General features: G+C 45.4%; 56 protein-coding genes (1 of these 56 running past the window's edge). 44 read left to right on the top strand and 12 right to left on the bottom strand.

The window, feature by feature from the left end:
• Positions 1-895, bottom strand: partial view of a RecQ family ATP-dependent DNA helicase gene (locus tag ELS82_RS15700; RefSeq protein ID WP_134836326.1) — the beginning only. The gene continues 1040 nt to the left of window position 1, outside the view; 895 of the gene's 1935 nt are visible here — the first part of the coding sequence; it begins with the start codon at positions 893-895; its stop codon lies off the left edge, out of view.
• A gap of 77 nt (positions 896-972) precedes the next feature.
• On the opposite strand from ELS82_RS15700, the gene ELS82_RS15695 reads away from it, so the two are divergent.
• The 4 genes from ELS82_RS15695 (at position 973) to ELS82_RS15680 (ending at position 5394) form a co-directional block, all read left to right on the top strand.
• On the top strand, positions 973-1449 hold the full coding sequence (locus tag ELS82_RS15695) for a GreA/GreB family elongation factor (protein WP_134836309.1): 477 nt from the start codon (positions 973-975) through the stop codon (positions 1447-1449).
• Between the two features lie 48 nt (positions 1450-1497).
• Complete coding sequence (locus ELS82_RS15690; RefSeq protein ID WP_134836308.1) at positions 1498-2241, top strand: YggN family protein; 744 nt, start codon at positions 1498-1500, stop codon at positions 2239-2241.
• A gap of 127 nt (positions 2242-2368) precedes the next feature.
• The gene (locus ELS82_RS15685) at positions 2369-3886 is read left to right on the top strand and encodes a sensor domain-containing diguanylate cyclase (RefSeq protein ID WP_134836307.1); all 1518 of its coding nucleotides are present in this window, start codon (positions 2369-2371) and stop codon (positions 3884-3886) included.
• Between the two features lie 146 nt (positions 3887-4032).
• Positions 4033-5394, top strand: coding sequence for a sodium-dependent transporter (locus ELS82_RS15680; RefSeq protein ID WP_134836306.1), 1362 nt, complete (start codon positions 4033-4035; stop codon positions 5392-5394).
• An 85-nt stretch (positions 5395-5479) separates the two neighbouring features.
• Here the strand turns inward: ELS82_RS15680 and ELS82_RS15675 are convergent, their stop codons facing one another.
• From ELS82_RS15675 to ELS82_RS15665, 3 genes are read right to left on the bottom strand one after another with little or no spacing between them, the layout of a single operon-like run.
• Positions 5480-6574 (bottom strand): succinylglutamate desuccinylase/aspartoacylase family protein, encoded by a 1095-nt coding sequence (locus tag ELS82_RS15675; protein ID WP_053440080.1) that lies wholly within the window; start codon positions 6572-6574, stop codon positions 5480-5482.
• A complete protein-coding gene (gene rimK / locus ELS82_RS15670) occupies positions 6534-7439 on the bottom strand; it encodes a 30S ribosomal protein S6--L-glutamate ligase (RefSeq protein ID WP_004415299.1) in 906 nt (301 codons plus the stop codon). Before rimK ends, ELS82_RS15675 begins: the two co-directional genes overlap by 41 nt.
• Positions 7439-7879: an ATP-dependent zinc protease family protein gene (locus ELS82_RS15665; RefSeq protein WP_134836305.1), complete on the bottom strand. Its 441-nt coding sequence runs from the start codon at positions 7877-7879 to the stop codon at positions 7439-7441. The genes rimK and ELS82_RS15665 overlap by 1 nt, the downstream gene beginning before the upstream one ends.
• Before the next feature lie 362 nt (positions 7880-8241).
• On the opposite strand from ELS82_RS15665, the gene ELS82_RS15660 reads away from it, so the two are divergent.
• Positions 8242-8781 carry a DUF3332 family protein gene (locus ELS82_RS15660; RefSeq protein ID WP_134836304.1) on the top strand — a complete coding sequence of 180 codons (540 nt, stop codon included), beginning with the start codon at positions 8242-8244 and terminating at the stop codon, positions 8779-8781.
• A 58-nt stretch (positions 8782-8839) separates the two neighbouring features.
• On the opposite strand, the gene ELS82_RS15655 is transcribed toward ELS82_RS15660, so the two are convergent.
• Positions 8840-10312, bottom strand: coding sequence for an aminoacyl-histidine dipeptidase (locus tag ELS82_RS15655; protein WP_134836303.1), 1473 nt, complete (start codon positions 10310-10312; stop codon positions 8840-8842).
• Positions 10313-10775: 463 nt separating this feature from the next.
• Here ELS82_RS15655 and vcdP point away from each other — a divergent pair, with 463 nt between their 5' ends.
• From vcdP to pgpA, 15 genes are all read left to right on the top strand, one after another.
• Positions 10776-10862, top strand: coding sequence for a small protein VcdP (vcdP, locus tag ELS82_RS27925; RefSeq protein ID WP_502266703.1), 87 nt, complete (start codon positions 10776-10778; stop codon positions 10860-10862).
• A 482-nt stretch (positions 10863-11344) separates the two neighbouring features.
• A complete protein-coding gene (locus ELS82_RS15650) occupies positions 11345-12634 on the top strand; it encodes an NCS2 family permease (RefSeq protein ID WP_134836302.1) in 1290 nt (429 codons plus the stop codon).
• A 287-nt stretch (positions 12635-12921) separates the two neighbouring features.
• Positions 12922-13386: a xanthine phosphoribosyltransferase gene (gene gpt / locus ELS82_RS15645; protein WP_134836301.1), complete on the top strand. Its 465-nt coding sequence runs from the start codon at positions 12922-12924 to the stop codon at positions 13384-13386.
• 100 nt (positions 13387-13486) lie between these two features.
• Positions 13487-14734 carry an esterase FrsA gene (frsA, locus tag ELS82_RS15640; RefSeq protein WP_134836300.1) on the top strand — a complete coding sequence of 416 codons (1248 nt, stop codon included), beginning with the start codon at positions 13487-13489 and terminating at the stop codon, positions 14732-14734.
• Positions 14735-14838: 104 nt separating this feature from the next.
• Positions 14839-15228, top strand: a complete 390-nt coding sequence (gene crl, locus ELS82_RS15635; RefSeq protein ID WP_004417345.1) for a sigma factor-binding protein Crl — start codon at positions 14839-14841, stop codon at positions 15226-15228.
• 167 nt (positions 15229-15395) lie between these two features.
• Positions 15396-16529 (top strand): glutamate 5-kinase, encoded by a 1134-nt coding sequence (proB, locus tag ELS82_RS15630; RefSeq protein ID WP_004417343.1) that lies wholly within the window; start codon positions 15396-15398, stop codon positions 16527-16529.
• A gap of 10 nt (positions 16530-16539) precedes the next feature.
• Complete coding sequence (locus tag ELS82_RS15625; protein ID WP_134836299.1) at positions 16540-17790, top strand: glutamate-5-semialdehyde dehydrogenase; 1251 nt, start codon at positions 16540-16542, stop codon at positions 17788-17790.
• A 103-nt stretch (positions 17791-17893) separates the two neighbouring features.
• On the top strand, positions 17894-18343 hold the full coding sequence (gene nrdR, locus ELS82_RS15620; RefSeq protein ID WP_038139576.1) for a transcriptional regulator NrdR: 450 nt from the start codon (positions 17894-17896) through the stop codon (positions 18341-18343).
• Between the two features lie 12 nt (positions 18344-18355).
• Positions 18356-19462: a bifunctional diaminohydroxyphosphoribosylaminopyrimidine deaminase/5-amino-6-(5-phosphoribosylamino)uracil reductase RibD gene (gene ribD, locus ELS82_RS15615; protein WP_134836298.1), complete on the top strand. Its 1107-nt coding sequence runs from the start codon at positions 18356-18358 to the stop codon at positions 19460-19462.
• A 2-nt stretch (positions 19463-19464) separates the two neighbouring features.
• Positions 19465-20118, top strand: a complete 654-nt coding sequence (locus ELS82_RS15610) for a riboflavin synthase (RefSeq protein WP_053440069.1) — start codon at positions 19465-19467, stop codon at positions 20116-20118.
• Positions 20119-20186: 68 nt separating this feature from the next.
• Complete coding sequence (gene ribBA / locus ELS82_RS15605) at positions 20187-21296, top strand: bifunctional 3,4-dihydroxy-2-butanone-4-phosphate synthase/GTP cyclohydrolase II (RefSeq protein ID WP_134836297.1); 1110 nt, start codon at positions 20187-20189, stop codon at positions 21294-21296.
• 171 nt (positions 21297-21467) lie between these two features.
• Positions 21468-21938 (top strand): 6,7-dimethyl-8-ribityllumazine synthase, encoded by a 471-nt coding sequence (ribH, locus tag ELS82_RS15600; protein WP_004415274.1) that lies wholly within the window; start codon positions 21468-21470, stop codon positions 21936-21938.
• Positions 21938-22405 (top strand): transcription antitermination factor NusB, encoded by a 468-nt coding sequence (gene nusB, locus ELS82_RS15595; RefSeq protein ID WP_005473507.1) that lies wholly within the window; start codon positions 21938-21940, stop codon positions 22403-22405. The genes ribH and nusB overlap by 1 nt, the downstream gene beginning before the upstream one ends.
• 77 nt (positions 22406-22482) lie before the next feature.
• Entirely contained in the window at positions 22483-23448 is a 966-nt protein-coding gene (gene thiL / locus ELS82_RS15590; RefSeq protein ID WP_134836296.1) for a thiamine-phosphate kinase, read from the top strand.
• Between the two features lie 12 nt (positions 23449-23460).
• Positions 23461-23967 (top strand): phosphatidylglycerophosphatase A, encoded by a 507-nt coding sequence (gene pgpA, locus ELS82_RS15585; protein ID WP_134836295.1) that lies wholly within the window; start codon positions 23461-23463, stop codon positions 23965-23967.
• Positions 23968-24137: 170 nt separating this feature from the next.
• Here pgpA and ELS82_RS15580 read toward each other — a convergent pair whose 3' ends face one another.
• From ELS82_RS15580 to map, 3 genes are all read right to left on the bottom strand, one after another.
• Positions 24138-24521 carry a DUF3461 family protein gene (locus ELS82_RS15580; protein ID WP_134836294.1) on the bottom strand — a complete coding sequence of 128 codons (384 nt, stop codon included), beginning with the start codon at positions 24519-24521 and terminating at the stop codon, positions 24138-24140.
• 136 nt (positions 24522-24657) lie between these two features.
• Complete coding sequence (gene glnD / locus ELS82_RS15575) at positions 24658-27279, bottom strand: bifunctional uridylyltransferase/uridylyl-removing protein GlnD (RefSeq protein WP_134836293.1); 2622 nt, start codon at positions 27277-27279, stop codon at positions 24658-24660.
• A gap of 102 nt (positions 27280-27381) precedes the next feature.
• Positions 27382-28260, bottom strand: a complete 879-nt coding sequence (gene map, locus ELS82_RS15570; protein WP_134836292.1) for a type I methionyl aminopeptidase — start codon at positions 28258-28260, stop codon at positions 27382-27384.
• 349 nt (positions 28261-28609) lie between these two features.
• Between map and rpsB the strand changes: the two genes are divergently transcribed.
• The 21 genes from rpsB to ELS82_RS15465 all read left to right on the top strand — a co-directional run bounded on the left by rpsB (position 28610) and on the right by ELS82_RS15465 (position 51124).
• Positions 28610-29338, top strand: coding sequence for a 30S ribosomal protein S2 (gene rpsB / locus ELS82_RS15565; RefSeq protein WP_134836291.1), 729 nt, complete (start codon positions 28610-28612; stop codon positions 29336-29338).
• Positions 29339-29469: 131 nt separating this feature from the next.
• Entirely contained in the window at positions 29470-30312 is an 843-nt protein-coding gene (tsf, locus tag ELS82_RS15560) for a translation elongation factor Ts (protein WP_134836290.1), read from the top strand.
• Between the two features lie 150 nt (positions 30313-30462).
• A complete protein-coding gene (gene pyrH / locus ELS82_RS15555; protein ID WP_134836289.1) occupies positions 30463-31194 on the top strand; it encodes a UMP kinase in 732 nt (243 codons plus the stop codon).
• A 101-nt stretch (positions 31195-31295) separates the two neighbouring features.
• Positions 31296-31853, top strand: coding sequence for a ribosome recycling factor (gene frr / locus ELS82_RS15550; RefSeq protein WP_004415258.1), 558 nt, complete (start codon positions 31296-31298; stop codon positions 31851-31853).
• Positions 31854-31951: 98 nt separating this feature from the next.
• Positions 31952-32707, top strand: a complete 756-nt coding sequence (gene uppS / locus ELS82_RS15545) for an undecaprenyl pyrophosphate synthase (RefSeq protein WP_134836288.1) — start codon at positions 31952-31954, stop codon at positions 32705-32707.
• Positions 32708-32718: 11 nt separating this feature from the next.
• Positions 32719-33561 (top strand): phosphatidate cytidylyltransferase, encoded by an 843-nt coding sequence (locus tag ELS82_RS15540; RefSeq protein ID WP_134836287.1) that lies wholly within the window; start codon positions 32719-32721, stop codon positions 33559-33561.
• Positions 33562-33603: 42 nt separating this feature from the next.
• A complete protein-coding gene (gene ispC / locus ELS82_RS15535) occupies positions 33604-34812 on the top strand; it encodes a 1-deoxy-D-xylulose-5-phosphate reductoisomerase (RefSeq protein ID WP_134836286.1) in 1209 nt (402 codons plus the stop codon).
• Positions 34809-36167 (top strand): sigma E protease regulator RseP, encoded by a 1359-nt coding sequence (gene rseP, locus ELS82_RS15530; RefSeq protein ID WP_134836285.1) that lies wholly within the window; start codon positions 34809-34811, stop codon positions 36165-36167. Before ispC ends, rseP begins: the two co-directional genes overlap by 4 nt.
• Positions 36168-36205: 38 nt before the next feature.
• On the top strand, positions 36206-38614 hold the full coding sequence (gene bamA, locus ELS82_RS15525; RefSeq protein WP_134836284.1) for an outer membrane protein assembly factor BamA: 2409 nt from the start codon (positions 36206-36208) through the stop codon (positions 38612-38614).
• Positions 38615-38630: 16 nt separating this feature from the next.
• Entirely contained in the window at positions 38631-39140 is a 510-nt protein-coding gene (locus ELS82_RS15520) for an OmpH/Skp family outer membrane protein (RefSeq protein WP_134836283.1), read from the top strand.
• 8 nt (positions 39141-39148) lie between these two features.
• On the top strand, positions 39149-40180 hold the full coding sequence (lpxD, locus tag ELS82_RS15515) for a UDP-3-O-(3-hydroxymyristoyl)glucosamine N-acyltransferase (RefSeq protein ID WP_134836282.1): 1032 nt from the start codon (positions 39149-39151) through the stop codon (positions 40178-40180).
• A 147-nt stretch (positions 40181-40327) separates the two neighbouring features.
• A complete protein-coding gene (gene fabZ / locus ELS82_RS15510) occupies positions 40328-40780 on the top strand; it encodes a 3-hydroxyacyl-ACP dehydratase FabZ (RefSeq protein WP_134836281.1) in 453 nt (150 codons plus the stop codon).
• A gap of 1 nt (position 40781) precedes the next feature.
• Positions 40782-41570 (top strand): acyl-ACP--UDP-N-acetylglucosamine O-acyltransferase, encoded by a 789-nt coding sequence (gene lpxA / locus ELS82_RS15505; RefSeq protein WP_134836280.1) that lies wholly within the window; start codon positions 40782-40784, stop codon positions 41568-41570.
• Positions 41571-41661: 91 nt separating this feature from the next.
• Positions 41662-42804: a lipid-A-disaccharide synthase gene (lpxB, locus tag ELS82_RS15500; protein ID WP_134836279.1), complete on the top strand. Its 1143-nt coding sequence runs from the start codon at positions 41662-41664 to the stop codon at positions 42802-42804.
• The gene (rnhB, locus tag ELS82_RS15495; RefSeq protein WP_208733185.1) at positions 42801-43421 is read left to right on the top strand and encodes a ribonuclease HII; all 621 of its coding nucleotides are present in this window, start codon (positions 42801-42803) and stop codon (positions 43419-43421) included. The genes lpxB and rnhB overlap by 4 nt, the downstream gene beginning before the upstream one ends.
• A gap of 90 nt (positions 43422-43511) precedes the next feature.
• Complete coding sequence (gene dnaE, locus ELS82_RS15490) at positions 43512-46991, top strand: DNA polymerase III subunit alpha (protein WP_134836277.1); 3480 nt, start codon at positions 43512-43514, stop codon at positions 46989-46991.
• A 38-nt stretch (positions 46992-47029) separates the two neighbouring features.
• Entirely contained in the window at positions 47030-47989 is a 960-nt protein-coding gene (gene accA, locus ELS82_RS15485; protein WP_134836276.1) for an acetyl-CoA carboxylase carboxyl transferase subunit alpha, read from the top strand.
• A gap of 94 nt (positions 47990-48083) precedes the next feature.
• Positions 48084-49391, top strand: a complete 1308-nt coding sequence (gene tilS, locus ELS82_RS15480) for a tRNA lysidine(34) synthetase TilS (protein ID WP_134836275.1) — start codon at positions 48084-48086, stop codon at positions 49389-49391.
• 62 nt (positions 49392-49453) lie between these two features.
• Positions 49454-49768 carry a c-type cytochrome gene (locus ELS82_RS15475; protein ID WP_134836274.1) on the top strand — a complete coding sequence of 105 codons (315 nt, stop codon included), beginning with the start codon at positions 49454-49456 and terminating at the stop codon, positions 49766-49768.
• A gap of 112 nt (positions 49769-49880) precedes the next feature.
• Positions 49881-50219: a nitrogen regulatory protein P-II gene (gene glnB, locus ELS82_RS15470; RefSeq protein WP_004744805.1), complete on the top strand. Its 339-nt coding sequence runs from the start codon at positions 49881-49883 to the stop codon at positions 50217-50219.
• Positions 50220-50266: 47 nt separating this feature from the next.
• The gene (locus ELS82_RS15465) at positions 50267-51124 is read left to right on the top strand and encodes an endonuclease/exonuclease/phosphatase family protein (protein WP_134836273.1); all 858 of its coding nucleotides are present in this window, start codon (positions 50267-50269) and stop codon (positions 51122-51124) included.
• Here ELS82_RS15465 and ELS82_RS15460 read toward each other — a convergent pair.
• The 3 genes from ELS82_RS15460 to gloB all read right to left on the bottom strand — a co-directional run bounded on the left by ELS82_RS15460 (position 51104) and on the right by gloB (position 54181).
• Entirely contained in the window at positions 51104-51790 is a 687-nt protein-coding gene (locus ELS82_RS15460; protein WP_134836272.1) for a YIP1 family protein, read from the bottom strand. The genes ELS82_RS15465 and ELS82_RS15460 overlap by 21 nt on opposite strands.
• Positions 51787-53352: a LysM peptidoglycan-binding domain-containing protein gene (locus ELS82_RS15455; protein WP_134836271.1), complete on the bottom strand. Its 1566-nt coding sequence runs from the start codon at positions 53350-53352 to the stop codon at positions 51787-51789. Before ELS82_RS15455 ends, ELS82_RS15460 begins: the two co-directional genes overlap by 4 nt.
• A 70-nt stretch (positions 53353-53422) precedes the next feature.
• Positions 53423-54181, bottom strand: coding sequence for a hydroxyacylglutathione hydrolase (gene gloB / locus ELS82_RS15450; protein WP_134836270.1), 759 nt, complete (start codon positions 54179-54181; stop codon positions 53423-53425).
• A 33-nt stretch (positions 54182-54214) separates the two neighbouring features.
• On the opposite strand from gloB, the gene ELS82_RS15445 reads away from it, so the two are divergent.
• A complete protein-coding gene (locus tag ELS82_RS15445; RefSeq protein ID WP_134836269.1) occupies positions 54215-54952 on the top strand; it encodes a class I SAM-dependent methyltransferase in 738 nt (245 codons plus the stop codon).
• Here ELS82_RS15445 and rnhA read toward each other — a convergent pair.
• Positions 54949-55413, bottom strand: coding sequence for a ribonuclease HI (gene rnhA / locus ELS82_RS15440; RefSeq protein ID WP_134836268.1), 465 nt, complete (start codon positions 55411-55413; stop codon positions 54949-54951). The two genes, ELS82_RS15445 and rnhA, sit on opposite strands and share 4 nt — an antisense overlap.
• A 56-nt stretch (positions 55414-55469) precedes the next feature.
• Between rnhA and dnaQ the strand changes: the two genes are divergently transcribed.
• Positions 55470-56207, top strand: a complete 738-nt coding sequence (gene dnaQ / locus ELS82_RS15435) for a DNA polymerase III subunit epsilon (RefSeq protein ID WP_134836267.1) — start codon at positions 55470-55472, stop codon at positions 56205-56207.
• Positions 56208-56215: 8 nt separating this feature from the next.
• Complete coding sequence (locus ELS82_RS15430; RefSeq protein WP_134836266.1) at positions 56216-57466, top strand: TIGR03503 family protein; 1251 nt, start codon at positions 56216-56218, stop codon at positions 57464-57466.
• Positions 57467-57671 lie beyond the last annotated feature (205 nt).

The raw sequence follows: 57671 nt of genomic DNA, 5'->3' as shown, positions 1-57671 counted from the left end.
CCCCCATACCAAAGGCGATGGTCGCGACAATGCAATCGACTTCTCCTGACATAAATTGATTTTGGATTTTTTCACGATCCTCACTAGCAAGTCCTGCATGGTAGGCCAGCGCATTATTGCCACTTTTGCGCAGGATAGATGCGACAGTTTCTGCAGTATTTTGCAGCGTCACGTAGACCACGGTTGGTGCTTTTGGATCTGGGCGCAGCAGTTCCAATAGCGCTTCACTTTTGTCTTCGTCTTCACATGGCGAAATGGTGATATCTAAGTTAGAGCGATAAAAGCCGGTAATGATGATGTCGTCGGGCTCAATCGAAAACTTGCGCTGCATATCTTCGATGACCGATTGAGTCGCCGTGGCAGTAAGCAACAAGGCTTGAGGAATATTAAGCTCTTTCAAGTACTGCGGCAGCTTTAGATAGTCAGGGCGAAAGTTGTGTCCCCACTCGGAAATACAGTGCGCCTCATCGACAACGAGCAAAGAGAGTGGGATCTGACTAATGAATTGGCGAAAGCGTTCGTTCTTGAGTCGTTCTACAGAGATCATTAAGATCTTGATCTCTCCTTGGCGGATCTGATTCATCACTTGTTGGATCTCTTCGCGACTAAGGCTTGAGTCAATCGAGGCAGCGGCGATACCTTTGCTGTGTAAGAATGCGAGTTGATCCTTCATCAATGCCAGCAGCGGCGATACAACAATAGTTAAGTGGGGTAAGCACAGTGCGGGTAGCTGATAGCAGAGAGATTTACCTGAACCTGTCGGAAAAATAGCAGCACAAGAACGATTCTCTAACACGGTATCGATAACATGTTGTTGACCTTCTCTTAGTTGGTCAAAGCCGAAGGTCGTTTCCAATATCGTTTGTACGTTGCTTGTGGGGTTTGAAGTGCTCATATCTGCCTTTTTGCTATTCTTGCCATCTCTAGCAAGGTATTCTAAAGATAATCCGGACATTGGAACACGATTTTAGTATGAATAAGTTGGAACTGCGCCAAACTATTTTGTCGCTTTTACAGCATAAGCACGCCGTAGCGATCAGTTCGGCTCAAAGAGCGATTGAATCCGCAACCGATGAAGAGACGGTCCCGGAGCATAAATATGACACCCTAGCACTAGAAGCCTCTTATTTAGCGCACGGGCAAGCAATGCGGGTTCAAGAGTGTGAACAAGAAATACAGATGATGTCAGACTTAGTGTTACCTGAATCACCAACCAAGATAGGCTTAGGTTGTGTCGTCGAACTTATAGACGCTGATGATCAGGTAAAGTGGTTTTTTATCGCTCCATGCTCAGGTGGACTTAAAGTGGACATCGAGCAGCAGAGCATCATGCTGGTCACGTTTGATTCGCCACTTGGTAAGGCATTAAAAGCTAAACAAACCGGTGACGAGGTAGAATACCAAGTTGGTCAATATAGCCATTGCTATGAAATTGAAGCGATCCACTAACGGAATCGTTTCTGGTAAGGTGTCATGATTGAATTGAGTGGAATGACAATGAAGAAGATATTACTAACATTACCCATTTTACTATCGAGCCAAGTGTACGCGACTCAATGTAAGGTTGATCTGAAGAATGAAATTCACCTTGATGGTCAGCGCATTGAGATTCTTCAAACCAATGGTGATAGTGCGATTGTCGATAGTGAGAACAATCTAATGATCCACGGTGAACGCATCGAACTAGACAGCGAGCAACAGCAAGCGATCGAAGCCTATCGAGAAAGCTTGAATGATTATCTGCCTAGAGCAAAGAAAATGGCTGAAGACGGCTTGGCATTGGCAAACGACATTATTGATGATGTCGCTGAGAGCTTCGATACTCCAGGTGCCTTTGACGATGTGAAACAGTCGATGCAGCAGTTTTATGCCGATATTGAAGCGCGTTACTACAAAGATGGTGATTTAATTTTACCAGCGGATAGCTTTGATTCGTTTGGTGATACTTGGGCGGAAGATTTTGAGAAAGCCAAGACACTGTTCAATGATGAGTTTATTACCAGTGCATTCAACGCCATGTCTGAGAAGATGAAAGAAGAAGGTGGTTTAAACCTAACCGAGATGGCTTCATCAATGACTGAGCTTAAAGAGCGAATTGCAGAGCGTTTACAAGCGCACTCCGTTGAAGTGCAAGAGCAAAGTGAAGCCTTCTGCGATTCTCTTGACCAGATGGCAGAGCAAGAGCAAGAGCTGCATAAGAAGATACCGGAGTTGAAGGATTATCAAATCTTTACCATCTAAACTTCAGCACTCGATTGAAATAGCAGTCTAGACTTAAAGAGCACCAGTAGGGTGCTCTTTTTGTAGACAATTACAGTGTGATTGTGTTTAATCCCGGCTCATTTTTTAATCGTGCTCCAAGGGTTGTGTGAAGATATCTAACTTTTCTGTCAAACAGTTAACGGTATTAGCTTCTATTTTTATGGCGGCTACGTTTGTTATTTGCTATCTCACCTTTCGCTACTTTTTTACCTACGATTTAGCCGTTGAGCGCGCATTCAATCAGCAGCAAGAAGAAGTTCACCGCGTTAAAACTTTGCTTAAACTGCAAAAAAACGAACTCGCTAAAAACCTAATGGATTACGCTTCGTGGGATGAGATTGCGGATTATATTGCAGGGGAAAATGATGATTTGCTGCAAGATAGCCTCAATGACCACACCTTTTCAGCGCTTGAAGTCAGTGGCATCTTTATTTTTGACCCTCACGTCTCTTTAGTGTGGGGAAGACTCTATGACTACGTTAAGCATAAAGAGCTCTCGTATGCCCCCATTCGCTATAAGTTTGGCGCTTTACTGGCGGACAGTTTACGCTCACCGACAGACAAACTGACCTCAGTGGTAAAGTTCTTAGTATTGGATGGTCAATCTCATTTAATGGCAACCTCAAGAGTGTGCAACAGCGAGGGAGTCGATTGTGATAAAGGGTTTATGATGATGATTAAACCCGTTGGACAGGAGTTTAGCGGTACCTTAAGACAAGCGACGGGCTTAGCGGTTGAGATCAAAACCAAAGATGAATTTGAGAGTTTTGACACTCTTACTGAGAATGTGTCGGTGATTGAGAAACTGGATTTTCAAAATGATTCTACGGTATTTGTCGAGATTCATCATTCAGTCAAGATCCCTGACTTTATTACTTGGCGAGAGCTATCCGCGGTACTCGCCTTTGCGGTCTTTATGTTTGGGTTTAATTTAGCCCTTGCGCACATCATAGTAAGGCCTGTTAAGCGTGTCTGCAGCGCACTCGATAGTTTGATTAGCGGTAACGCCTCTACATTGACTGAGCAAGATTCCTTTATTTCTTACGAAATGCGCGACTTTGTCTATCGAATTAATGAAGTGTTTAATCAGTTAGAAGCTAAGCAGAAAGAACTTGAGTGGCTCGCGTTACATGATGCCTTGACCAAAGTAGGCAACCGACGCAGCTTACAGCAATATTGGGACGCACTGGTTGAACAGTGCGGAGAGCGCCACATCAGCTTGCTGTTAATTGATATCGACTATTTTAAACCTTTTAATGATCATTACGGTCATATCGAAGGCGATCATGTTCTTCAGCAAGTTGCTTTGTGTTTAGAGCAGGCTAAAACGCAATGTGACAAATTTGTCGCACGCTTTGGTGGCGAGGAGTTTTGTGTGGTGCTGAGTTCGCAAGCCAAAATCGAAAATCAACAGGAAGCCGAGTGGTTACGTGCTGCTATCGTTGAGTTGCAGATCTCTCATCAGTACTCACCTATTGCTGATTGCATCACAGTGTCTAGCGGTGTGGCAGACTGCGCGCTACAACCGTTGGAAGAACTACAAGACATTTTCTTGGTGGCAGATTCCGCCCTCTATCAAGCTAAGGATTTGGGTCGAAACCAGTGTGTTGTTCATTCTTTATGATGGTAACTGCTGATTTTTTGCTCAAGTTTATATTAAATATCTAAGTTTTTCGTATTAGTGCTTATGTTGATGCTAAATAAATTGCTGGTTATAGTGTTTTGCATTACCGTACTAGTCAACTAGTTCATTGGTGCGAATTAAGAAGTATGGCACAGGTAGATTCCTCTCAATCTCGTGAGCATTTTGGCTCTCGTCTTGGTTTTATTCTCGCGGCTGCAGGGGCGGCGGTTGGTCTTGGCAACATCTGGGGTTTTCCTACCCAAGCAGCAAGTAATGGTGGCGGCGCTTTTTTACTGGTTTATCTAGTGATGATCCTTGTGGTTGCGTTTCCTATGCTGGTGGTTGAAATGGCCATTGGTCGCCACGGCCAAGCTAACCCAGTTGATAGCATGCGCTCACTGACCGCTAACTCTATCGGTAAGCGTGTCGGTGCTGCTGTAGGTTGGATAGGTTTAAGTGTGCCAAGTGCGGTATTGGCTTTCTACAGTATTGTCGGTGGTTGGTTGATCTGTTTCTTGCTCGGTGCTGTGACTGACGTTTTGGGGATGGAGACGGCAACGGCTTGGTTTAAAGGCTCCAGTATTGAACGTAATCTTTTTGGCACCATTACATTCTATGTTCTCACGATCTTAATTGTTCAAGGTGGCGTGAAAGAAGGGATTGAGAAGTGGTCGACACGCTTGATGCCGGCTCTGTTCATCTTATTTGGTCTGCTGTTTATCTACATCATGACGCAGAGCGGCGCGATGGAAGGGTTAAAGCATTACCTAATTCCGGACTTCGAAAAGGTGATGGATCGTAAGCTGATTCTAGCAGCAATGGGGCAAGGGTTCTTTTCTCTTACCATTGGTGGCTGTTCGATGTTGATCTATGGCTCTTACCTAAGCAAAAAAGAAAATCTGCCTAAGATGGCAATGAATGTCACGCTGGTGGATACCGCCGTCGCGTTTATTTCTGGACTGGTTGTGATGCCAGCTATGTTTGTCGCAATGCAAAAAGGCGTCCAGATTTATGCTGAAGATGGGTCACTGCTAAGCTCTGATACCTTGGTATTTACGGTACTACCGCTGATGTTTGATAGCTTAGGTCTATTAGGCCAGCTATTTGCGATAGTATTCTTCTTGCTACTGACCATTGCTGCGTTGACTTCATCTATTTCAATGTTGGAGTGTCCTGTCGCTCTGGTAAGCGAACGTTTCAATACTAAACGTACACCAACCAGTTGGGTACTTGGCGGTCTGATTGCCCTGTTTAGTGTGGTCATCGTCTATAATTTTGGCGAGCTGTTTGGATTGGTGGCGATGGTCGCGACACAGTACCTACAGCCAGCAGCACTGTTGTTCTGCCTATTTGGTGGTTGGGTATGGAACCGTCATTCAAAGATAAAAGAGCTAGAGCAGGGCTGTCCTGAGTTTACTCAAGGCTGGTTTGGTAAATTATGGCCTACCTACGTGAAGTTTGTTTGTCCGATTCTAGTCGCGACGGTTATCTGGGCTTCATTTGGTTAATAGCTAATTTAGCTAACAGGAAAGCGACAGATAATAAAAAGCCCGCATAGTGATATACGGGCTTTTTGTTTTTAACAGCTTCAGTTTACTGAGCAGGGGCGTTGATTTGGCCAGTTGTTAAAGGATCAACGTCAAGGTCTGTGACCTCTTCAATGAACTCTTCTACGACTTGTTCCACTTCTTCATCATCTTGCTCAAAGTAAGCTAAGTGGAAGATTGCATCGCCTTCGTTGACCAAAGGTAGAGTCTGTTGACCGATAACAATACCACCTTTGCGGGCTGTCAATTCAATCTCACTGTGGCCAAGTGGCGCGCTGATGTAAGCCAATACTTGGCCTTTTTCAACTTTCTCACCCAGTGTCACAACAGTACGCAAGATGCCATCACTTTCTGCACGTAGCCAGCTAGTGGACTTGGCAATCACTGGTGTTGGCAGCTTTTTACGGCTTGAACGCAGCATGCCAATCGCCTGCATTACACGTTGTACACCGATGAATCCTGCGCTGATACAAATTGGCTCAAAGCGTAATGCTTCACCCGCTTCGTAAGTCAGAACCGGAATGCCCAGGCGTTCAGCCTCGCTACGCAGAGAACCATCACGTAGTGGAGCATCGACTATCACTGGCGTAGCGAACGCCTGAGCAATACGAAGTGTTTCTGGGTTACTTAAATCTGCACGAATTTGTGGCAGGTTAGTACGGTGAATTGCACCCGTGTGTAAGTCCAGAATGTAATCACAGCGCTTAGCGACCTGAGAGAAGAAAGTATTGGCCATACGTGATGCCAATGAACCTTTCTCACTTCCTGGGAAGCAGCGGTTTAGATCGCGTCGATCCGGTAGGTAACGCGATTTATGAATAAAGCCAAATACGTTGACGATTGGCACAGCAATCACGGTCCCCTTGAGCTTGTTAGCATCAATGGTGTTGATCAACTGGCGTACAATCTCAACGCCGTTGAGTTCATCACCATGGATAGCTGCGTTGACCATTAAAACGGGTCCTGCTTGCTTACCATTGATGATCTCGACAGGGATCGATAAAGGTGAGTGGGTATAAAGCTTAGCGGCTTCTAACTCAATAACCTTACGTTCTCCCGGTGAGACGGACTCGCCGAGAAATTCAAATGCGCTATTCTTTTTAGCCTTTGCCACGAGTTTTAGTCCTTTTGCTTGCCGCATTCTTCTCAATAAATTCGACAATCATTCCAGCAATGTCTTTACCAGTTGCGGCCTCAATACCTTCAAGACCTGGAGATGAGTTTACTTCCATGACCAATGGACCACGGTCTGATCTTAGTAGATCTACCCCAGCCACATTTAGACCCATTATTTTCGCAGCCGCTACCGCAGTACGGCGCTCTTCTGGAGTGATCTTAATTAATGATGCACTACCGCCACGGTGTAGGTTTGAACGGAACTCGCCTTCAGCACCTTGACGCTTCATTGCTGCAATCACTTTGTCACCCAGTACGAAGCAGCGAATATCTGCACCGCCAGCTTCCTTGATGTACTCTTGCACCATGATGTTTGCTTTTAGGCCCATGAAAGCTTCAACAACGCTTTCTGCTGCTTTACGAGTTTCAGCAAGAACCACACCGATACCTTGAGTACCTTCAAGTAGTTTGATCACTACTGGAGCACCGCCAACCATTTCTAGTAGGTCTTTCACATCATCAGGCTTGCTTGCAAAACCTGTGATTGGCATACCGATACCTTTGCGTGATAGCAATTGCATTGAGCGTAGTTTGTCACGAGAACGCGTGATCGCAACAGATTCATTAACTGGGTAAACGCCCATCATTTCAAACTGGCGTAATACCGCAGTACCGTAGAAAGTTACAGACGCACCGATTCGAGGAACAATCGCGTCAAAGCCAGATAGTTCTTCACCTTTGAAGTGGATCTCTGGTTTCTCTGAGTTGATATTCATGTAACAACGTAGCGCATCGATCACTTTCACTTCGTGACCACGGCTTTCTGCCGCTTCAATTAGACGCTTGGTTGAGTACAGGTTCGCGTTGCGAGACAGAATACCAATTTTCATTATTTGCTTTCCTCGAAAGGGACTAAAAACGATTCAACAGGGTCGACAATGATGCGATCGTGCATTGCAGTGCGACCTAATAACATGCGAAAAGCCATGTTTTCGCGATTAGTTAAAGTAATTTCAATTGGCCAGCTTTTTCCGCCAATGCTCAGTTCAGATTCGATCACATAACGTGATTCTTCATGACCACCTGAGTCGCGCACTGTGCGCTCATCAATTACTTTAGCTTCACAAACTTTTTCGAATTCCGTGTCGTGTTGTTTTGGGTGAATCCAGAAGCGGACCCATAGAGCTTCGTCCTTCTTAAAGCTCTCTACTTTGAACGCGTGTAAACAAGACGTCCTGGCTCCGGTATCAATTTTTGCATTAATTTCATTAATACCTAAACCTGGCAGGCTAAGAGTTTCTCGCCAACCGACTAATAGTTTTTCTTTCATCGCAGTACAAATTTTATTAGAGAGAATTACAGACTCAGTTAGGGATAAACTCAGTCCACCGATACAACTTAAAATGTTTATTTAAATTTGAGTTATCGCTTGAAGAGGGCGTTTGTGATGAGCCCAAGAAGCTTCAAGGAGGCGGACTGTATCAGTCACAATGATTACTGACTAACGAAATAAAATGTCCATAACGACAAATTTAATTTATCGACATTGATGAGAAATTAAGCGTCCAAAACTTGGGACTGTAAGCACAATTCTTAGGATTAGTCTGAGGTTATTGATGCCCATAACATATGCAACTTAATAACTGAGCTAAAGTTGTTGATGAACATTATCGTCAATAGTTAGAGGGATTTATGAAAACAACAATAGCAAAAGTAGTGGCGTTGTCAACAGTTGCAATAAGCTTATCGGGTTGTGTGGGTAGTAATGCCGTCACGGGAATGCTGATGAAGTTTAACGTTGAAGCTGTCGATAACCGTTATGCTAGGGGCGGCCTCAACATGTTACTCGCGCCAGTCTATGGTATTACCGTGGCGGCGGATTATTTAATTTTCAACTCACTCGAGTTTTGGACGGGTAAAAACCCGCTGAATGGTAAGCCACACATCTTTGATACCAAGACGGAGACCATGATTGATATTAATGATGATCTGGATGATTCATTGAAAGAAGCTCCTATTGCTCCAATCAGCCAGTATCGTACTATTGAGCGTGGCCACATGCAGTCTTTGGATGCAAACACGATCCAAATGGATATCACCTATGATAATGGTGAGCGCGCTACCCTTATTGGGGTTAAAGAGGGCGAGAAGGTCTCTTACTTCATTGACGGAGAGTTAGTCGCTGAAACCAGTCTTCAAGAGCTTGAAGATTACTTAGCGACTCAAGCATAAAGAGAATTTAGAGGATAAAAAAGCCGAGCTAGTGGTAGCTCGGCTTTTTTAGTGTTTGTTAGGCTTTCTCTGGAATCGCTTCCAGCAGCGCTACCATTTGATCCCAGAATAGAGCAACGGTATCGATCTTCACTTTCTCATCTGGAGAGTGAGGGAACTTGATCGTTGGGCCAAAAGAAACCATATCCATGTTCGGGTAAGGTTCTTTGAATAGACCACACTCAAGACCTGCGTGAATTACCATGATGTTTGGTTTGTGGCCGTAGATGCCTTCATACATGTCACGGAAGATAGCCATGATTTCAGAATCCGCGTCTGGCTTCCAACCCGGGTAAGCACCAGAGAATTCAATCTGTGCCCCCGCCAGCTCTGCAACAGAAGCTAGCATGCCTTCTACTTGCTGACGACCAGAGTCAATCAGTGAGCGAACTAGACATAGCACTTGAATTTGGTTCTCTTCCGTTGTGATAACACCAACGTTAAGAGAAGTCTCTACGACGCCTTCGATTTCATCGCTCATACGAATCACGCCATTTGGACATGCGTTTAGCGCAGCAATAAAGCGTTGCTGATCCGCAACAACTAGAACCTGTGCGTCTGTTTCGATTGCTTTATTGAAAGAAACAATGTCCGTTTCTACTTTACCTAGCTCTGTTTTCAGCAGGTTAGTGTAGAACTCAAACAGTTCTGTAAGCTTAACTTCGTTTTCAGCAGGAACCGCTACCGTTACAAACGCTTCGCGAGGAATTGCGTTACGTAGGCTACCACCGCGGAATTCAACTAGGCGAAGATCAAGCTCTTGCGCGTGACCCGCTAGGAAACGTGCAACGAGTTTGTTTGCGTTACCACGACCAGTGTGAATATCACAGCCAGAGTGACCGCCTTTTAGGCCTTTAAGGATTAGCTGACGAGTTACATAACCTGCAGGAATTGCTTCACGTTTGATGTCAAAAGTCATTTCGCCATCGATGCCGCCAGCACAACCCATGTAGACTTCGCCTTCTTGCTCAGAGTCAGTATTAAGTAGGATATCGCCTTCTAACCAACCCGCTTCAAGACCAAATGCGCCAGTCATGCCTGCTTCTTCATCAATAGTGAGTAGTACTTCGATTGGACCATGCTTGATCTCAGTCGATGCTAGTACTGCTAGACAAGAAGCCATACCCATACCGTTGTCAGCACCTAGGGTAGTACCTTTGGCGGTAACCCACTCACCATCAATGTATGGCTGGATAGGATCTTTAGTGAAGTCATGATCCGTGTCTTCGTTCTTTTGCGGCACCATATCGATGTGCGCTTGTAGAACTATACCCTTTTTGTTTTCCATACCCGGTGTGGCTGGCTTTTTAATGAAAACGTTGCCTGTTGGATCACGGCGAACTGGTAGGCCTTGCTCAGTAGCCCATTGCACAATGTACTGTGCTAGCGCTTCTTCATGCTTAGAAGGGTGAGGGATAGAACAGATCTTATCGAAAAACTGCCATAGTGGAGCAGGTGATAAGTTGCTGATTTCAGAATGGAATTCAGACACGGATGACTCCTTAAAAAGAATAATGCCAGATTTTGTTATGCGGCGCGGTTGCGTAGGCAGAACAAAAAGCTAAATCTGACCTATTAAATAGAGGCCACAGCATAGCACTACAGGCCTTTGGGTAGTAGTAAAAGCGAAATGGAAAGCAAAAGGGCAATCACATAATAGGTATTTTTCACGAAAACGTTTACGCACCTAAGTTCGTAACTTTTGTTGCCAATCGCGTTATTAGGTTGATATTTCTGTAAGTAAATTACAGTTTAAATTTGGTTGAAGTCAATTTATGAAGTTTTTGTGATAGTTATCACGCAAATGCTTGTAATTAATTTTCTTTGGGGTATATTAGTAACCAACTTCGAAAGCGAAGAGAAAATGCTCAAAGGATGAGTCCGATTTGTCGCCTCCAAGGAACCGAGAAATCAATATTTGTAATTTGTTTTAATTGATTTAGAAGGTGATAGTTATGAAAGGTTTACCAAGTGCAGCGTTCTGGCTAAACAGCTCTGTTTACACTGGCAGCTTTAAGTATCCAACAAGCTTCGGTTACTAAACCGGGGTTTGTGACTCTCGAACAGTAGTATGTTCACCCCTATTATTGGAATTTTTTTTCAGCAGCTTAATTCTTGCTGACATGATTCAACCGCCACTCAAATTGAGTGGCGTTTTTTTATCTGAAAAATAACCTATCTACGTATCCTAACTTCCTGCTTTCCTTAGCTAGCTCATCTAGCCTCGATTTTATTCGCATAAACTCATATTGCTCGCCGAATATTAGCCATTTCGTCAGTTGTAAGTTTGCAACATGGTACAAAAAATCACCTTTTCCTCTCAAAAGTTAACTTTTGATTTAATTATTGATTAATAAGGTTTTTTGCCGTTTTTAATTGCAATGTAATCGATTGAATTTCCCTTTTACAATTAGAAATATTAGTTAGAGTCTTAATTCTATCTGGAATTTACTATTTGATGACCTTATAATTCCCGCCAATCGATTACGCAACCGTTTACTTTTTACCTTTTTAGGATTCGATTATGTTCGAAAAACTATTCAAGCTCAGTGAAAATGGCACGACAGTCAAAACTGAGATCATCGCAGGTATCACTACCTTCTTAACGATGGCTTACATCATCTTTGTTAACCCAGCTATGCTTGCTGACGCAGGTATGGACAAAGGTGCTGTGTTCGTTGCTACCTGTCTTGCAGCAGCGATCGGCTGTTTCATCATGGGCTTTGTCGCTAACTACCCAATTGCTTTAGCACCGGGTATGGGTCTGAACGCGTTCTTCACTTACGGTGTTGTTCTTGGCATGGGACATTCATGGCAAGTCGCGCTGGGAGCCGTTTTCGTATCGGGTCTTATCTTTATGTCATTAAGCGTATTTAAGGTACGTGAATGGATCATTAACTCGATCCCAATGTCTTTAAGAACCGGTATCTCGGCAGGTATTGGTCTTTTCCTTGCGTTTATCGGTCTGCAAAACTCAGGCATTGTTGTTGATAACCCAGCGACCTTGGTTAGCCTTGGTGACATTACCGGTCTGCAACAAGCGCTTGCCGCACTTGGTTTCTTCTTAACGATTGCACTGGTATACCGTGGCGTACGTGGCGCTGTAATGATTGCAATCCTAGTGATCACTGCGATTGGCCTACTTATGGGTGACGTTCACTGGGGCGGTGTGATGTCGACACCACCAAGCATTGCTCCAACGTTAATGCAGATGAACATCGCAGACGTATTTGAAGTCGGTATGATCTCGGTTGTATTTGCTTTCTTATTTGTTGACCTATTTGACACAGCGGGCACGCTCGTTGGCGTGGCAACAAAAGCTGACCTAATCAAAGAAGACGGTAAGCTTCCTCGCCTAAGCAAAGCGCTGCTTGCTGATTCAACAGCAACCTCTGTAGGTGCGATGCTAGGTACTTCAAGCACCACTTCTTACGTTGAATCAACGGCGGGTGTTGCGGCTGGTGGTCGTACAGGTTTAACCGCAGTCGTTGTTGGTGTGCTATTCCTTCTGGCGCTATTCTTCTCGCCGCTAGCGGGTATGATTCCAGCGTACGCCACAGCTGGTGCACTTTTCTACGTAGCGATTCTAATGATGTCTGGTCTTGTTAGCGTAGACTGGCGTGATTTGACAGAAGCGGCACCCGTTGTCGTGACATGTCTGCTAATGCCTCTGACATACTCAATCGCGGAAGGTATTGCTCTTGGCTTTATTTCTTACGCGGCAATTAAACTGCTAAGTGGCCGTGGTCGCGAAGTTTCAGTGAGTGTTTGGGTCTTAGCTGCAGTATTTATTATCAAATACTTAGTGGCTTAACCAACGAACGTCACTTCTTTTCTTTGTTTGAAAAGAGTTTATTTATCGTCGCTATAGTAGTCATGGCTACTATGGCGATTATTTTTGTCTAGAGAATCAAATCTAGTCCATAGCCATCATTGAGCTGTTCATTCGTGCTGAACATTTTATTTATGGCATTGGTATTATGCTGCACTTTCGGTAAAATAAACGTTTGCGTAGCTTTTCCCCCAAACTTGCCGATTGCGATCATTTCATTACAGATGCTTTGCGGGGATGCAGATTTTTCAAATTATTAGGTTATTACAATGGCTAAGAAATTCATTATCACTTGGGACCAAATGCACACACTTTGTCGTGAATTGGCAGAAAAACAGATGCCAGCAGAGCAGTGGAAAGGTATTTGGGCTGTGAGCCGTGGCGGTCTTGTTCCTGGCGCAATCCTAGCGCGTGAACTAGGCATTCGTCACGTTGATACAATTTGTATCTCTAGCTACGACCATGATCACCAACGTGATATGACGGTAGTGAAAGCACCAGAAGGTGACGGTGAAGGTTTCCTAATCGTTGAAGACCTAGTGGACAGTGGTGACACTGCGCGTACACTGCGCGAAATGTACCCGAAAGCAAAACTGATCGCAGTATGTGCTAAGCCAGCAGGTGTTGAACTACTTGATGACTACGTGGTTGATATCGCACAAGACACTTGGATTGAGCAACCATGGGATATGTCAATTCAGTACGTTGAGCCAATCAATCGTAAACAAAAGTAATCTCTTTGCTTAATTCCCACCTATTTCTTGATAAATGACCCTTTCTTGGGTCATTTTTTTTATTACTATTTAGTAATCATTATTTATTTAGGTCGAACTCATGTCAGAGGAAGTCAGCAAGAACCTCTCAGAAACCTTGTTTGCTAATCATAAACAAGCAAAAGAAACATCTGGGCTTACCCGCTATATGCCGAGTAGCCAAACGTTTCTCGATGGTAAGCTAGAGGAGGATGGCTATAAATGGTATCGCAATCTGCGTCGTATGCAGTGGTCATGGCAAGGGCTTGATCCAATTGAGATTGAAGCGGTGCTTGCCAAGATAGCGGCCTCTAAGCATTCACGTACTAATGACCAGTGGCTAGATACCGTGATGGGTTATCACAGTGGTAACTGGACGTATGAGTGGACGAAATTGGGTATGTTGCATCAAAAGCGCGCAGCAGAACTCAAGGGAGAAGATGCGGCAGATGAGATGTTTAACGCATCGCTATGTTTTAGCATTGCCGGTTACCCACACCTAAAAAATGATAATTTAGCCGCGCAAGCGCAGGTGCTAGCAAGCAATGCTTACACTGAAGCGAGCAATAAAACCAAATACATCGTCAAACGTATTGAGATCCCTTACCAAAAGAAAACCATCGTTGCTCATTTGCACCTAACCAGTACCGAAAAGCCTCAGCCAGTTGTGATGGTCAGTGCTGGCTTGGACAGCTTACAAACCGATCTGTGGGCGCTATTTCGTGATCACCTAGCGAAAAAGAACATCGCAATGCTAACGGTTGATATGCCTTCTATTGGTTACAACACCCATTGGAATATGACCGAAGATACCTCGCGTTTGCATCAGGTGGTACTCAATGAGCTCTACAACATTCCTTATGTCGATCACCATAAAGTTGGCTTGATCGGTTTCCGCTTTGGTGGCAATGCGATGGTACGACTGTCGTTCCTAGAGCAAGATAAGATTAAGGCCTGTGTATCGCTCGGTGCACCAATTCATGATGTGCTCTCTTCTCCGGAAAAACTCAAGCAGATGCCTAAGATGTATTTGGATGTATTAGCATCTCGAATAGGTAAAACCGCGGTTGATATTCATAGCCTCGCAGGGCAGCTGATGGCTTGGTCACTCAAGGTTCAAGGCATTTTGGCTGGGCGTAAAACTCGCGTGCCGATATTGGCAATGAGTTTAGAAAATGACCCTGTGTCACCCTACAGCGATAACCAGTTAGTTGCCGTTTATAGCGACTACGGTAAAGCGAAGAAAATTAGTGCTAAGACAATTACACAAGGTTATGAGCAATCCCTCGATTTAGCGATAAAGTGGTTAGAAGATGAGCTAATTAGATGACATTTAAACTAATTTAGACAACACTTATGTATACGAGCTACCCAGACTGTTTAGTCCTGAAGTATGCGCGAATAACAATAAGTAAATGAATATGGAGATTCATTATGTCTGAACAGACAAAAAGTCCGACACATTATCGCTTGTTAACAACACTGAGAGCTATTGGGCCTTATCTGCGCGAGTCACAAAGTTCCGAAGGCTCTTATTTGTTTGATTGCCTATCGGTTTGCGTCAATGATAAGAAATCACCAGAGCAAAGAGAGTTTTGGGGCTGGTGGCTTGAGCTAGAGAAAAATGGTGAGGCGTTTGAAGCCCGCTACCGCTCAGGTTTATATGATGTGACAGGGGAGTGGCAAGACAAAGCCCTACCCAAAAAGGCTATTCAAGATGTCACTCGTACCCAAGAAGTGTTTCATCAAAAGCTGCTTGAAACTCTAGAGAAAGAGTTTGAAATCCCACTGGCGATTCACAAGGAATCTGTCGAATTCGTCTAAATTTCTCTGGCTTTTGACTCTATAGACCAAAAAGGCGCTTTTTAGCGCCTTTTCTGCTTGTGAAATTTCGATTTGATTGCTAAAACATCAGGTCTAATCAATCTTTGTGACTTATCAATTAAGAACAAGGTTGTGAGGGTTTTTATATTTTTCATAGTAGAAAGGCAATGAATCAAGAAAGCGGAAATACCGTACAGTCTCAGACTGTCGTGGTTAAACTAGGTACAAGTGTTTTAACGGGTGGTACGTTGGCATTAGATCGAGCTCATATGGTTGAGCTGGTGCGCCAGTGTGCTGAACTTAAAAAGCAAGGCCACTCTGTGGTAATGGTTTCGTCTGGCGCAATTGCGGCCGGCCGTGAACACCTAGGATACCCCGCACTGCCCAACTCTATGGCAAGTAAGCAGCTTTTAGCGGCGGTAGGTCAAAGTCAGTTAATTCAAACTTGGGAATCTCTGTTTGCGATTTATGGGCTGAAGATTGGTCAAATGTTGCTGACACGCGCCGACTTGGAAGATCGTGAACGTTTTCTCAATGCACGCGATACGATTAATGCGCTGGTTGAAAACGACATCATTCCAGTCGTAAATGAAAACGATGCGGTGGCGACGAGCGAAATCAAAGTAGGCGACAACGATAACCTGTCGGCTTTGGTTGGTATTTTATGTGGTGCAGATAAACTGCTGCTGCTAACGGACCAAAAAGGCTTATTTACTGCAGATCCTCGCAAAGACCCAAATGCAGAGCTGATTAAAGAAGTTAAGACCATTGACGATACGCTGCGCAAAATTGCCGGTGGTAGTGGTACCACGCTAGGCACTGGCGGCATGGCAACTAAGTTGCAAGCGGCTGATATCGCACGTCGCGCAGGTATCGAGGTGATCATTGCAGCGGGTAGCGCGCCAAATGTGGTGTTTGATTCACTTGGTGATAACCCACAAGGCACCCGTTTCTTACCGTGTGAAGAAGCATTAGAAAACCGTAAGCGTTGGATTCTAGCTGGGCCAGCCGCTTCTGGTGATATTGTGATTGATGATGGCGCAGTTAACGCTGTGGTAGGCAAGGGCAGTAGTCTGCTTGCGAAAGGCCTAACTAAAGTGAGCGGAGAGTTTGCTCGCGGTGACGTTGTACGCGTGACCGATACGCAAGGCAAGTTGATTGCACGTGGTATCGCCAGTTACTCAAGCCAAGACATGGCAAAAATTGTCGGCAAGCACAGTAAAGATATTATTGGAATTTTAGGTTATGACTACGGCAATGAAGTATTGCACCGTGACGATATGGTCGTAATCCAAGAATAAGGAAAGAAAAGTGGAACTGATTTCTATGGGTATTGCTGCCAAAGAGGCGGCTTTCCAACTGGCAACAGCATCAACAGCGCAAAAAAACCAGGCATTGGCAATTATTGCTGATGAACTTGAAGCAAATGCTGACGCTATCTTAGCGGCGAATGCGAAAGATATCGAACAAGGCCGCGAAGCTGGCCTAACAGAGGCGCTGTTAGATCGCTTATTGCTGAACCCAGAGCGTTTAACTGGGATTGCTAACGATGTACGTAACGTGATTAGCTTAAACGATCCTGTCGGTAGCGAACTAGACAGTAAAGTACTAGAAAATGGTATGTCGCTATCACGTCGTCGTGTACCGCTTGGTGTGGTTGGTGTGATTTATGAAGCTCGCCCTAACGTAACGATCGATATCGCTGCTCTGTGTCTAAAGACAGGTAACGCAAGCATCCTACGTGGTGGTAAAGAGACATTCTTCTCTAATATGGAACTGGTTAAAGTGATTCAGTCTGCGCTGGCGAAAGCGGGTCTGCCTGCTGCATCAGTCCAGTACATTGAAAAGCCTGATCGTGAGCTTGTCTCGCAACTGCTTAAGCTTGATGACTACGTGGATATGATCATTCCACGCGGTGGTGCTGGCTTGCACAAAATGTGTAAAGAAAACAGCACTATCCCTGTGATTATCGGTGGGTTTGGTATTAGCCATATCTTCGTTGATGAAAGTGCTAATCTAGCAAAATCATTGGATGTGGTTGAAAACTCAAAAGTACAACGTCCATCGGCATGTAACTCATTAGATACGCTATTGGTTCACGAGAAAGTAGCAGCAGAGTTCTTACCTATGCTAGCAGAACGTTTAGCGGATAAGGTTGCGCTGGTTGCGGAGCCAAAAGCGAAAGCTCTGCTAAGCAATGCCCAAGAGCTACGTGATGCGGGTGAAGGTGATTTCGATACTGAATGGCTGAGCTACACGCTTGGCGTTAAAGTAGTTGCTGACGTGCATGAAGCGGTTGATCACATGCGTGTTCATAACGCGAGTCACTCCGATGCGATTATGACGAACAGCCTAGAAAACTCAGAAGTGTTTATTAACTCTGTTGGTTCTGCGGCGGTTTATGTCAATGCTTCAACGCGCTTCACTGATGGCGCGCAGTTTGGTCTTGGCGCTGAAGTTGCGGTATCTACTCAGAAGCTGCATGCTCGTGGTCCTATGGGCTTGGAAGAGCTGACCAGCTACAAATGGGTTGGTAAGGCAAACTACTTGCCGCGCAGTTAACAAATCTTGTTAAACATTGATTGAAAAAGGGGCTATCTAGCCCCTTTTGTTTTCTTGTCTTAAGCAAATCCGCTACACTAGCTTTCACTTATATGGAGGTGATATGCATTGTCCTTTTTGTTCTGAGAACGATACTAAAGTAATTGATTCTCGTCTGGTTGCTGATGGCCATCAAGTGCGACGTCGTCGTCAATGTCTTGCATGTAGCGAGCGTTTTACTACTTTTGAAACTGCTGAGCTGGTGATGCCAAGAGTGATTAAATCTAACGGCAACCGCGAACCATTCAACGAAGACAAAATGGTCGGTGGTCTTCAGCGCGCATTAGAAAAGCGTCCGGTTAGCGCCGATGCAGTGGATGTGTCGATCAGCCTGATTAAGTCTCAACTCCGAGCTACTGGTGAGCGAGAAGTTCCAAGTGAAATGATTGGTAATTTAGTGATGGATCAGCTTAAAGAGCTCGATAAAGTCGCCTATATTCGATTTGCCTCTGTCTATCGTAGCTTTGAAGATATTCGCGAGTTTGGCGAAGAGATCGCTCGTTTAGAAGACTAACGGTTGTTATCGATGCCACTATTTACCCCCCAAGATTTTACTATGATGTCGCGTGCCATTGAGTTGGCAAAAGGCGGCATCTATACCACGGCACCTAACCCTAATGTCGGTTGTGTGATTGTTCAAGGCGATGACATTGTCGGTGAAGGCTTTCATTATCGCGCTGGCGAACCACACGCTGAAGTCCATGCATTGCGTATGGCTGGTGAAAGGGCGCTTGGTGCCACTGCTTATGTCACATTAGAGCCTTGTTCCCACTATGGACGCACACCTCCTTGTGCAGAGGGCTTAATTAAAGCCAAAGTGACGAAAGTCATTTGTGCTATGGAAGACCCTAATCCCAAAGTCGCTGGGCGTGGCATTCAAATGTTGCGTGATGCAGGCATCAAGGTTGAAGTAGGTTTACTTGAGCAACAAGCAGAATCGCTCAATCCAGCTTTCATTAAACAGATGAAAACTGGGATGCCTTTTGTTCAGCTAAAAATGGCAGCAAGCATCGATGGCCAAACAGCGTTAGCTAATGGTCAAAGCCAATGGATTACCTCACCACAAGCAAGACAAGACGTGCAAAAATATCGCGCCAAAAGTGGTGCGATCTTATCAACCAGCAAAACAGTGATTGAAGATAATGCTTCATTGAACGTGCGCTGGGATGATCTTCCTCTATCGCTACAAGAGGCGTACTCACAGCAAGAGCTTCGTCAACCAGTTAGAGTGATTTTAGATAGAAATCGTCAGCTGACCTCAGATCTCAAGCTAATGAATACCGAGGGCGAGCGAATTATTGTCGCAGAAGGTCAAGATCTCGAACCTATACTCAATGATGAGCAATTGATCGATCTTGCAGCGACATTTTCTACATTAGCAAAACAGCACCATATTAATCACCTATGGGTGGAGGCTGGCGCGACGCTTGCGAGCAGCCTTATTAAAGCGAATCTCGTTGATGAGCTTATCCTCTACCTAGCTCCGAAGATCATGGGCAGTGATGGTAGAGGGTTACTCGGTGCGTTAGGTATAGAGTCAATGGCAGAGACCATCGAACTCAATGTCAAAGATGTAAGACAGGTCGGTCAGGATATTCGAATTACTGCCACCTTAAAGAATAAAGAGTCGTAATTATGTTTACAGGTATTGTTGAAGCAGTGGGTACCCTAACTGCAATCACGCCCAAAGGCGAAGATATTAGTGTCACAGTGGAAGTCGGCAAACTGGATATGTCCGACGTTAAACTGGGTGACAGCATTGCGACCAACGGAGTTTGCTTAACGGTAGTGGACTTCAGCTCAACCAGCTATACAGCGGATTTATCCATCGAAACGCTGCAAAAAACCGGCTTTACTGATTACCAAGCGGGTGACAAGGTTAACCTAGAGAAAGCAATGCTACCGACTACGCGTTTTGGTGGTCATATTGTTTCTGGTCACGTCGACGGTGTTGGTGAAATCGTAGAGCGCAACATGGTTGGCCGTGCTATCGAGTTTTGGGTTTCAATGCCAGAAGAGATTGCCAAATACGTTGCCGAAAAAGGCTCGATTACGGTTGATGGTATTAGCCTAACAGTGAACGACTTGCGTAAGAACGCGTTTAAACTGACTATCGTTCCTCATACCGGTGAAGAAACGACCATCGCAGATTTCCACGTTGGCCGTAAAGTGAACCTAGAAGTTGATGTACTAGCGCGTTATATGGAACGTTTATTGACCAGTCAACGTGAACAGCAGCCTGAATCACGTATTACGATGGACTTTTTGCAGCAGAACGGTTTTGCATAAACCAAGAATTATACAAACATTAGCGGCGACGCCTTACTCGCTAGATGCCTTAAGATAGGAATACCAAAATGCCAATTAGTACGCCTCAAGAAATTATTGAAGATATTCGCCTAGGTAAAATGGTCATCCTGATGGATGATGAAGATCGTGAAAATGAAGGCGATCTGATTATGTCGGCTGAGATGATCACACCAGAAGCGATCAACTTTATGGCGACTCATGGTCGTGGCTTAATCTGTCTGACAATGACTAAAGAGCGTTGTGAACGTCTAGGTTTACCGCCAATGGTTCAAGACAACAATGCCCAGTACACTACCAACTTTACGGTTTCTATCGAAGCTGCTGAAGGTGTCACTACGGGTATTTCTGCCGCTGACCGTGCGCGTACAGTGCAAGCAGCAGTCGCGAAAGAGGCAAAAGCAGCAGATCTAGTTCAGCCAGGTCATATCTTCCCTCTTGCAGCGCAAGAAGGTGGCGTTCTAACTCGTGCTGGTCATACGGAAGCGGGCTGTGATTTAGCGCGTTTAGCGGGTCATGAACCTTCAGGCGTTATCGTTGAGATTCTAAATGACGACGGCACTATGGCACGTCGTCCAGACCTAGAGATCTTTGCTGAAAAACATGGCTTGAAGCTAGGTACGATCGCTGACCTTATCGAATACCGCAATAACACTGAAACGACCATTGAACGTGTTGCAGAATGTAAGCTGCCAACTGAATTTGGTGATTTCGATTTGGTGACCTATCGCGATGTTATCGATAACCAAATCCATTATGCATTGTGCAAAGGCGATCTAAAGGCTGAAGCGCCACTAGTACGTGTTCACCTACAAGATACCTTTACCGATCTACTGCACAGTGATCGTAATGCAGAGCGTAGCTGGACACTGGATGCAGCGATGAAGCGCATTGGTAGCGAAGGTGGTGTTCTGGTTATCTTAGGTAATGAAGAGTCAACCGATTTACTGATCCACCGCGTGAAAATGTTTGAAGCGCAAGATAAAGGCCAAGCACCAACGCTTGCTAAAAAACAAGGTACCTCACGCCGCGTAGGTGTTGGTTCGCAGATTCTAGCCGATCTTGGTGTGCACGATATGCGTTTGCTTTCGTCGGCAAGCAAGAAATACCATGCTCTAGGTGGCTTTGGATTGAACGTTGTTGAGTATGTGTGTGATTAAACACGAACTCTTGGTTAAAGCGCCTTGGTTAACATCAAGGCGCTCTTAAAAGCTGGATAGAGGGTTTACCTCTGTAGTGTCACTTCTGTTAAATTTCTATTAGATATTGCTCACAGATTTGTGCTAGAATCCGGCGATTCTCACTTGATGAACATAGTTAAAGGAAGGCTTATGAAAGTGATCGAGGGTGGCTTCCCAGCGCCAAACGCAAAAATTGCTATCGTTATTTCTCGTTTCAACAGTTTTATTAACGAAAGTCTATTGTCTGGTGCAATCGATACTTTAAAGCGTCACGGCCAAGTAAGCGAAGACAACATCACTGTAGTTCGTTGCCCTGGTGCAGTTGAACTTCCACTTGTTGCTCAGCGTGTTGCTAAAACAGGCAAATTTGATGCAATCGTATCACTAGGTACGGTAATCCGTGGTGGTACACCACACTTTGACTATGTTTGTAGTGAATGTAACAAAGGTCTTGCGCAAGTGTCTCTGGAATACTCTCTTCCAGTTGCATTCGGCGTACTTACCGTTGATACAATTGACCAAGCAATTGAGCGCGCAGGAACCAAGGCTGGTAATAAAGGTGCAGAGGCTGCACTAAGCGCACTTGAGATGATTAACGTTCTTTCAGAAATCGATTCCTAATGGGGGCCAGTGTGAAACCAGCCGCACGTCGTAATGCACGTCGATTCGCTCTACAAGCGATCTACTCTTGGCAAATTACTAAAGAAAATGTTGCTACTATCGAGGAGCAATTTTTGTCAGGTGGTAAGTATGATGAAGAAGAACATCATGCTTCTGAGCCGGCACTTTCTACTCCAGACACAGACGTTGCATACTTCCGTGACCTACTAACAGGTGTTGTGCTAAGTCACACAGAGCTAGATAGTAAGATTCGTCCATACACAGCGCGTCCAATGCAAGATTTGGATATGATGGAGCTAGCACTGCTTCGTCTTGCTATGTATGAAATGACTCGTCGTGAAGATGTCCCTTACAAAGTGGTAATCAACGAAGCGATTGAACTTGCAAAAGTGTTCGCTGCAGAAGAAAGCCATAAGTTCGTCAATGGTGTGCTTGATAAAGCCGCGCCACACGTACGTAAGAAATAATCAATTAAGATTACTAAAAGGTCAGCAAACGCTGACCTTTTTTATGCTTGTTACTTTTAATCACTCATAGATTTCGTATGTCCGGTGAATTTAACTTAATCGAAAAATATTTTGTTGGTCGTCAGAAGCAGCGCAAAGATGTGCTTCTTGCTGCGGGTGATGATTGTGCGTTAGTAAAAGCACCAGAGGGCTTGTCGGTCGCGATTAGCACTGACACCTTAGTGGCTGGTACTCACTTTCTTGCTGATGCTAACCCTGCTTGGGTGGCACATAAGGCCCTTGCCTCAAACATCAGCGATCTTGCGGCTATGGGAGCGACACCAGCTTGGGTTTCTTTTGCATTGACGATGCCAAGCCCTGATGAAGCATGGTTAGCGCCATTCTGTGATGCCTTCTTCGAGTTAGCTGATTACTTCGATATCCAGTTAATCGGTGGAGATACGACCAAAGGGCCATTAAGCCTCACTTTAACAGTGCAAGGCTTAGTTGACCCAGATAAAGCACTACGCCGAGATGGCGCAAAAGTAGGGGATTGGGTCTATGTGACGGGAAACCTCGGCGACAGTAAAGCCGGGTTAGACGTTATTCTTAACCCTGAACTGCGTACTAAGCCGTGTGCAGAAGAGCTTGAGAAAAGACATTACCTCTCAACGCCAAGAGTATTAGCTGGACAAGCACTGCTGAACTTAGCCAGCTCAGCGATTGATATCTCTGATGGTGTCATTTCAGATATAAAACACATTTTGAAACGCTCAAATGTCGGTGTGAGCATTGACGTTGCCACTCTTCCTGTTTCTAATGAGTTACTCCAATTTGTAGAGACTCCTGCGGCGGCTCAGCAATATGCGCTCTCTAGCGGCGAAGAGTATGAGCTTTGCTTCACTGTTCCTGAGCAAAACAAAGGCTCGATTGACAGTGCTTTGGCCCATTGTGGTGCTAAGGTCACCTGTATTGGTCAAATTCGCCCGCAAGGGACCTTTGAGCTGCATTGTAGTGGCCAAGCGATTGACTGGTCTCTCAGCGGTTATGATCACTTTAAATAGAATACGATAGTTATGACAAATCCTCTTGCACTTATCTCTTTGAAAAACCCATGGCACTTGCTAGCGACTGGCTTTGGTAGCGGTTTATCACCTATCGTACCGGGTACCATGGGCACACTTGCCGCTGTCCCTTTCTATTTACTGCTGGTTCAATTACCACTGCCGCTTTATATCGTCGCGGTGCTCATCTCGTGCGTGATTGGTATTAAGATCTGTCAGGTGACATCTGATGATATGGGTGTGCATGATCATGGTTCGATTGTATGGGATGAGTTTGCAGGCTTTTGGATTACCATGCTGGTGGTGCCGCTGTTTAACTTATCGGCAACGGACTGGAAATGGCTAGTGACAGGCTTTGTCTTGTTCCGTTTCTTCGATATGGTGAAGCCATGGCCGATTGGCTGGCTAGATAAGCGTGTTCATGGCGGCTTAGGCATTATGGTCGATGACATTGTTGCCGGTGTTATGGCGGGTGTCGCGCTGTACTTTGTCGGTAAATACGCAGGCTGGCTAGTTTAAGATAACACCTCGTCATTCCATAGACTGACGAAGGAAGGAGTAGGGAATCTCCCATCATTTTCGGTTGGGTTTAAGAGATCCCCAACTCGCTCGGCCCTTACTCTCGGGGATGACGCGCAAAAAAAAGGGGCTGGTAACTAAGTACCAACCCCTGAGTCTATTAAAACTTGCTACTTCAGCTTCTCTAGATCCGCTTCGATCTCTGCGATCTTACTCGAAACCACTTTTTCTAAGTGACGTAAATCAGAGAGTATTTTCTGTTTCACATCGACTTCTTCGACTTTTTCTGGCTTAGTTAACTTATTCAGCTCATCGATAACCAGAGTAAGGTTTCGATTGATTTCAGTGACTTCACGGTACTTGTGACTACCACTATCAACCAAGACATTCTTCACTTGGCGTGGGTATTTGAACTTAACGCTTTTCGCAAACAACTCACCTTTTTGCTTACGAAAATAAATTTTTAACACATCCTTGTGCGCTTCTTGGCGAAGGGAATAGCGCTCAATTTGTTTAGGATCTTGAATACCTAAACCTGTGAGGTGTGGATACATAGGCTACCTCTATTGTGTTGAAGTGTTTATTCCTGTGTCATACAGAAAATGAATAATTCAATTAATAATGTAGCAGCCTATGATCGTGGTAGATAGTGCTTTTTTAACCAAGTTAACAACTTGTGGCTGAGATCGCTTAAGGGGCTAATTCTGCGATGTTTTCTCGCAATCTCTCGCGTAATTCCACTTGCTCTTCTTCGGTTAGCTTACCCCCAGCTGGACTGGTGATGATAAACAAATCTTCTGCTCGTTCACCAATGGTGGTGATCTTCGCTGCATGAAGGTGGATACCTTGGTCAGCAAAGGTTGCCCCTACTGTTGCCAGTAGTCCTGGTGTATCTAGAGCAACAAACTCTAGAAGAGTGCGCTTCTTACTCTTTGTCGGCAAAAAGTCGACGGTGGTTTTTACCTTAAAGTGCTGCAAGTTACGCGGAGTACGGCGTCGCTTAATCTTTGTTGGACGCCCATCAGCCAAAACATGAGCAAGGTGTTTGGTCACGGCTTTATGGCGTGACTCTTCGATGGCTTCTCCGTTTTGGTCGAGCACCATAAAGGTATCAAGTACATAGCCATCTTTACTGGTCATGACCTGTGCATCATGGACGTTGAAGTTGCGTCTATCTAACTCTGCGACCACAGAAGCAAATAGGGCATGTTGGTCTTTGCTATAGACAAACACTTCAGTACCGCCTCTAGTAGCCTTCTTCGAAATCAGGATCAGAGGCTGAGAGTGATCTTCATGACGCAGCAAGTGCATGCAGTGCCATGCGATCTGCTTATGACTATGGCGTAGGAAGTAATCCGCTTTAAAGCGTTGCCACAGTACCTCTATTTCACGTGCGCTGAAGCCCTCTTTACGTAGGAGTGCTGAGGCAAGTTGTTGATTGTGGCGAATGCGCTCGCGAACATCGACCGGATTCTCTAACCCGCGGCGCAGTGCTCGTTGAGTCGAATAGAACAACTCAGCGAGTAAAGTACGTTTCCAACTGTTCCAAAGCTCAGGGTTCGTTGCGCAGATATCAGCGACCGTTAGACAAACCAAATACTCTAGGTACTCTTCATCGCGCACCTGTTTAGCGAATTCAGTGATCACTTCTGGATCGTATATATCGCGGCGCTGAGCTGTCACTGACATCAACAGGTGATTGCGGACCAGCCACGAAACCAGCTTAGCTTCTGGTTTTGATAAACCATGCTCGATACAGAAGGTATAAGCTTCCCCTTCGCCGATCACCGAGTGGTCACCGCCGCGACCTTTACCAATATCATGGAAAATCGCAGCAATAATTAGCAGCTCTTTTTTCTGGATGCGCGGATAAACTTCGCAACATATAGGGTGTTTATCATGGTTTTTAGCGTAGCTAAAGGTGTTGATATGTTTCAGCAATCGTACACTGTGCTCATCAACCGTATAGACATGAAACAGGTCGAACTGCATTTGGCCAACAATCTGACTCCATTGAGGCAGGTAGGCTGCGAGAACGCCTAATTTGTGCATCAGGCTAAACGCTTTATGCAGGGCATTAGGGTGACGGCAGAGATCCATGAATTTTTCACGCGCTTCAGGGATGGTATGTAGGAACTTATTTAGCCTTCTGCGCGCAGTTCTAAGTTGACGCAGAGTAGGGGGAGCCACACCTTCAATCGTTGAGTCATTGGCGATGTGCAAAAACATATCCAAAATCGTCTCGGGCCTTGCTTGGAACAACGCAGGCTTACGTGCCTCGATTAAGTGACCACGGCGCTGGAAATCATCACTCAGTATTTGCGGCTCGGCTTCAATGCCATTGTTGAGAATCGCCTGATCAAACAGCTTGAGTAACATTTTATTCAGCTCTGCCACACGGCGTAGTGTGCGGTAGAACTCTTTCATCATCATTTCAACGCCACGATTGCCTTCACCACTATAGCCAAGGTTTTCCGCGACTTGGGCTTGATGAGCAAAAGTAAGGCGATTGTCGTAGCGTTTCAGTTCAATGTGCAGGGAAAAGCGAACTCGCCACAAAAAGTCCTGACATTCGACCAATTCTCGATATTCTGCATCAGTCAAAAATCCGTAGCGGCTCATTTCGAGCAGAGACGTGGCTCCAAAATGGCGGCGTGCGACCCAACTTAACGTGTGGATATCCCTCAGCCCCCCAGGGGTCGACTTAATATCGGGTTCTAAGTTGTAGGTGGTGTCATGAAAGCGAGCATGACGGTTACGCTGCTCTTGGACTTTGGCCTTGTAGAATACCTCACTTGGCCAGAAAGATTCGGAATGGATGACCATGCGCAGTTGATGGAAAGTATCTTCACAACCACATAAGAGTCTGGCTTCCTGTAGGTTGGTGGCAACGGTTAAGTCATCGCGGCCGATTTCCGCACACTCTTCAACCGAGCGAACTGCATGGCCGACTTCTAAGCGTAAATCCCACAGTAGGGTAATGAACTCACTGACTTTACCTGCCAGTGATTCAGGTAGCGCCTTTCTTGAGACGACTAAGATATCAATGTCTGACAACGGGTGAAGTTCACCGCGGCCATAGCCACCGACTGCTACTAAGCTGATGTTTGGTAAAGCTGAAAAGCCAAAGTGAATCCACAAACGATTGAGGAGCAGATCGATATATTCAGCCCGCCCGAGAACCAAGTCGGTCACTGGGTGGTGATTGAGAAATTCTTGCTTCTGATAAAGAGCAAATTTTTCTAACTGATTTTTAAGATCAGCGACAGAAAGTTGGTCATTGTCAAACGTCAGTGGAGATTGAAAGGGCATACAGCAAATCCGTGCAGAAGGTCCATTAGATACCAATCTATCAAAATGGAGCAGATAAAAAAATATCCCCGACGGAGCGGGGATATTTTCAAAGCGTTGTGATTAAGCGTTATTCATCATTCGTGGGATGGTGTCGTCGCTGCGTAGTGTCATTACTTCACAGCCAGTCTTAGTCACCAAAATAGTATGCTCGTACTGTGCCGATTTCTTCGCATCGCCTGTGTAAACTGTCCAGTCATCTTCTGCATCAACAGTCACACCGAACTTACCAGCGTTAATCATTGGCTCAATGGTAAAGCACATACCTTCTTTTAGTACGCGGCGATCATTGTTTTTATAGTGAACAATCTGCGGTTCTTCGTGGAATTCGTTGCCGATACCGTGACCACAGAAGTCTTTCACAATAGAGAACTTGTTACGAGGGTTCTTTTTGTTGTTCTCTTTGATGTACTTCTCGATAGCGGTACCAATATCACCAACCGTTGCACCTGGCTTCACTTTACGCATACCTACGTAAAGCGCTTCTTGAGTGACCATACATAGGCGCTTATCAGCAGGGGATACATCACCAACGAAGAACATCTTAGAAGTATCACCGTGATAACCTTCTGGGCGAACACTTAGGTCTGCACCTTCTTCGTTTGGAATGATCACAGTGATATCGACGTTAATGATGTCACCATCTTTCAGTACCGCTGGTTTAAGTTGACCATTGCTACCAACTTCATCTTGAGATGCCGGGATACCGTGACAAACGATGTGGTTGATTGAGGTACAGATTGATTTCGGGAAACCGTGGTAATCAAGAGGAGCCGAATAAGCGCCTTTTTCGATGCCGTAATCGTGACAGATTTGGTTTAGTTCATCCGTTGTTACGCCCTCTTTGATGTGAGGTTCGATCATCTCTAGGATTTCAGCGGCCAACGCGCCCGCTAGTCGCATACGTTCGATTTCTTCAGCTGTTTTAATCTTGATTGACATCGGATTTCTCTACTTTATTCAGTTGCACTCGTTGGTGCGATTGGGCGCATTCTAACAGGAACACTACATAATGAGAATTATTCTTCACTTTTGATACGAGAGAAGCCGAGAGTGAAATCACTGCAATATGTTTTTTTACTAGCCAAAAGACATCAAAATATGGTATAAAGCGCGCCGGAAATGTGGTCCGTTCTCTCTGGTTAAATCTGTTAACTGGCGAAACTGATTACTTCCAACTAACTTATATCTTTAAATCACACACATTCCGTCACATATTCCGGGGTGCTGGGCAGAAGCCTAGTCGGAGTTATGGGGGATGTGGAGGCCTAACCCCATAGAGGATTTTAAAATGGCAACTGTATCAATGCGCGATATGCTAAAAGCTGGTGTTCACTTCGGTCACCAGACTCGTTACTGGAACCCAAAAATGAAGCCATTCATCTTTGGTGCTCGTAACAAGGTTCATATCATCAACCTAGAAAAAACTGTACCAATGTTCAACGAAGCTCTAGCTGAACTAGCTAAAGTTGGCGAGAAGAAAGGTAAAGTTCTATTTGTTGGTACTAAGCGCGCTGCATCTGAAGCTGTTAAAGAAGCTGCAATCGCAAGCAACCAGTACTACGTAAACAACCGCTGGTTAGGCGGTATGCTTACAAACTACAAAACTGTTCGTCAGTCAATCAAGCGTCTAAAAGAACTTGAAGCTCAAGCTCAAGACGGTACTTTTGATAAGCTAACTAAGAAAGAAGCTCTAATGCGTACTCGTGAAATGGAGAAGCTAGAGAAGTCTCTTGGTGGTATCAAAGATATGGGCGGCCTACCAGACGCTCTATTCGTAATCGATGCTGATCACGAACACATTGCGATTAAAGAAGCTAACAACCTAGGTATTCCAGTATACGCTGTAGTAGATACTAACTCTAACCCAGACGGCGTTGACTACATCATCCCAGGTAACGACGATGCGATCCGTGCGGTACAGCTATACCTAAACGCTGTTGCAACTTCAGTAACTGAAGGCCGTAACAAAGACGTAGCTGTAGCTGCTGAAAAAGACGGTTTCGTAGAAGCTGAATAATAGCGGCTCCTAGTCACACTTGGTCTATGTGCAACTTAGTTGTAGCATAAACTGAGTTATAGTTATCAGCAGGGGCCGAAAATGTAGGCCCCTGTTTTTTACCAAATCCAGAATCAACTGAGGAATTTAGAATGGCTGTTACTGCTGCTCTAGTTAAAGAACTGCGCGAACGTACTGGCGCAGGTATGATGGAATGTAAGAAAGCGCTTGTTGAAGCAAACGCTGACATCGAACTAGCAATCGAAAACATGCGTAAATCAGGCGCTGCAAAAGCTGCTAAAAAAGCAGGTAACGTAGCTGCTGAAGGCGCAATCATCATTAAAGAAGAAAACGGCGTTGCTGTTCTTCTTGAAGTTAACTGCCAAACTGACTTTGTTGCTAAAGATGGTAACTTCACAGCATTCGCTGGCGAAGTTGCAGCTGAAGCTCTAGCTTCTAAAGCTTCTGTTGAAGAACTACAAGCTAAGTTCGAAGAAACTCGCGTTGCTCTAGTAGCTAAAATCGGTGAGAACATCAACATCCGTCGCGTTCAATACGTTGAAGGCGCTGCTCTAGCTTCTTACCGTCACGGCGAGAAGATCGGTGTAGTTGTTGCTGGTGAAGGCGACGCTGAAACTCTTAAGCACGTTGCAATGCACGTTGCTGCTTCTAAGCCAGAGTACGTTAACCCAGAAGACGTACCAGCTGACGTAGTTGCTAAAGAGAAAGAAGTTCAAGTTGAAATCGCTATGAACGAAGGCAAGCCTGCTGAGATCGCAGAGAAGATGGTTGTTGGCCGCATGAAGAAATTCACAGGCGAAATCTCTCTAACTGGTCAAGCGTTCATCATGGAGCCTAAGAAATCTGTAGGCGAAATGCTGAAAGAAAAAGGCGCTTCAGTTGCTACATTCGTTCGCCTAGAAGTAGGTGAAGGTATCGAGAAAGCTGAAGAAATGAGCTTCGCTGAAGAAGTAGCTGCAGCTCAAAAAGGTTAATCCTTAGAGACTCGCATACTATTTAGACCGTAGCCAAGGCTGCGGTCTTTTTACGACTAACGAGTAATCGTTTAACTGTGATGAATGCAGACTCATAAAGTCTTCATCCATGACTGTTAATCAACAACTCTCTTTTGGAAGGTAAACTCCATGACTACGAACCCTAAACCAGCGTATCAACGTATTCTGTTAAAACTGAGTGGTGAAGCTCTTCAAGGCGAAGATGGTTTCGGCATTGATCCTGCGGTTCTTGATCGCATGGCACAAGAAGTAAAAGAGTTGGTTGAACTTGGTGTTCAAGTAGGTGTGGTTATCGGTGGTGGTAACCTATTCCGCGGTGCAGGCCTAGCGGAAGCTGGTATGAACCGTGTTGTTGGTGACCACATGGGTATGCTAGCAACAGTAATGAACGGCCTAGCAATGCGTGATGCTCTTCATCGTGCATACGTGAACGCTCGCGTAATGTCAGCAATTCCTCTTAAAGGTGTGTGTGACGATTACAACTGGGCTGACGCTATCCGTGAACTTCGCCAAGGCCGTGTGGTAATTTTCTCTGCAGGTACTGGTAACCCGTTCTTTACGACAGATTCTGCTGCATGTTTGCGCGGTATTGAAATTGAAGCTGACGTAGTTCTAAAAGCGACAAAAGTAGATGGCGTATTTACGGCTGACCCGGTAGCAAACCCTGACGCAGAGCTGTATGATAGCCTTTCATTCAGTGCAGTTCTTGAAAAAGAGCTAAAAGTGATGGATTTGGCAGCATTTACATTGGCTCGTGACCACAAAATGCCAATCCGCGTATTCAATATGAATAAGCCAGGCGCACTTCGTCGCGTGGTAATGGGTGAAGCAGAAGGCACGCTAATCAGCGACGCAGAGTAACTCCAATCACCGTAGCGTAAATTGATTTATGCTACGGTATTGCCTTTTGAAGACTCCGCATAGGCTTTCTTCGAGAAAGAATTACACATTAAGGTGATATTGTGATTAACGAAATCAAACAAGACGCTCAAGAGCGCATGGAAAAAAGCGTAGAAGCGCTAAAGAACAACCTTTCTAAAGTTCGTACAGGTCGTGCGCACCCAAGCCTACTATCTGGTATCTCTGTTGAGTACTACGGCGCTCCAACGCCTCTAAACCAAGTAGCAAACGTGGTAGCTGAAGATGCACGTACACTAGCAATCACAGTATTCGACAAAGAGCTTACGCAAAAAGTTGAAAAAGCAATCATGATGTCTGACCTTGGTCTAAACCCAATGTCTGCTGGTACTATCATTCGCGTTCCACTTCCACCGCTAACGGAAGAGCGTCGTAAAGACCTAGTTAAGATTGTACGTGGTGAAGCTGAAGGTGGCCGTGTTGCTATCCGTAACATCCGTCGTGATGCTAACGGTGAACTGAAAGCACTACTAAAAGACAAAGAAATCTCTGAAGATGAAGATCGTAAAGGTCAAGACGAGATTCAAAAGCTAACAGACGCTGCAGTTAAGCAGGTAGACGAAGTGTTAGCAGCGAAAGAAAAAGAGTTGATGGAAGTCTAATTCTCCATAAACTTTCTATATAAATAGCGCTGTGCTCGCAGCACAGCGTTTTTTTATGCTAATCTCTCTCTCTCCTGCTGATTATCTATCAATGTTTTATGCATAACTCACAACTCTCTCCTGATTTACTCCCAAAACATATCGCAATCATTATGGATGGCAATGGCCGCTGGGCTAAGGCACAAGGTAAACCTCGTGTATTTGGTCATAAAAATGGTGTTGCTGCGGTACGTAAAGCAATTTCAACTTCAGCAAAACTAGGCATCAAGGCTATCACTCTATTTGCGTTTAGTAGTGAAAACTGGCGTCGTCCTGAAGAAGAAGTCGGAGTATTGATGGAGCTGTTTATTACAGTTCTTTCAACAGAAGTGAAAAAACTCCATAAGAATAACTTACGTCTACGTGTGATCGGCGATACGTCTCGTTTTAACGAACGCTTGCAAAAGAAGATCGCTCAAGCTGAGGCTTTGACGGAATCCAATACCGGCATGGTTATTAATATTGCGGCTAACTACGGCGGCAAGTGGGACATTATGCAGGCGACAAAAGCAATTTCAGCTAAGGTTGCCAATGGTGAATTGAAGGCGGAAGATATCAGCGAAGAGCTGATGACTGAGCACCTTACCATGGCAGATTTACCTGAAGTTGATTTGATGATTCGAACCAGTGGGGAATGCCGTATTAGCAACTTTATGTTGTGGCAGATGGCCTATGCGGAGCTGTATTTTACTCCCGTTTATTGGCCAGAGTTTGACGAAAATAGCTTGATTGAAGCTGTGACTTGGTTTGTAAACCGCGAACGTCGTTTTGGTTGTACAGGTGAGCAAATCAAAGCGCTAATGGACAGCGAATAAAGGATCCAAGTTTGAAACAAAGAATTATAACCGCACTTATCCTTGCTCCTTTGGTGATTCTAGGGATATTTGAACTTTCACTACCACTGTTTATGGCAGCTATTGCTGCTGTTACCCTAATTGGTTATTGGGAGTGGACACAATTCGTTGATGCTAAGTCACGTACAATGGCATTGATTCCGACGGTGGCTGTCAGTGCTGCGAGCCTGATTTTTATTCCATTTGACAGTTTAAGTCTGAATCTCATTTCCGATGCACATTACGCTATGTTGGCGGTGGGCTTTGTTTGGTGGTTGGCGGCTAGCGCTTTAGCCATTACTTACCCGAAATCTTCCTCATTCTGGCAGAACTCTAATATTTTACGCCATAGCTTTGGCATACTCACTTTATTGCCATTCTTCTGGAGTGTATTACTGCTTCGTGCGGAAGGGGTGGATGTCGACCCATACCATGGCGCTAAATTAGTTCTGTACGTCTGCTTTATTGTTTGGGCTGCGGACAGTGGCGCCTATTTTGCGGGTAAGAGTTTTGGCAAACATAAAATGGCGCCCCATGTAAGCCCGAATAAGACGATTGAAGGCCTTGTTGGCGGCATTATTACCGCAATTTTGGTCGGCTGGGGAACCGCGCAATGGTTTAATCTCCAGTTCGATAGTACGTTTGCTATGGTAGCGATTACGCTAGTGACTGTGGTGATTTCAGTACTGGGCGATTTAGTTGAAAGCATGTTTAAACGTGTCTCTGGCATTAAGGACAGCAGTAACATCATTCCTGGTCATGGCGGTGTATTAGACCGCATTGATAGCCTAACAGCGGCATTTCCTGTTTTTGCTTTCCTATACTTCATATTTTAAGGCAAGCTTCGGCTTGCCCTTACCATATTTTGGTTTCTCGCTATGCGTAAGTTAACGATTCTAGGTGCGACAGGCTCAATTGGAGCAAGCACGTTTAAAGTTCTTGAACAAAATCCTGAGAAGTTTTCAGTGGTTGCGTTAGCCGCAGGGCAAAACGTAGCGAAAATGCGAGAACTGTGTCAGAAATGGCAGCCTAAGTTTGCTGTTATGGCTGATGACAACGCAGCTAAACAACTCAAGCTTCAACTCTCTGAACTTAAAATTGCCACTCAAGTGCTGTCGGGTGTCGATGCGATGTGTGAAGTCTCATCGATGGATGAAGTCGACACCGTTATGGCAGCGATCGTTGGCGCTGCAGGTTTGTTACCGACAATGGCGGCCGTCAAAGCGGGTAAACGCGTGCTCTTGGCGAACAAAGAGGCGTTAGTGATGTCTGGCCAGCTGTTTATCGATGCGGTGAACAAGCATGGAGCAGAATTGCTGCCTGTTGATAGCGAACATAATGCTATTTTCCAGTGTTTACCTAGCGATATTCAAACCAACTTAGGCCATTACCAACTTGATAACCACGGTATTTCTCATATCTTGCTAACCGGATCAGGTGGTCCGTTCCGTTATAGCGATATCAGTTCACTTGATGATGTGACGCCAGAGCAAGCAATAGCTCACCCTAACTGGTCGATGGGACCGAAGATCTCCGTAGACTCCGCAACCATGATGAACAAAGGCCTTGAGTATATTGAGGCTAAATGGCTGTTCAATACTCAGCGTGAACAGCTAAAGGTGGTGATTCACCCACAGTCTGTCATTCACTCTATGGTTCAGTACAAAGATGGTTCCGTGTTGGCGCAGATGGGGGAGCCTGATATGGCTACGCCTATTGCACTGACACTTTCGTATCCAGAGCGAATTACTGCTGGTGTACCTGCACTTGATTTTACCAAGGTAGGAGAACTTACCTTCCTAGAACCAGACTTTAATCGTTATCCATGCTTAAAGCTGGCAATTGAGGCGTGTTACTCAGGTCAGCATGCGACAACTGCGCTGAATGCGGCTAACGAAATTGCCGTCGATGCGTTCTTAAATAAGCAGCTTCGCTTTACCGATATCGCTAAGGTGAATGAGCAAGTCGCGAGCAATATCATTGGTTCTTACAGCTCGTCGCAATGCAGTGACTTGGAAAGCATTTTAGAGCTCGATAGAATAGCAAGAGAATTAGCGGTAACTATCGTAAGTGGGCTTAAGCGATGACAGGTATTTTGTGGAACTTTGCTTCCTTTATAATTGCGCTAGGAATCCTGGTAGCGGTTCACGAGTTTGGCCACTTTTGGGTGGCGCGACGTTGCGGTGTCAAGGTCGAAAAGTTTTCAATTGGCTTTGGTAAATCCATTTGGAGCAAAGTGGGTAAGGATGGCACAGAGTACAGTGTTTCCGTTATTCCACTCGGCGGTTATGTCAAAATGCTCGATGGGCGTGTTGATGACCTTGCAGAAGGTGAACAAGAGTTCGCATTTGATCGCAAACCTCTGTGGAAGCGAACGGCGATTGTTGCTGCTGGGCCTGCTTTTAACTTCTTCTTTGCAATCTTTGCTTACTGGCTCGTTTTTCTCATTGGCGTTCCTGCTGTTAAGCCTGTCGTTGGTGAAGTTACCCCTTATTCGATTGCTGCTGACGCAGGTTTAGAACCTGGAATGGAACTAAAATCAGTTTCCGGCGTCAAAACTGCGGATTGGGAATCGGTTAATATGGGCCTTATCGCTCATATCGGCGATCGCCAGTTAACCATGACCGTTGCTCCTGCTGATGGTATTGGTGCAGAGCAAGTTAAGTACTTTGATTTAACTGAGTGGAACTTTGACCCAGAGAAAGAGTCTGCAATGTCAGCGCTCGGTTTTGTTCCATTTACGCCTGCTGTTACACCTCGTCTGACTGCAGTGTCAGAAGACGGCGCGGGTGCAAAAGCTGGACTTGAGGTTGGCGATTTACTTGTTTCCCTTGATGGCCAAAAAATCAGTGAATGGAAGCAAGTTGTTGAAGCGATTCAACAACATCCAAATACACCGATTGAGTTTCAAATTGAGCGAAATGGAGAAAACGTTAGTTTAACTATGATTCCTGATAGCCGTGAACTTGCAGACAAGCGAGTGATTGGTTTTGCTGGAATCGCTCCTGAAGTCGCAGAATGGCCAGAAAATTATCGCTTCGACTTACAATTTGGTGTAATTGATTCAGTCGGTAAGGCGGTTGAGAAAACAGGTCAGGTAATCAGTCTGACAATCAGTATGCTCAAAAAGCTGATTGTTGGTGATGTTGGATTGAATAACTTAAGTGGACCTATTTCGATCGCAAAAGGGGCCGGTATGACTGCCGATTATGGCTTAGTCTACTTTTTAGGTTTCCTTGCATTAATCAGTGTGAACTTAGGGATTATTAACCTTGTACCGCTACCTATGTTAGATGGCGGACATTTATTGTTTTTTGCTATTGAGGCTGTAATAAGACGCCCTGTACCTGAAAAAATTCAGGAAATGGGTTACCGCGTTGGCGGTGCAATTATCTTCTCTCTTATGGCAGTGGCAATTTTCAATGATTTTGCTCGTTTGTAATTGAGCAAAGGTTGAATTAAGGAATAACAAAAACAAATATGGCGATGAAAAATATTCTGTTTGCAACTTTGTTGGCGACCAGTGTCAGTGCAAACGGTGCCGAGAACTTCGTAGTTCAAGATATTAGAATTGAAGGCCTTCAGCGAGTTGCACTGGGTGCGGCATTGCTGAAGATGCCAGTACGAGTTGGCGATACAGTCGATAATCAAGACGTGTCTGAGACAATACGCGCGCTATACGCCACCGGTAACTTTGAAGACATCAAAGTGCTGCGTGATAACGATGTGTTGGTTGTTCAAGTTAAAGAACGTCCAACGATAGCGAGCATCTCATTCTCAGGTAACAAAGCGATCAAAGAAGAACAACTTCAGCAGAACTTGGATGCGTCAGGCATCCGTGTTGGCGAAGCGCTTGATCGCACAACGCTTTCAACCATTGAAAAAGGCTTAGAAGACTTCTACTACAGCGTGGGTAAGTACAACGCTGGCGTAAAAGCGGTCGTTACACCTTTACCTCGTAACCGTTCTGACCTGAAGTTTGTCTTTACTGAAGGCGTGTCTGCCAAGATTAAGCAGATTAACTTCATTGGTAATACGCAATACACAGATGAAGAGCTACTGAGCCGTTTCGATCTTAATGTCGACGTTGCTTGGTGGAACTTCCTTGCTGATGATAAGTATCAGAAGCAGGTACTGGCGGGTGATATCGAGGCACTTAAGTCATACTACCTAGATCGTGGTTACCTTAAGTTCCAGATCGACTCTACCCAAGTGGCGATCTCACCGGATAAAAAAGGTGTTTATATCACTCTTGGTCTAAATGAAGGCCAGCCATACAGTGTAAGTGATGTGAAGTTCCGCGGTGAGCTACTCGGTAAAGAAGCAGAATTCGAAAACCTAGTACCATTTGAAAGTGGTGAAACCTATAACGGCTCGGCGGTTACAGGACTAGAAGAGAATGTTAAGCGTCTACTTGGGGAAGCAGGTTATGCATACCCTCAAGTTCGTACCATTCCAGAGTTTGATGATGAGAACCAGACCGTATCACTAGTTGTTAACGTCGAAGCTGGTCAACGTATTTACGTGCGTGATATTCGCTTTGTGGGTAACAACTCGACCAAAGATGAAGTTCTGCGTCGTGAAATGCGTCAAATGGAAGGTAGCTGGCTGAACTCAAAATCGATTGAGACAGGAAAAAGCCGCCTAAACCGCTTAGGCTTCTTTGAAACGGTTGACGTGCAGACGGTACGTGTACCAGGCAGTACTGACCAAGTTGACTTGGTGTACAACGTGAAAGAGGCAAACTCAGGCAGCGTTAACTTTGGTATTGGTTACGGTACTGAATCAGGTGTGAGTTTCCAAGTTGGTCTACAGCAAGATAACTTTGTAGGTAGCGGTAACCGCGTTGGTATTAACGCGATGATGAACGACTACCAAAAGAACATCAGCTTAGATTACCGCGACCCTTACTGGAACCTTGATGGTGTCAGTATGGGCGGTAAGATCTTCTACAACGAGTTTGAAGCGTCGGAAGCGGGTATTGTTGACTATACCAACGAAAGTTACGGTGCGAGCTTAACTTGGGGTTTCCCATTTGATGAGCTTAACCGTTTTGAGTTTGGTGTGGGTTATACACACAACAAGATCGGTAATGTACCGACTTATGACCAAGCTCAGTTATTTGCCCAGAGTATTGGCCAAGAGAATGGCGATATCCTGACAAACGACTTCGATGTTAACGTATCATGGACACGGAACAACCTGAACCGTGGTTATTTCCCTACCGCTGGTAACTACCAACGTGCTTTCGCTAAGGCGACAGTGCCAAGTTCTGATGCTCAATACTTTAAAGTTCAGTATGACGTTAGACAGTATGTACCAATCACCAAAAAGCACGAATTTACGCTATTGATGCGTGGTCGTTTAGGTTACGGTAACGGTTATGGCCAAACAGATGGTAACGATAACTTGTTCCCATTCTACGAGAACTACTATGCGGGTGGTTTTACGACCCTACGTGGTTTCGGCTCAAACAGTGCGGGTCCAAAGGCGGTTTATACCACTAACGGCAACCCAGCAACTTGTAACAGCGCAAGCTGTGTTTCAGCGACTGACGACTCGGTAGGTGGTAACGCAGTTGCATTGGCGAGTTTGGAACTGATTGTCCCAACGCCATTTGCTTCGGAAGAAGTTCGTAACCAAATTCGTACTAGTGTATTTGTCGATGCGGCAAGTGTTTGGGATACAGAATTCGTTTATGACCCAAGTGTTGATACTCGTTACTACGATGATTACTCAGACCCAATGAACATCCGTGCATCTTACGGTGCAGCATTGCAATGGATGTCACCAATGGGGCCTCTAGTCTTCTCTATTGCTAAACCTATTGAAAGTTATGAAGGTGATGACGAAGAATTCTTCACTTTCACCATCGGCAGAACCTTCTAAAACAGAGGAAAATAAAGTGAATAAAACAATTAAAGCGGCTGGTCTAAGCCTTCTTGTAATGACGTCTTCTTTCTTTGCTAATGCAGCTGAAGCGGCGCAAAAGATCGGCTATGTCAACACGGCTCAAGTATTCCAAGCGCTTCCTCAACGTGAAGTTGTACTGCAAAAGATGCAGGAAGAGTTCAAAGATAAAGCGGATGAGCTAAAAGCAATCCAAGCGCAAGCTAAGACAAAGATTGAAAAGCTAAAGCGTGATGGTGAACTGCTAGGTCAAGATGAGATTGAGAAGCTGCGTATTGAGATTGGTCAGCTAGACAGCAAATACAAGATCAAGGCTCAAGCATTAGAGCAAGCATCGGCTCGTCGTGAAGCGCAAGAGAAGCAAAAACTGTTTAAAGTGATTCAAGACGCAGTAGCGAAAGTTGCCAAGAAAGAAGGCTACGACATCGTTGTTGATATTCAAACGATGCAGTACGGTAAGCCTGAGTACAACATTTCAGAAAAAGTAATCAAATCACTTAAATAATAAAAACTATGACAGTACTTTCTTTAGCCGAATTGGCAACCATTACCGGGGGCGAACTACATGGTGATGCAGCAGCGACTGTCACCATGGTTGCGCCAATGGATAAAGCGCAAGAAGGGCATGTAACCTTCTTGTCTAATCCTAAATATGCTAAGCACTTAGCTCAATGTCAGGCCACTGTAGTGATGGTCAAAGAGGCTCAGCGTGAACAGTGCAGTGGAAATGTACTGGTTGTTGCTGACCCTTATGTAGCATTTGCGAAAGTGACCCAAGCGTTAGATAGCACTCCAGCACCTGCGAGCACTATTGCTCCTTCAGCTGTTATTGCCGAAGACGCGAAGCTTGGTAAAGATGTTTCGATTGGTGCAAACGCTGTGATTGAATCTGGTGTTGAACTGGGTGATAACGCGGTAATTGGTGCGGGCTGTTTTGTTGGTAAAAATGCCAAGATCGGCGCAAACTCAAAGCTTTGGTCAAATGTTAGTGTTTACCACGAAGTACAGATCGGCTCTGACTGTCTGATTCAAGCCAATACAGTGATTGGTTCTGACGGCTTTGGTTATGCGAACGAGAAAGGTGAGTGGGTTAAAATTCCTCAGCTAGGCAGTGTACGCATTGGTAACCGTGTTGAGATCGGTGCATGTACCACGATTGACCGCGGCGCATTGGATGATACGGTGATCGAAGATAACGTCATCTTAGATAACCAGTTGCAGATCGCCCACAACGTACACATCGGATATGGTACAGCTATAGCTGGTGGTACGATTATCGCAGGCAGCACTACTATCGGTAAATACTGTATTATCGGTGGCGGCACTGTAATCAATGGTCATATCGAAATCACTGATGGCGTCACCATCACGGGTATGGGTATGGTCATGCGTGGTATTTCAGAGAAAGGTATGTACTCCTCTGGTATTCCATTGCAGCCAAACAAAGAGTGGCGCAAAACAGCAACCCGCGTTCATCGCATTGATGAGATGAATAAGCGTCTAAAGGCTGTTGAAAAGCAATTAGAGCAGAAAGAAGAATCTTAATTCCATTTCTGATTAAAAGGCTCGCACTTCGCGAGTCTTTTTGTCTATATAGCCAACCAATTTTCGGGTGGGATTACACCTTAAGCTCACTTGAGTATATAATGCCTGCCAGCAACCAAATTTAGCATTCAAAATAGGAATATGACTTTGACTACTGAACAGAAAACGATGAACATCACTGAAATCCAGGAATTGTTACCACATCGCTACCCATTCTTGCTCATCGATCGCGTAATTGATTTCCAAGAAGAGAAATACCTAACGGCGATCAAAAACGTTTCAGTGAATGAACCTCAGTTTACAGGTCATTTCCCTCAGCTACCTGTATTTCCAGGTGTACTTATCCTAGAAGCAATGGCTCAGGCGACTGGTTTATTGGCATTCAAATCATTTGGTGCTCCTTCTGAAAATGAACTGTACTACTTTGCGAGCGTTGATGGCGCGAAATTCCGCAAACCAGTTGTTCCAGGCGATCAGCTAGTGATTGAAGTAGAATTTATTAAAGAGCGTCGCGGTATTGCTGCATTTAAAGGCATAGCAAAAGTCGACGGCGAAGTGGTATGTTCTGCGGAACTAAAATGTGCTCGTCGAGAGTTTTAATATGATTCATGAAACAGCTCAAATTCACCCTTCAGCGGTTATTGAAGGTGAAGTTAAAATTGCAGCCAATGTGACCGTTGGTCCATTCACTTACATCTCAGGTACGATTGAGATCGGTGAAGGCACTGAAGTGATGTCTCATGTTGTCATTAAAGGTCATACAACGATTGGTAAAGACAACCGTATCTTTCCCAATGCCGTAATTGGTGAAGAGAACCAAGATAAGAAATATGGCGGTGAAGAGACGACCGTTGTTATCGGTGATCGCAACGTTATCCGCGAAGCAGTTCAAATCCACCGTGGTACAACTCAAGACAAAGCGACTACAGTAATCGGCAACGACAACCTGTTGTGTGTTAATGCGCATATTGCCCATGATGTGATTGTTGGTAACCATACTCACATTGGTAACAATGCCATCCTTGGTGGTCACGTTACCGTTGGCGATTATGCGGGCGTTATGGCGCTTTCTGCGATTCATCCATTCTGTAATATCGGTGCTTACTCATACACAGGTGGCTGTTCTGCAGTGGTTCAAGACGTGCTTCCTTACGTGCTTGCACAAGGTAACCATGCAACACCGTTTGGCTTAAACCTTGTTGGCCTTAAGCGTAATGGTTTCGAGAAGCCAGAAATCCGTGCTTTGCAGAAAGCATACAAAGAAATTTACCGTTCAGGTAAAACGCTTGAAGACGCAAAAGCTAGCCTAGTTGAAATGGCGAAAGAGTTTGATTCGATCAAACCGATGCTGGAGATGCTAGAGATTTCTGAGCGCGGTATTATTCGCTAATAACACTTGTGAAGCTGCATAAAAGATCGCAATCTTACGGTTGCGGTCTTTTTTACTTTTTAAAGCAATAAATTAGGTAGGTCATTCAGCCATGGAAAAGCCACTACGAATTGGTATTGTCGTCGGGGAACTGTCCGGAGACACTCTCGGTGAAGGTTTCATCAAAGCGATAAAACAAAAGTACCCTAACGCTGAGTTCGTCGGTATCGGTGGACCAAAAATGATAGCCCAAGGCTGTGAGTCTCTGTTTGATATGGAAGAGCTTGCGGTAATGGGACTCGTCGAAGTACTGGGAAGGCTGCCAAGATTGCTGAAAGTGAAAGCTGAACTGGTTAAGTACTTCACCCAGAACCCGCCGGATGTATTTGTCGGTATCGATGCGCCAGACTTTAACTTGAGACTTGAACTCGACCTGAAAAAAGCTGGCATTAAAACCGTCCATTATGTGAGTCCATCGGTGTGGGCTTGGCGACCAAAGCGTATCTTTAAAATTGATGCAGCAACAGACCTTGTCCTTGCGTTCCTACCTTTTGAAAAAGCGTTTTATGACAAGTATCAGGTAGCGTGTGAGTTTGTTGGTCACACCTTAGCGGATGCGATCCCACTGGTGCCAGATCAACAAGAGGCGAGAGAGCTTCTTAATCTAGAGCAAGACAAACAATGGCTCGCGGTATTGCCGGGCAGCCGTGGCGGCGAGGTGGGCTTAATCGCTCAGCCATTTATTGATACATGCCGAGAAATAAAGCAGAAGTTTCCTGATATTGGCTTTGTTGTTGCGGCGGTGAATGACAAGCGTAAACAGCAGTTTGAAGAAATCTGGCAACAGACTGCGCCTGAATTAGACTTCGTCATTGTTCAGGATACCGCGCGTAATGTGATTACCGCGTCTGATGCTGTACTGCTTGCTTCTGGTACGGTTGCGCTCGAGTGTATGCTGCTTAAACGACCTATGGTTGTTGGCTATAAGGTCAACCGATTCACTGGCTGGTTAGTACAGAAATTAGCGATTACTGAATTCGTCTCACTGCCGAATATTTTGGCTGGAGAGGAGTTAGTCAAAGAGTTCATTTTGGATGAGTGCGATCCACAATTTTTAGTACCTGCTGTTGAGGATATGTTGGGCAGTAATAACGAGGAACTGATTGCTCGATTTACTGAAATGCACCACTTGATCCGTAAAGACGCGGATGTTCAGGCTGCCAAAGCTGTCCTCAACCTAATTGGTAAAGAATAATGGCAAAAGAGAAACAAGAACTTCCACCTTTTGAGTATCCGCAAGGCTATCAACTGGTTGCGGGTGTGGATGAAGTAGGCCGTGGCCCTTTGGTCGGCGATGTTGTCACTGCCGCGGTTATTTTAGACCCGAATAACCCGATTGAGGGTTTGAACGATTCTAAAAAGTTATCTGAGAAAAAACGTTTAGCGCTGTTGCCAGAAATTAAGCAGAAAGCTCTAGCTTGGTCAGTAGGGCGTTGCTCACCTGAAGAAATCGACCAGCTAAACATTTTGCAAGCGACCATGGTTGCAATGCAGCGTGCTATCGATGGCTTGAGTGTTAAACCTGATCTTGCCCTTATTGATGGCAACCGCTGCCCAGAATTACCTATGGATTCTCAAGCGGTGGTCAAAGGTGATTTACGTGTTGCAGAGATCAGTGCGGCGTCGATCATTGCCAAAGTTGTCCGTGACCAAGAGATGGAAGAGCTCGATAAGCTGCATCCTGAGTTTGGTTTTGCTAAGCATAAAGGCTATCCAACCAAGGCGCATTTTGAAGCCATTGAAAAGCACGGCGTCATCGAACAGCACCGCAAGAGCTTCAAACCAGTCAAGCGTGCGCTCGGGATTGAGTAGAAAGCGCTTTGATGGGGTATATAAGTCGATAATTTTCACTTAAAATACCCCAAATATCTTCCAAATTTATCACCTTTCTGGACCTTATTCATGTCAGATCCAAAGTTTATCCACCTTCGAGTTCATAGTGACTTCTCCATGGTTGACGGCCTATCAAAAGTGCCTCCCTTGGTTAAGAGGGTGGCTGAAATGGGTATGCCTGCAATGGCACTGACCGACTTCACCAACTTGTGTGGTCTGGTTAAGTTTTATGGCACTGCACACGGCTGCGGTATTAAGCCAATCATTGGTGCTGATTTTCTTATGCAGTCACCTGAGTTCGGTGATGAGCTAACAAAATTGACCGTTATCGCGGCGGATAATGTTGGCTACAAGAACCTAACTCTACTCATTTCTAAAGCGTACCTGCGTGGGCACGTACAGCATCAACCTGTCATTGATAAAGAGTGGCTAACTGAGTTATCTGAAGGGGTAATTTTACTCTCAGGGGGTAAAAGCGGTGAAATAGGTAAAGCTCTGCTCAAAGGCAACCAGAAAGTTGCTGAAGAGTGTGTCGCGTTCTACCAAACCCATTTCCCAGATAGATTTTATTTGGAGCTAACGCGTACAGGCCGTGCTGATGAAGAAACGTATCTGCATTTTGCGCTAGAGTTGGCTGAGCAACGAGAGATCCCTGTCGTGGCGACCAACGATGTGGTTATCCTCGACGAGACTTTGTTTGATGCTCATGAGATTCGAGTTGCTATCCATGATGGCTACACACTTGAAGATCCACGTAGGCCAAAAAACTACAGCCCTCAGCAATATCTACGCACGGAAGAGGAGATGTGTGAGCTCTTCTCTGATATCCCAGAAGCACTAGAAAACAGTGTTGAAATTGCTAAGCGTTGTAACGTTACTGTCCGACTCGGTGAGTACTTCCTTCCAGCGTTCCCAACCGAAGGGATGGAAGAAACCGAATTCTTGGTTAAGAAATCGGAACAAGGCCTAGAAGAGCGTCTTGAGTTCCTATTTCCTGACCCAAAAGTGCGCGAAGAGCGCCGCCCTGAATACGATGACCGACTTAAGATCGAGCTTGAAGTAATCAACAACATGGGATTCCCAGGTTACTTCTTGATCGTAATGGAGTTCATCCAGTGGTCAAAAGATAACGCTATTCCAGTTGGTCCTGGCCGTGGTTCAGGTGCGGGTTCGCTAGTGGCGTACGCACTTAAGATCACCGACTTGGATCCATTGGAATATGACCTGCTATTCGAACGATTCTTGAACCCAGAACGTGTCTCGATGCCCGATTTCGACGTCGACTTCTGTATGGATAAACGTGATCAAGTTATTGATCACGTAGCAGAAATGTATGGCCGAGACGCGGTATCTCAGATCATCACCTTTGGTACCATGGCGGCAAAAGCGGTTATTCGCGACGTGGGACGTGTACTTGGTCACGGTTTCGGCTTTGTAGACCGCATTTCTAAGTTGGTGCCGCCAGACCCAGGTATGACGCTTGAAAAAGCGTTCAAAGCTGAGCCTGCACTGCCTGAATTGTACGAGAACGACGAAGAGATCAAAGAGCTGATCGATATGTGTCGCATCCTTGAAGGGTGTACACGTAACGCCGGTAAGCACGCGGGTGGTGTTGTTATCTCACCAACGACCATTACTGACTTTGCGCCTATCTACGCGGATGCGGAAGGCCATTTCCCAGTTACCCAGTTTGATAAGAACGACGTAGAAACCGCTGGTCTGGTTAAGTTTGACTTCTTGGGTCTACGAACATTAACCATCATCGACTGGGCGCTGGGCTTGATTAACCCTCGTCTAGAGAAAGAGGGCAAACCACCGGTTGCGATCGAGTCAATTCCACTGGTAGACCAAGCGTCATTCAATCTGTTGCAAAACTCAGAGACCACGGCGGTATTCCAGTTGGAATCGCGTGGTATGAAAGAGCTAATCAAGCGTCTTCAACCTGACTGTTTTGAAGATATTATCGCACTGGTAGCTCTGTTCCGCCCTGGCCCACTCCAATCGGGCATGGTAGATAACTTTATCGACCGTAAGCATGGTCGAGAAGCAGTATCGTATCCAGATGAACAGTGGCAGCACGACTCGTTACAAGAAATTCTTGAACCGACCTACGGCATTATCCTCTATCAGGAGCAGGTAATGCAGATCGCTCAGGTTCTTTCTGGCTATACGCTAGGTGGTGCAGACATGCTCCGTCGTGCGATGGGTAAGAAAAAGCCTGAAGAGATGGCCAAGCAGCGTGCGACTTTCGAAGAAGGGGCGATTGCCAACGGCGTTGACGGCGAACTGGCGATGAAGATCTTCGACTTGGTAGAAAAGTTCGCAGGTTACGGCTTTAACAAATCCCACTCAGCGGCATATGCACTGGTTTCGTACCAGACGTTATGGCTAAAAACTCACTTCCCAGCAGAGTTTATGGCAGCGGTAATGACAGCCGATATGGACAACACGGAAAAAGTGGTTGGCCTAGTCGATGAATGTTTCCGTATGAAGCTTAAAGTGCTACCACCGGACATTAACGCTGGCTTATACCGTTTCAATGTTGATGAAGACGGTGCGATTGTTTACGGTATCGGCGCGATTAAAGGGGTTGGTGAAGGCCCAATTGATGCAATTCTAGAAGCGCGCAACAAAGATGGCCACTTTAAAGATTTATTTGATTTCTGTGCCCGCATTGACCTTAAGAAAGTCAACAAGCGTGTGATTGAAAAACTGATTTATGCCGGTGCTCTTGACCGACTTGGCCCTCATCGTGCAGCCCTGATGGCCTCATTGAATGATGCCGTAAAAGCAGCGAGCCAACACCACCAGGCGGAAGCATTTGGTCAAAGCGATTTATTTGGGGTATTAACCGAGGCACCGGAAGAGGTTGAGCATAAGTACACCAAAGTAGAACCATGGCCTGAGAAGGTATGGCTTGAAGGTGAACGTGATACACTCGGCCTATATTTGACCGGCCACCCAATAAATGCCTATATAAAGGAACTTGGTAAGTACACCAGTTGTCGATTAAAAGACGCGACTCCAACTCGTCGTGATCAAAGTGTTACGGTTGCAGGCTTGGTGATTGCGTCGCGAGTAATGACAACTAAGCGCGGTACACGTATCGGTATTATGACTTTGGATGACAGAAGCGGCCGAATGGAAGTGATGTTGTTCTCAGATGCGCTGGATCGATACGCAGAATTGTTAGAAAACGATAAAATTTTGGTGGTTTCTGGACAGGTCAGCTTTGATGATTTCAATGGTGGTCTTAAAATGTCCGCGCGCGAAGTTATGGATTTGGGAACAGCTCGTGAAAAATATGCACGAGGATTATCTGTCTCGATTGATGAATCGCAAATCAATGACCGATTTTTTGAGCGCTTTAGTCAAATACTAGAGCCTCATCGGGCGGGAAGTGTGCCCGTCCATGTATACTACCAACGCTCCGATGCTCGGGCGCGTTTAACGCTAGGTACAGAATGGCGAGTAACGCCGAGTGACGCATTATTAGATGATTTAAAACAACTACTTGGGAAAGGCCAGGTAGAACTCGAATTTAACTAAGTTCGGTCAACGGCGACCGAATAATAAAGGATCTATAGATGAGCCTGAACTTTTTAGAATTTGAAAAGCCAATCGCAGAGCTAGAAGCAAAAATTGAAGCACTTCGTGACGTATCTCGTCATGGTGGTGAAGCGGGTGTTGATCTTGAGAAAGAGATTGAGCAGCTAGAAAAGAAAAGCCTAGAACTTAAAAAGAAAACGTTCAGTGACCTTGGTGCATGGGAAACAGCTCAACTAGCTCGTCACCCACAGCGCCCTTACACGCTAGATTACATCGAGCACGTATTTACTGAGTTTGATGAAATGGCGGGTGACCGTCACTACGCTGACGACAAAGCGATTGTTGGTGGTATGGCTCGTCTAAATGGCCGTCCAGTGATGATCATTGGTCACCAGAAAGGTCGTGAGACAAAAGAAAAAGTAAAACGTAACTTTGGTATGCCAAAGCCAGAAGGTTACCGTAAAGCGCTACGTCTAATGCAAACGGCAGAGCGTTTTAACATGCCAGTGATCACTTTTATCGATACTGCAGGTGCATACCCAGGTGTTGGTGCTGAAGAGCGTGGTCAATCAGAGGCAATCGCAACTAACCTTAAAGTGATGGCTGGCCTAAAAGTGCCTGTAATCTGTAACGTTGTTGGTGAAGGCGGTTCTGGTGGTGCTCTAGCTATTGGTGTGGGTGACTACGTGAACATGCTTCAGTACTCAACTTACTCGGTAATCTCTCCAGAAGGTTGTGCATCAATCCTATGGCGTGATTCAGATAAAGCGCCACAAGCAGCAGAAGCGATGGGCCTAATTGCTCCACGCCTAAAAGAGCTTGAGCTTATCGATGAAATTATCGAAGAGCCGCTAGGTGGCGCACACCGTGATCACCTGACAATGGCTCAAAACATGAAGGCAACACTGTCTCGTCAACTTGAAGAGCTAGAGCAGTTTGATAACGATACTCTACTAGAGCGTCGTTACCAGCGCCTAATGAGCTACGGTTACTGTTAATCGCTACGTGTATCATAGAAAGGCTGAACTTAGGTTCAGCCTTTTTTATTGCTAGTGATAAAATAACCCTATAACTCTCAACATAAAGACAGTGATGAAGCTTAAATCAACGTTTTACGCAGCGATTGACCAATATTATCAACCAAACACACGCATTGTGCTTGGCTTGAGTGGTGGGCTGGACTCACGTGTGATGCTTGAGCTGCTGGTTCAATACGCTCAGCAACATAACGTGGAGTGTTTAGCGGTACATGTTCATCATGGCTTGAGTGACAATGCTGACCAATGGGCTAAGCAGTGTCAGGTGTGGTGCCAATCATTAAATGTGCCTTTATTTATCGAAAGAGTGAGTTTAGATGTTGAGGGGCGGAGCGTTGAAGAGAGTGCGCGCGAAGCTCGTTATAACGCATTGAGTAAGCACCTCAAGTGCGGCGACTTATTACTAACGGGTCAGCATGCAGATGATCAGTTAGAGACGTTTTTGCTAGCCCTCAAACGGGGTAGCGGCCCTAAAGGTTTAGCTTCTATGGCTGTGATCATGCCTTTCGAAAAGGCGCAAATTGTAAGGCCACTTTTATCCGCGACTCGCCAAGAGATAGAAGAGTTTGCTCAAAGTTTAGAGCTCGAGTGGGTTGAAGATGAGAGCAATCAAGATCAGCGCTTTGAGCGTAACTTCATTCGCCATAACCTCACGCCTAGCATGAGAGAGCGTTGGCCACACATCCATCAGTCGGTGTTGCGCAGTGCAGAGCTGTGTGCAGAGCAAGAGCAATTACTTGATGAATTGATGGCAGAAAAGCTGTCTGTCGCGATGCACTCAGACGGCAGCTTAGATATTGCCACGTTAGCGGCGATTAGTGAGTTGGCCAGAACACGCCTGCTGAGGATGTGGTTAGAAGCTCTTGGTCTGCGTATGCCTAGTCGAGTACAGCTTGATAAGTTATGGCAGGAAGTAGCCCTTGCTCAGCAAGATGCTAACCCTCAACTGATGTTGGTCGATGGGCAGATTCGACGCTTCGCACATAAGTTATACGTTGTTCAAGCATGGCAAAGTCTTGAACATTGGCAGTGCGCATTACAGTTTGAACAAGTTTGTCAGTTGCCAGATGAGTTAGGTCAATTAGCACTGGTTTCATCACCGAATGGGAAACTATCACAGCAAGCATTAGCCCAAGCACCATTACAGGTGCTATTTAACCCGGAAGGACTTTCTGCCCATCCGGCAGAACGGGGTCATAGTCGAAAGCTGAAAAAATTATTTCAAGAGTATGGTATCCCAAGCTGGCTGAGACGTAGAACCCCTATAGTCATATGTGGTGAGCGGGTTGTTGCGGTCGGAGATTTATTTATTGATCGTCACTTTATAGGCCAAGACTGTGAAATCATCTGGGACAAGCTTTAGTTGTTTCTGTAAAATTGTATACATAAAAACGTACAACTATCATGGAATTATAAGGAAGAGCAATGAAAAAACTCGCTATTGGATTGGTTATTGGTATGGGGCTACTTAGTGGCCAAGCGTTAGCGGCCGGTGATGTTGCTGCTGGTAAAGCGAAAGCGGCGGTTTGTGCTGCTTGTCATGGCGCTGACGGCATCGCAATGATCCCAGGTTACCCAAACCTGAAAGGTCAAAACGAGCAATACCTTGTTTCTTCGATCAACGCATACAAAAACAAAGAGCGTAACGGTGGCATGGCGGCAGTTATGCAAGCTCAAGCTTCAATGTTAAATGACGCTGATATTGCGAACCTAGCGGCTTACTACGCAAGCTTGAAATAATAGTCATTCGGTTTAGATAAAACAATCGAGCCCGAGCATTCAACGCTCGGGCTTTTTATTACCCAGTTATCATGGGATAATGGCGAAAGTTACAATAGTTTAAGGGATGAACATGAAAAAGATCGAAGCCATTATTAAGCCGTTCAAGCTTGATGATGTACGTGAAGCGTTAGCTGAAGTTGGTATTACTGGCATGACAGTGTCTGAAGTAAAAGGTTTTGGCCGTCAAAAAGGTCACACAGAGCTGTATCGTGGTGCCGAATACATGGTGGACTTCCTGCCTAAAGTAAAGCTAGAAATTGTTGTGACTGATGATGTGGCTGATCAATGTGTTGATACCATCATTGAAACTGCGCAGACAGGTAAAATTGGTGATGGAAAAATCTTTATCACTGATGTTGAGCGTATCGTACGAATTCGTACAGGCGAAGAAGACGAAGACGCAATCTAATACATTAAAAAGAGCCGTAAGGCTCTTTTTTGTTTTTGGCGAACAATATGAAAAAAGCTTCCTTAATTCTGCTGCCTTTAGTACTCGCGAGTGCTACCTTTATCGGCTATAAATCGATATTTCAGCTATCGGATAGTGCGCAACTGACATCGCTAGATGGTGACCAAGTAGAGTTATCATTGCAATGCTACCAAAACCCAAATGCGGCGGTGGTTGATCAATCTGGCGAAATAAATCTCTTAGTTTGGAATGTTTATAAGCAGAATCGCGACAATTGGCAGCAAAGTTTGCAGCAGTTCTCTGCTAACAAGCAATTAGTACTGCTGCAGGAAGCTAGCATGACCGAAGAGCTACGTGAATGGATCTTGGCGGCTAAATGGTTTGGTAGTCAGGTTGATGCGTTTAAAGCGTTTGATACCACTGCGGGAGTGCTGAACCTTTCATTGAGTGCGCCTGCTAAAGCGTGTGCGTATACCGAGCTTGAACCGTGGCTAAGATTGCCTAAATCCGCCTTGTATGCATTGTATCCGCTGTCTAATGGTCAGCAACTAGCAGTCGTTAACATCCACGCGGTGAACTTTACCTATGGCACAGTGGAATATCAGCGTCAGTTAGACGTGCTGGTGGCTGAGCTAAAGAAACACCAAGGACCAGTGATTGTGGCAGGCGACTTTAATAGTTGGAGTGAAGAGCGTTTGACGGTGATGCACCAAGCTCTGAAATCTGTAGGGCTGCAAGAGGCGACGTATTTGCCGGATCATCGCACCCAGTTTATTACCGGGTTACCACTGGATCATGTTTTCTTCCGTGGCCTTGGGCTAGAAGCAGCAGAGGCGCCCGAATCGGACGCCTCTGATCATAACCCTATTTTGGTCCGCTTCCGATTAGAAAATCAGGATGTATAGCGCCCAAATCAAGTAGTAACCAACCCATGGTAGCGCGGAAATCGCAAGGGCTTGGCCGCGCTCAAACTCAGTCCAAGTACCGATGGCTGCATAGCCTAGAGCGATGTACCAAGGCAGTAATAGCGGGAACGAGCTAGCAAACTGAGACCAGTCATTGGTCAGTGGCAGTTTTAGTAAGCCATTCAAGCTATTGAGGTCAGCGGCATACACCATCACCTGACCATGCTTAAGTAGCACGCTGACATAACTTGCCAAATCACCAATGATCGCTGGGAAGGTGATGACGGCGCCAGCAGCGAACCATTTCCAAAAGCCATGTTGATGTTGGCTCGGTTTCGTCGCGAGGTTAAACCAAAATGCCAGCATAAGGATTGTCAGTGTACGCCCTGCAATATCACTGATGATCTCACTGGCCATCAGCGTATTAGGATCTAATAGCTCTAGCTGCTTTGGATTCGTCTCGGCCAACTGCGCCGCCAAACCTTCTCTTAGCCATTCAAAGTTGACCAAGTCAAAGTAAGACCCCCAGAACAAAAATGGCGATAGAATTAAGAAAACATAAGGCTGCCAACCCCAAGCACCACGTTGGTATAGGGCTAAGAAACATGCGCTCGGTGATCGAAAAATATCGACCAGCATAACAAGTGGGTTGCTTGACGGATTCATACGCTCACCTTAGTTACATCCACGTAGAGCTTAAGCTTCTGTCCCGGTTTGAGGTACTTCTGCTTGTTTAAGCCATTCCATTTAACAATGTCGTTCGACTTCACTTTAAACTTACTCGCAATGCCGCTGATAGTGTCACCACTGCGTACGTTGTAGAATACGGTGCGAATGATGGCGCCATCGGAGCTGTTCTTCCAAATCACAAGCTTTTGACCAACGCGAAGTGTATCGCGCGGGCCCATGCCGTTCCACTTAGCCAGGGATTGGTGGGACACCTTATTCTCTTTTGCAATCGACCATAAGCTATCACCTGAGCTCACCGTGTGCGTCAGTTTGTACTGACCGCGGTTCTTTGATTGCGTTTTCGCTAGGCGATTAGAGGCACTCAGTGCGTACGCTTTGTCATCTTTGGTCGAAGTAGGAATCAGTAAGTGCTGACCAACACGAATATTGTTATTGGTCATGTTGTTCGCCGTACGAATCACGCTTGAAGTCGTATTGTACTTCTGCGCCAATACACTCACGCTATCGCCAGATTTGACTTTGTAACGTACGACTTTCATGCCCTTACCACGGTTATCGCTTACCGCTTTATTGAATTTAGCGATATTGGCCGTTGGCAGAAGCAATTGATGCGGGCCTTCTGGCGCGGTGGCCCACTGATTATAGGCGGGGTTCAAGCTTTGTAGCTCTTTCACTGAGATACCCGCATATTGGGCTGCAATCGCAAGATCGAGCTGCTCTTTCGGGTCTACCAGCTTAACCACTGGCTTGTTAGCAATCGGTGGAATGGTTAATCCATATTTCTCTTGATTGGCAACAATATCAGCCAGCGCGAGTAGCTTTGGTACATATCCGCTGGTCTCTTTTGGTAGGTCTAAAGAGAAGAAGTCAGTAGGTTTACCTAAATTATTGTTCTTGCGGATTGCACGTGAAACACGGCCGCCACCACTGTTGTAGGCAGCAATTGCGTGTGTCCACTCACCATCAAAACGTTTATTGAGGTAGGTTAGGTAGTCTAGTGCGGCGTCGGTTGAGGCAGGCACGTCGCGGCGGCCGTCATACCAAAAGTTTTGCTCTAGGCCTTGTTGCTTACCTGTAGCAGGGACAAATTGCCATAAGCCTGCCGCGCTACCGTGTGAATAAGCAAAGGCATCAAATGAGCTTTCTACAATAGGAAGTAGAGCCAACTCTAGAGGTAAGTCGCGCTGTTCAATCTTTTCAGTAATTAGGTACAAGAAAGGTTCTGCACGCTTAGATACTGTTTTCAAATGGTTGGGATGTTTTAGGTACCAAGTGCGGTAGTAGTCGACCAATTTATGATCTGGAATAGGCATCTCTAGCTGCATCGCAATGCGTTGCCATACATCTTCTTGAGATTGAGGAGTTACCACAGGTTGTGGTTTTGCTACCGGCTTTGCGGGTTGAGCGGTTAACTCAGTTTGCTTGCTTGGTGTTGGATTATTGGTTCCCGGAGAGACGGCTTCACCGGAATCTGTTGGCTGGGTAAGTTGACAGCCAGATAATACTAGCGCGAATACCCAGCTGTGTTTAACTCGCATTTCACAGCCCTTTTTATCTTTGGCTGCTGATAATACTTGTCACAATTAGTCAGTGACAAGCTGCAAATCGTTAAAATTCGTTCTTCCACTCACGTAATGCAGTAAAAATTGACAAAGAGTCTGTCTCAGAGGTGCGATTTGCGACCGAACGCATGACGGTTGGCTGATCGGTGCGAAGGAACGGGTTGATCCATTTTTCACGACGGATGCTACTCGGTAACGTAGGTTTGTTCTGCGCGCGTAGGCGATTCACTTCATCACGATACTGCTGCAGTTGTTCGTTGTCTGGCTCTACGGCAAGTGCAAAGGCAACATTGCTTGCTGTGTACTCATGGGCGCAGAACACTTGAGTCTCTTCAGGCAGGGCAACTAATTTGCTCAGTGAAGTGTGCATTTGCTCCATTGTCCCTTCAAACACACGACCACACCCTGCAGAAAACAGTACATCGCCACAAAACAACTTACTATCACCAACGTAGCCAATATGTCCCAGTGTATGACCTTCGAGTCCTAAGACGAAGAAAACTTCATCAAACAGCTCAATTTGGTCACCTGCTTCAACCGCGTGAGTTAGTGTGGGAACAGGTTCATTAGCTGGGCCGACAACATCGACATTAGGGAATTGTCTGACTAATTCAGCAATGCCGCCAATATGGTCGTGATGGTGGTGGGTGATAAGAATTGCTTCTAAACTCAGGTCGTGCTGAGCAAGATAATCAAGTACAGGCTTTGCATCTCCCGGATCGACAACAGCACAACGGCGATCGCTATTTTCAATTAGCCAGATGTAATTATCATTAAATGCAGGTATGCTTTTGATATTCAACATAGTTGTGTCTCCCAAGAGTGAAGCAGGTTAGATATGAAACCAGCACGTAGCGCTAAAAAGCTTGAAAAACCTCATTCATGGTCTCAGCTAAAAAATGGTCAATGGGTCAGTGACTCCATTCAAACCCGCGTTGATGAATGGTGCCCTAAATTATTTGGGTATCACTTACTCAAGTTGGGTGGTTTGAGCTGCGAGTTAACCAGCTTCAACTGTAACATTCAACATCAAGTTCAGTTAGATATCCAGAACCCTTTGCATAATGTGATTGCAGATGGTTACGATTTGCCCTTTTTAGAGAAAAGTTTTGATGCTGTCTTGATGGCGCATCAGCTTGATTACTGTAATGACCCTCACCGCATGCTGCGTGAAGTTGACCGAGTCATGATCGACGATGGTTATCTGATTATTACTGGTTTTAACCCGATCAGTCTTACTGGCTTGGGGAGCTTAATGCCATGGCGGCGGAATAACTTGCCTTGGAGTGGCCGCATGTTTACCCCTAATCGAATTAAAGATTGGCTAGGGCTGCTGAACTACCAAGTGGTTGAGTGTGATAGCTATGCGTTGTTTCCAATGCAAAAGTATCGAACGATGTGGACTTGGCTTGAAAACAGTTTAGGTGACTGGGCAGCACCGATGGGCAGCTTGTACTTTATTGTCGCGCGTAAACGTACCTATCCATTGAAACCGATTAAACCGCACTGGAAGCTAAAACGAAAATTGACGCCCGTCAGCGTCAATTATAAGGTTTCGAACAAGCAGCAGCACTAGTTAGGAACGTAGCCGGTATCTTCTTCGGTTGGGTTCTCTGCTGCCGCGCGTGCAAGCTCGTCACACATTTCGTTTTCACGATGGCCCGCATGACCTTTTACCCAGCGCCAATCTACCGTGTGGCGCTCAGTTTCTTGGTCAAGCGCTTTCCAAAGGTCGGCATTTTTAACCGGCTTTTTATCAGCAGTTTTCCAACCACGTTTTTTCCAGTTATGTATCCATTGAGTGATGCCTTGACGAACATATTGGCTATCAGTGGTAAGAATGACATCGCAAGGTTCTTTCAATGCTTGCAGTGCTACGATGGTTGCCAGCATTTCCATACGGTTGTTAGTCGTTAAGGTATAGCCTTTAGCAAGGGTCTTTTCTGTCTGTTTATAGCGTAATACGACGCCATAGCCACCTGGACCAGGATTACCTAAACAAGAACCATCAGTGAAAATTTCCACTTGTTTCGTCATGATTTGATACTATTGGGTTAAGCACATTATTGGCATAGTCTGACACACATATTGTTATGAATACCAGCAACAATTCTAAGCAGCATCGTATCGTCGTTCTCGATACGGAAACCACCGGTATGAACCAAGAGGGTGGTCCACATTATCAAGGTCACCGCATTATTGAAATCGGTGCGGTTGAGATCATTAACCGTAAGCTGACTGGGCGTCATTTCCACGTTTATATCAAGCCGGATCGTGATATTCAGCCCGAGGCGATCGGGGTTCACGGTATTACCGATGAATTTCTTGTAGATAAGCCAGAGTACCAAGACGTTCATAAAGAGTTTTTGGAGTTCATTAAAGATTCAGAGCTGGTGGCTCACAACGCCTCGTTCGATACTGGCTTTATGGATCACGAATTTTCGATGCTCGATCCAACCATCGGTAAAACGGACGACTATTGTAAGGTGACCGATACGCTGGCGATGGCGAAGAAGATCTTCCCAGGCAAGCGAAATAACCTCGACGTGCTCTGTGATCGTTATGGCATTGATAACTCGCACCGTACTCTTCACGGCGCTTTGCTCGATGCGGAGATCCTAGCTGACGTCTACCTGTTAATGACTGGTGGTCAAACATCGTTGCAGTTTAATGCGGGTAGTTCAAATGATGACGGTGGGGAAGCGATAAAACGTGCCGCCAGTGGACGAAAAGCGCTAAAGGTTCTACGTGCAACGGCCGATGAAATAGATGCCCATAATAAAAGATTAGATATCGTCGAGAAAAACGGAAGTTGTCTCTGGCGTCAGTAGGAGAAAGGATGTTGAGGATTTGGATTGCCATTGTAGGTCTTGTGTTTAGCGCGTTAAGCTACTCAGCTGAAGAATCCTCAATGAGCTTGTTAGATAACCGTTTTCGAGTTGATCCGTCGATTAAGCAGATCACTTTTGTTATCTATCGAGCGAAAAGCTCGCAACCTGTGGTTTTAGTTCGCCCAGATGGTAAAAAATATTACGCTTGGCGCTCTCCTGATAATGTCCGTTGGTATCAAGAATCATCCATGGACATTATTTCGATTGATAGCCCGATGCCAGGGCCTTGGCAAGCTATCGGCAAGGTAACGCCTAAAAACAAAATTAAGCTTATCTCTCACTTAGAGCTCTCTACCGATAAGATGCCGAATCGTCTTTTCTTAGGTGAGTCGATTAAGTTTAATGCGCGCCTCACCTCCGACGGGCAGCCACTTGTGCTGCGAGATTTCCTCGACCGAGTTAAACTGAAGGTGACGTTTACCAAGTTTATTGAGAATGAAAAAACCTTAGTCAAAGAAGCGCGACCAATTCCTGAAGTGATTGGTGAATTTGCTGATGATGGGCGCGGTTTAGATGAAGTCGCGGGAGACGGTATTTTCACCGTGTTATTGCCAGTTACGAGCGAGCCGGGTAAATATCGTGTGCGTATTACTTCAGGAAATGGCGTCTTTTTACGCGCTCAGGAGCAAGAAGTCTTAGTCTATCCTCAGCCACTGCAATCGACCTTTATTCAGTCTCGTGTTGCTGGTACCCCGCATAAAGTTGTGATCAATGGTGAGCAGGGTATGATTCAGCTAGGCTCGATTTCTGCGCACATTGAGCATATTAGCCCTGATGGCGGTAAAGTAACGGTACAAGGCAGCGCTGAAGCGGAAAGTAACAAGGTGGAATTAGAAATTCCCAACAGTGACAACAATGGTCATTACTCTTGGTCAGGTAAAGCCTTTGCTACCGAAATGGGTTCAGAGCGACCACTTATGTTTGACATTACCGAACATACTTACAGTGTGGTTGAAGAGGTCGACTTAGCGGAAACACGCCGTTTACAAGAGCTTGAAAGAATCCAGCAGCAGAAAATGCTCGAAGAGATGCAGCTACTACAAATGCGTGAAGAGAAGAAAACACGCACCATGATTATTATTGGCGTGGGTAACTTTGTCGTACTGATTCTTGGTCTGGTTGTTTGGTTTGTGATGGGCAAGCTGAGAGCGAAGAAACAAGCGATACCAGAGATGCAGTTAGAGATGCCGAAGAAATAACGCATTTCACTGACTTTGTAAGCATTAAAAAGGGCTGCCATTGGCCTGTCTCTTGAACACAAGTCTAGTGAATCAAGAGACTTAGCCAGTTCATACCCTTCAAGGATGGTTTGTAGCCTAAACCATCCTTGCCATAACGTCTTTATAGAAGCGCGATCCGTTCGCTTAGTATTCTTCCAGCCACCTAATCGTGCAATGCCTCTGT

It is taken from the genome of Vibrio ouci (assembly GCF_004551525.1).
Lineage (GTDB): Bacteria > Pseudomonadota > Gammaproteobacteria > Enterobacterales > Vibrionaceae > Vibrio > Vibrio ouci.
The sequence above is the reverse complement of the archived record's forward strand: the minus strand, read 5'-3'. Positions and strand labels throughout refer to the sequence as shown.

Bases quoted from the DNA above. Each gene is read 5' to 3' on its own strand.
- ELS82_RS15695 (WP_134836309.1), top strand. From the start codon at position 973: ATGAATAAGTTGGAACTGCGCCAAACTATTTTGTCGCTTTTACAGCAT.
- ELS82_RS15690 (WP_134836308.1), top strand. From the start codon at position 1,498: ATGAAGAAGATATTACTAACATTACCCATTTTACTATCGAGCCAAGTG.
- ELS82_RS15680 (WP_134836306.1), top strand. From the start codon at position 4,033: ATGGCACAGGTAGATTCCTCTCAATCTCGTGAGCATTTTGGCTCTCGT.
- ELS82_RS15675 (WP_053440080.1), bottom strand. From the start codon at position 6,574: ATGCGGCAAGCAAAAGGACTAAAACTCGTGGCAAAGGCTAAAAAGAAT.
- rimK (WP_004415299.1), bottom strand. From the start codon at position 7,439: ATGAAAATTGGTATTCTGTCTCGCAACGCGAACCTGTACTCAACCAAG.
- ELS82_RS15665 (WP_134836305.1), bottom strand. From the start codon at position 7,879: ATGAAAGAAAAACTATTAGTCGGTTGGCGAGAAACTCTTAGCCTGCCA.
- ELS82_RS15660 (WP_134836304.1), top strand. From the start codon at position 8,242: ATGAAAACAACAATAGCAAAAGTAGTGGCGTTGTCAACAGTTGCAATA.
- vcdP (WP_502266703.1), top strand. From the start codon at position 10,776: ATGAAAGGTTTACCAAGTGCAGCGTTCTGGCTAAACAGCTCTGTTTAC.
- ELS82_RS15650 (WP_134836302.1), top strand. From the start codon at position 11,345: ATGTTCGAAAAACTATTCAAGCTCAGTGAAAATGGCACGACAGTCAAA.
- gpt (WP_134836301.1), top strand. From the start codon at position 12,922: ATGGCTAAGAAATTCATTATCACTTGGGACCAAATGCACACACTTTGT.
- frsA (WP_134836300.1), top strand. From the start codon at position 13,487: ATGTCAGAGGAAGTCAGCAAGAACCTCTCAGAAACCTTGTTTGCTAAT.
- crl (WP_004417345.1), top strand. From the start codon at position 14,839: ATGTCTGAACAGACAAAAAGTCCGACACATTATCGCTTGTTAACAACA.
- proB (WP_004417343.1), top strand. From the start codon at position 15,396: ATGAATCAAGAAAGCGGAAATACCGTACAGTCTCAGACTGTCGTGGTT.
- nrdR (WP_038139576.1), top strand. From the start codon at position 17,894: ATGCATTGTCCTTTTTGTTCTGAGAACGATACTAAAGTAATTGATTCT.
- ribD (WP_134836298.1), top strand. From the start codon at position 18,356: ATGCCACTATTTACCCCCCAAGATTTTACTATGATGTCGCGTGCCATT.
- ELS82_RS15610 (WP_053440069.1), top strand. From the start codon at position 19,465: ATGTTTACAGGTATTGTTGAAGCAGTGGGTACCCTAACTGCAATCACG.
- ribBA (WP_134836297.1), top strand. From the start codon at position 20,187: ATGCCAATTAGTACGCCTCAAGAAATTATTGAAGATATTCGCCTAGGT.
- ribH (WP_004415274.1), top strand. From the start codon at position 21,468: ATGAAAGTGATCGAGGGTGGCTTCCCAGCGCCAAACGCAAAAATTGCT.
- nusB (WP_005473507.1), top strand. From the start codon at position 21,938: ATGGGGGCCAGTGTGAAACCAGCCGCACGTCGTAATGCACGTCGATTC.
- thiL (WP_134836296.1), top strand. From the start codon at position 22,483: ATGTCCGGTGAATTTAACTTAATCGAAAAATATTTTGTTGGTCGTCAG.
- pgpA (WP_134836295.1), top strand. From the start codon at position 23,461: ATGACAAATCCTCTTGCACTTATCTCTTTGAAAAACCCATGGCACTTG.
- ELS82_RS15580 (WP_134836294.1), bottom strand. From the start codon at position 24,521: ATGTATCCACACCTCACAGGTTTAGGTATTCAAGATCCTAAACAAATT.
- glnD (WP_134836293.1), bottom strand. From the start codon at position 27,279: ATGCCCTTTCAATCTCCACTGACGTTTGACAATGACCAACTTTCTGTC.
- map (WP_134836292.1), bottom strand. From the start codon at position 28,260: ATGTCAATCAAGATTAAAACAGCTGAAGAAATCGAACGTATGCGACTA.
- rpsB (WP_134836291.1), top strand. From the start codon at position 28,610: ATGGCAACTGTATCAATGCGCGATATGCTAAAAGCTGGTGTTCACTTC.
- tsf (WP_134836290.1), top strand. From the start codon at position 29,470: ATGGCTGTTACTGCTGCTCTAGTTAAAGAACTGCGCGAACGTACTGGC.
- pyrH (WP_134836289.1), top strand. From the start codon at position 30,463: ATGACTACGAACCCTAAACCAGCGTATCAACGTATTCTGTTAAAACTG.
- uppS (WP_134836288.1), top strand. From the start codon at position 31,952: ATGCATAACTCACAACTCTCTCCTGATTTACTCCCAAAACATATCGCA.
- ispC (WP_134836286.1), top strand. From the start codon at position 33,604: ATGCGTAAGTTAACGATTCTAGGTGCGACAGGCTCAATTGGAGCAAGC.
- rseP (WP_134836285.1), top strand. From the start codon at position 34,809: ATGACAGGTATTTTGTGGAACTTTGCTTCCTTTATAATTGCGCTAGGA.
- bamA (WP_134836284.1), top strand. From the start codon at position 36,206: ATGGCGATGAAAAATATTCTGTTTGCAACTTTGTTGGCGACCAGTGTC.
- lpxD (WP_134836282.1), top strand. From the start codon at position 39,149: ATGACAGTACTTTCTTTAGCCGAATTGGCAACCATTACCGGGGGCGAA.
- lpxA (WP_134836280.1), top strand. From the start codon at position 40,782: ATGATTCATGAAACAGCTCAAATTCACCCTTCAGCGGTTATTGAAGGT.
- lpxB (WP_134836279.1), top strand. From the start codon at position 41,662: ATGGAAAAGCCACTACGAATTGGTATTGTCGTCGGGGAACTGTCCGGA.
- dnaE (WP_134836277.1), top strand. From the start codon at position 43,512: ATGTCAGATCCAAAGTTTATCCACCTTCGAGTTCATAGTGACTTCTCC.
- accA (WP_134836276.1), top strand. From the start codon at position 47,030: ATGAGCCTGAACTTTTTAGAATTTGAAAAGCCAATCGCAGAGCTAGAA.
- tilS (WP_134836275.1), top strand. From the start codon at position 48,084: ATGAAGCTTAAATCAACGTTTTACGCAGCGATTGACCAATATTATCAA.
- ELS82_RS15475 (WP_134836274.1), top strand. From the start codon at position 49,454: ATGAAAAAACTCGCTATTGGATTGGTTATTGGTATGGGGCTACTTAGT.
- glnB (WP_004744805.1), top strand. From the start codon at position 49,881: ATGAAAAAGATCGAAGCCATTATTAAGCCGTTCAAGCTTGATGATGTA.
- ELS82_RS15465 (WP_134836273.1), top strand. From the start codon at position 50,267: ATGAAAAAAGCTTCCTTAATTCTGCTGCCTTTAGTACTCGCGAGTGCT.
- ELS82_RS15460 (WP_134836272.1), bottom strand. From the start codon at position 51,790: ATGAATCCGTCAAGCAACCCACTTGTTATGCTGGTCGATATTTTTCGA.
- ELS82_RS15455 (WP_134836271.1), bottom strand. From the start codon at position 53,352: ATGCGAGTTAAACACAGCTGGGTATTCGCGCTAGTATTATCTGGCTGT.
- gloB (WP_134836270.1), bottom strand. From the start codon at position 54,181: ATGTTGAATATCAAAAGCATACCTGCATTTAATGATAATTACATCTGG.
- ELS82_RS15445 (WP_134836269.1), top strand. From the start codon at position 54,215: ATGAAACCAGCACGTAGCGCTAAAAAGCTTGAAAAACCTCATTCATGG.
- rnhA (WP_134836268.1), bottom strand. From the start codon at position 55,413: ATGACGAAACAAGTGGAAATTTTCACTGATGGTTCTTGTTTAGGTAAT.
- dnaQ (WP_134836267.1), top strand. From the start codon at position 55,470: ATGAATACCAGCAACAATTCTAAGCAGCATCGTATCGTCGTTCTCGAT.
- ELS82_RS15430 (WP_134836266.1), top strand. From the start codon at position 56,216: ATGTTGAGGATTTGGATTGCCATTGTAGGTCTTGTGTTTAGCGCGTTA.